The sequence below is a fragment of the Nocardia sp. NPDC060259 genome (assembly GCF_042728775.1).
GTDB lineage: Bacteria > Actinomycetota > Actinomycetes > Mycobacteriales > Mycobacteriaceae > Nocardia.
In genome coordinates, this window is sequence record NZ_JBHXAY010000048.1 from 1 (window position 1) to 49937 (window position 49937).

At 68.9% G+C, this 49937-nt stretch carries 48 protein-coding genes; 20 read left to right on the plus strand and 28 right to left on the minus strand.

The genetic code is table 11. The features are described from left to right. On the minus strand, positions 1–300 hold a 300-nt coding region (locus tag ACFWF2_RS18645; protein ID WP_379308679.1), incomplete at its 3' end, for a hypothetical protein. 192 nt (positions 301–492) lie between these two features. Here ACFWF2_RS18645 and ACFWF2_RS18650 point away from each other — a divergent pair. Both ACFWF2_RS18650 and ACFWF2_RS18655 read left to right on the plus strand, forming a co-directional pair. Then, positions 493–825, plus strand: coding sequence for a hypothetical protein (locus ACFWF2_RS18650; RefSeq protein ID WP_379308680.1), 333 nt, complete (start codon positions 493–495; stop codon positions 823–825). A gap of 20 nt (positions 826–845) precedes the next feature. Next, positions 846–2285, plus strand: coding sequence for an RNB domain-containing ribonuclease (locus ACFWF2_RS18655; RefSeq protein WP_379308681.1), 1440 nt, complete (start codon positions 846–848; stop codon positions 2283–2285). A 59-nt stretch (positions 2286–2344) separates the two neighbouring features. Here ACFWF2_RS18655 and ACFWF2_RS18660 read toward each other — a convergent pair whose 3' ends face one another. The 5 genes from ACFWF2_RS18660 to panB all read right to left on the minus strand — a co-directional run bounded on the left by ACFWF2_RS18660 (position 2345) and on the right by panB (position 7393). Continuing rightward, on the minus strand, positions 2345–2986 hold the full coding sequence (locus ACFWF2_RS18660; protein WP_379308719.1) for a LuxR C-terminal-related transcriptional regulator: 642 nt from the start codon (positions 2984–2986) through the stop codon (positions 2345–2347). 14 nt (positions 2987–3000) lie between these two features. Then, positions 3001–4398: a sensor histidine kinase gene (locus tag ACFWF2_RS18665; RefSeq protein ID WP_379308682.1), complete on the minus strand. Its 1398-nt coding sequence runs from the start codon at positions 4396–4398 to the stop codon at positions 3001–3003. A gap of 99 nt (positions 4399–4497) precedes the next feature. Further along, entirely contained in the window at positions 4498–5355 is an 858-nt protein-coding gene (locus ACFWF2_RS18670; RefSeq protein ID WP_379308683.1) for a CHAD domain-containing protein, read from the minus strand. 4 nt (positions 5356–5359) lie between these two features. Beyond that, complete coding sequence (gene pip / locus ACFWF2_RS18675; protein WP_379308684.1) at positions 5360–6322, minus strand: prolyl aminopeptidase; 963 nt, start codon at positions 6320–6322, stop codon at positions 5360–5362. 201 nt (positions 6323–6523) lie between these two features. Continuing rightward, a complete protein-coding gene (gene panB / locus ACFWF2_RS18680) occupies positions 6524–7393 on the minus strand; it encodes a 3-methyl-2-oxobutanoate hydroxymethyltransferase (RefSeq protein WP_379308685.1) in 870 nt (289 codons plus the stop codon). Between the two features lie 203 nt (positions 7394–7596). Between panB and ACFWF2_RS18685 the strand changes: the two genes are divergently transcribed. The 3 genes from ACFWF2_RS18685 to ACFWF2_RS18695 all read left to right on the plus strand — a co-directional run bounded on the left by ACFWF2_RS18685 (position 7597) and on the right by ACFWF2_RS18695 (position 13660). Next, positions 7597–9129 (plus strand): alpha/beta hydrolase, encoded by a 1533-nt coding sequence (locus tag ACFWF2_RS18685; RefSeq protein ID WP_379308686.1) that lies wholly within the window; start codon positions 7597–7599, stop codon positions 9127–9129. A 122-nt stretch (positions 9130–9251) separates the two neighbouring features. Next, entirely contained in the window at positions 9252–10589 is a 1338-nt protein-coding gene (locus ACFWF2_RS18690; RefSeq protein ID WP_379308687.1) for a glutamine synthetase family protein, read from the plus strand. A 59-nt stretch (positions 10590–10648) separates the two neighbouring features. Next, a complete protein-coding gene (locus ACFWF2_RS18695) occupies positions 10649–13660 on the plus strand; it encodes a bifunctional [glutamine synthetase] adenylyltransferase/[glutamine synthetase]-adenylyl-L-tyrosine phosphorylase (RefSeq protein ID WP_379308688.1) in 3012 nt (1003 codons plus the stop codon). A gap of 56 nt (positions 13661–13716) precedes the next feature. Here ACFWF2_RS18695 and ACFWF2_RS18700 read toward each other — a convergent pair whose 3' ends face one another. Beyond that, on the minus strand, positions 13717–13920 hold the full coding sequence (locus ACFWF2_RS18700) for a cold-shock protein (protein ID WP_056821080.1): 204 nt from the start codon (positions 13918–13920) through the stop codon (positions 13717–13719). A gap of 221 nt (positions 13921–14141) precedes the next feature. Here ACFWF2_RS18700 and ACFWF2_RS18705 point away from each other — a divergent pair, with 221 nt between their 5' ends. After that, positions 14142–15164: a hypothetical protein gene (locus ACFWF2_RS18705; RefSeq protein ID WP_379308689.1), complete on the plus strand. Its 1023-nt coding sequence runs from the start codon at positions 14142–14144 to the stop codon at positions 15162–15164. 112 nt (positions 15165–15276) lie between these two features. Continuing rightward, positions 15277–17790: a DUF262 domain-containing protein gene (locus tag ACFWF2_RS18710; protein WP_379308690.1), complete on the plus strand. Its 2514-nt coding sequence runs from the start codon at positions 15277–15279 to the stop codon at positions 17788–17790. On the opposite strand, the gene ACFWF2_RS18715 is transcribed toward ACFWF2_RS18710, so the two are convergent. After that, positions 17787–18068: a hypothetical protein gene (locus tag ACFWF2_RS18715; protein ID WP_379308691.1), complete on the minus strand. Its 282-nt coding sequence runs from the start codon at positions 18066–18068 to the stop codon at positions 17787–17789. The two genes, ACFWF2_RS18710 and ACFWF2_RS18715, sit on opposite strands and share 4 nt — an antisense overlap. Before the next feature lie 90 nt (positions 18069–18158). On the opposite strand from ACFWF2_RS18715, the gene ACFWF2_RS18720 reads away from it, so the two are divergent. Together ACFWF2_RS18720 and ACFWF2_RS18725 are read left to right on the plus strand one after the other, a co-directional pair. Then, positions 18159–19109, plus strand: coding sequence for an endonuclease/exonuclease/phosphatase family protein (locus ACFWF2_RS18720; protein WP_379308692.1), 951 nt, complete (start codon positions 18159–18161; stop codon positions 19107–19109). Between the two features lie 75 nt (positions 19110–19184). After that, entirely contained in the window at positions 19185–20633 is a 1449-nt protein-coding gene (locus ACFWF2_RS18725) for a metallopeptidase (RefSeq protein ID WP_379308693.1), read from the plus strand. A 76-nt stretch (positions 20634–20709) separates the two neighbouring features. Here the strand turns inward: ACFWF2_RS18725 and ACFWF2_RS18730 are convergent, their stop codons facing one another. From ACFWF2_RS18730 to ACFWF2_RS18740, 3 genes are read right to left on the minus strand one after another with little or no spacing between them, the layout of a single operon-like run. Next, on the minus strand, positions 20710–21174 hold the full coding sequence (locus ACFWF2_RS18730; protein ID WP_189033237.1) for a 6,7-dimethyl-8-ribityllumazine synthase: 465 nt from the start codon (positions 21172–21174) through the stop codon (positions 20710–20712). 24 nt (positions 21175–21198) lie between these two features. Then, on the minus strand, positions 21199–22035 hold the full coding sequence (locus ACFWF2_RS18735) for an alpha/beta hydrolase (RefSeq protein WP_379308694.1): 837 nt from the start codon (positions 22033–22035) through the stop codon (positions 21199–21201). Continuing rightward, positions 22032–23453 (minus strand): M20/M25/M40 family metallo-hydrolase, encoded by a 1422-nt coding sequence (locus ACFWF2_RS18740; protein ID WP_379308695.1) that lies wholly within the window; start codon positions 23451–23453, stop codon positions 22032–22034. The genes ACFWF2_RS18735 and ACFWF2_RS18740 overlap by 4 nt, the downstream gene beginning before the upstream one ends. Positions 23454–23572: 119 nt before the next feature. Between ACFWF2_RS18740 and ACFWF2_RS18745 the strand changes: the two genes are divergently transcribed. Further along, positions 23573–24316, plus strand: coding sequence for a DUF4191 domain-containing protein (locus tag ACFWF2_RS18745; RefSeq protein ID WP_378852521.1), 744 nt, complete (start codon positions 23573–23575; stop codon positions 24314–24316). Positions 24317–24371: 55 nt separating this feature from the next. On the opposite strand, the gene ACFWF2_RS18750 is transcribed toward ACFWF2_RS18745, so the two are convergent. After that, positions 24372–24755, minus strand: a complete 384-nt coding sequence (locus tag ACFWF2_RS18750) for a YrdB family protein (protein ID WP_379308696.1) — start codon at positions 24753–24755, stop codon at positions 24372–24374. Positions 24756–24795: 40 nt separating this feature from the next. Next, a complete protein-coding gene (locus tag ACFWF2_RS18755; protein WP_379308697.1) occupies positions 24796–25251 on the minus strand; it encodes an RDD family protein in 456 nt (151 codons plus the stop codon). 251 nt (positions 25252–25502) lie between these two features. On the opposite strand from ACFWF2_RS18755, the gene glnA reads away from it, so the two are divergent. After that, entirely contained in the window at positions 25503–26939 is a 1437-nt protein-coding gene (gene glnA, locus ACFWF2_RS18760; RefSeq protein WP_379038951.1) for a type I glutamate--ammonia ligase, read from the plus strand. 75 nt (positions 26940–27014) lie between these two features. On the opposite strand, the gene ACFWF2_RS18765 is transcribed toward glnA, so the two are convergent. The 3 genes from ACFWF2_RS18765 to ACFWF2_RS18775 all read right to left on the minus strand — a co-directional run bounded on the left by ACFWF2_RS18765 (position 27015) and on the right by ACFWF2_RS18775 (position 29623). Next, positions 27015–28316 carry a lipase family protein gene (locus tag ACFWF2_RS18765; protein ID WP_379308698.1) on the minus strand — a complete coding sequence of 434 codons (1302 nt, stop codon included), beginning with the start codon at positions 28314–28316 and terminating at the stop codon, positions 27015–27017. 111 nt (positions 28317–28427) lie between these two features. After that, complete coding sequence (locus ACFWF2_RS18770) at positions 28428–28898, minus strand: hypothetical protein (protein WP_379308699.1); 471 nt, start codon at positions 28896–28898, stop codon at positions 28428–28430. A gap of 98 nt (positions 28899–28996) precedes the next feature. Further along, positions 28997–29623, minus strand: a complete 627-nt coding sequence (locus tag ACFWF2_RS18775) for a TetR/AcrR family transcriptional regulator (protein ID WP_379308700.1) — start codon at positions 29621–29623, stop codon at positions 28997–28999. Between the two features lie 137 nt (positions 29624–29760). Here ACFWF2_RS18775 and ACFWF2_RS18780 point away from each other — a divergent pair, with 137 nt between their 5' ends. Beyond that, positions 29761–30552 carry a thioesterase family protein gene (locus ACFWF2_RS18780; RefSeq protein ID WP_379308720.1) on the plus strand — a complete coding sequence of 264 codons (792 nt, stop codon included), beginning with the start codon at positions 29761–29763 and terminating at the stop codon, positions 30550–30552. 65 nt (positions 30553–30617) lie between these two features. After that, complete coding sequence (locus tag ACFWF2_RS18785) at positions 30618–32270, plus strand: CocE/NonD family hydrolase (protein ID WP_379308701.1); 1653 nt, start codon at positions 30618–30620, stop codon at positions 32268–32270. Positions 32271–32344: 74 nt separating this feature from the next. Here the strand turns inward: ACFWF2_RS18785 and ACFWF2_RS18790 are convergent, their stop codons facing one another. Then, positions 32345–33280: an NAD(P)H-dependent flavin oxidoreductase gene (locus ACFWF2_RS18790; RefSeq protein ID WP_379308721.1), complete on the minus strand. Its 936-nt coding sequence runs from the start codon at positions 33278–33280 to the stop codon at positions 32345–32347. A gap of 171 nt (positions 33281–33451) precedes the next feature. Here ACFWF2_RS18790 and ACFWF2_RS18795 point away from each other — a divergent pair, with 171 nt between their 5' ends. Then, complete coding sequence (locus ACFWF2_RS18795) at positions 33452–33748, plus strand: hypothetical protein (protein ID WP_379308702.1); 297 nt, start codon at positions 33452–33454, stop codon at positions 33746–33748. On the opposite strand, the gene ACFWF2_RS18800 is transcribed toward ACFWF2_RS18795, so the two are convergent. After that, positions 33681–34262: a TetR/AcrR family transcriptional regulator gene (locus tag ACFWF2_RS18800; RefSeq protein WP_379308703.1), complete on the minus strand. Its 582-nt coding sequence runs from the start codon at positions 34260–34262 to the stop codon at positions 33681–33683. The two genes, ACFWF2_RS18795 and ACFWF2_RS18800, sit on opposite strands and share 68 nt — an antisense overlap. 100 nt (positions 34263–34362) lie before the next feature. On the opposite strand from ACFWF2_RS18800, the gene ACFWF2_RS18805 reads away from it, so the two are divergent. Both ACFWF2_RS18805 and ACFWF2_RS18810 read left to right on the plus strand, forming a co-directional pair. Then, a complete protein-coding gene (locus tag ACFWF2_RS18805; RefSeq protein WP_379308704.1) occupies positions 34363–35025 on the plus strand; it encodes a class I SAM-dependent methyltransferase in 663 nt (220 codons plus the stop codon). Positions 35026–35098: 73 nt separating this feature from the next. Then, positions 35099–35740 carry an HD domain-containing protein gene (locus ACFWF2_RS18810; protein ID WP_379308705.1) on the plus strand — a complete coding sequence of 214 codons (642 nt, stop codon included), beginning with the start codon at positions 35099–35101 and terminating at the stop codon, positions 35738–35740. A gap of 233 nt (positions 35741–35973) precedes the next feature. Here ACFWF2_RS18810 and ACFWF2_RS18815 read toward each other — a convergent pair whose 3' ends face one another. The 7 genes from ACFWF2_RS18815 to ACFWF2_RS18845 form a co-directional block, all read right to left on the minus strand. After that, positions 35974–36162: a hypothetical protein gene (locus tag ACFWF2_RS18815; protein ID WP_379308706.1), complete on the minus strand. Its 189-nt coding sequence runs from the start codon at positions 36160–36162 to the stop codon at positions 35974–35976. Positions 36163–36172: 10 nt separating this feature from the next. After that, complete coding sequence (locus ACFWF2_RS18820) at positions 36173–36904, minus strand: copper homeostasis protein CutC (RefSeq protein WP_379308707.1); 732 nt, start codon at positions 36902–36904, stop codon at positions 36173–36175. 1 nt (position 36905) lies between these two features. After that, the gene (gene nagB, locus ACFWF2_RS18825) at positions 36906–37685 is read right to left on the minus strand and encodes a glucosamine-6-phosphate deaminase (protein WP_379308708.1); all 780 of its coding nucleotides are present in this window, start codon (positions 37683–37685) and stop codon (positions 36906–36908) included. Next, complete coding sequence (locus tag ACFWF2_RS18830; protein WP_379308709.1) at positions 37685–38857, minus strand: N-acetylglucosamine-6-phosphate deacetylase; 1173 nt, start codon at positions 38855–38857, stop codon at positions 37685–37687. Before ACFWF2_RS18830 ends, nagB begins: the two co-directional genes overlap by 1 nt. A gap of 283 nt (positions 38858–39140) precedes the next feature. Further along, the gene (gene ptsP, locus ACFWF2_RS18835; protein ID WP_379308710.1) at positions 39141–40805 is read right to left on the minus strand and encodes a phosphoenolpyruvate--protein phosphotransferase; all 1665 of its coding nucleotides are present in this window, start codon (positions 40803–40805) and stop codon (positions 39141–39143) included. Continuing rightward, positions 40805–41065, minus strand: a complete 261-nt coding sequence (locus tag ACFWF2_RS18840) for an HPr family phosphocarrier protein (RefSeq protein WP_379308711.1) — start codon at positions 41063–41065, stop codon at positions 40805–40807. The genes ptsP and ACFWF2_RS18840 overlap by 1 nt, the downstream gene beginning before the upstream one ends. 4 nt (positions 41066–41069) lie before the next feature. Next, on the minus strand, positions 41070–42416 hold the full coding sequence (locus ACFWF2_RS18845) for a PTS transporter subunit EIIC (protein WP_379308712.1): 1347 nt from the start codon (positions 42414–42416) through the stop codon (positions 41070–41072). Between the two features lie 228 nt (positions 42417–42644). Between ACFWF2_RS18845 and ACFWF2_RS18850 the strand changes: the two genes are divergently transcribed. The 3 genes from ACFWF2_RS18850 (at position 42645) to ACFWF2_RS18860 (ending at position 44570) form a co-directional block, all read left to right on the plus strand. After that, a complete protein-coding gene (locus tag ACFWF2_RS18850; protein ID WP_189033257.1) occupies positions 42645–42875 on the plus strand; it encodes a glucose PTS transporter subunit EIIB in 231 nt (76 codons plus the stop codon). Next, positions 42872–43327, plus strand: coding sequence for a PTS glucose transporter subunit IIA (locus tag ACFWF2_RS18855; RefSeq protein ID WP_379308713.1), 456 nt, complete (start codon positions 42872–42874; stop codon positions 43325–43327). The genes ACFWF2_RS18850 and ACFWF2_RS18855 overlap by 4 nt, the downstream gene beginning before the upstream one ends. A gap of 184 nt (positions 43328–43511) precedes the next feature. Beyond that, positions 43512–44570, plus strand: a complete 1059-nt coding sequence (locus tag ACFWF2_RS18860; protein WP_379308714.1) for a class I SAM-dependent methyltransferase — start codon at positions 43512–43514, stop codon at positions 44568–44570. Here the strand turns inward: ACFWF2_RS18860 and ACFWF2_RS18865 are convergent. Beyond that, positions 44552–47851 carry a DEAD/DEAH box helicase gene (locus tag ACFWF2_RS18865; RefSeq protein ID WP_379308715.1) on the minus strand — a complete coding sequence of 1100 codons (3300 nt, stop codon included), beginning with the start codon at positions 47849–47851 and terminating at the stop codon, positions 44552–44554. The genes ACFWF2_RS18860 and ACFWF2_RS18865 overlap by 19 nt on opposite strands. A 121-nt stretch (positions 47852–47972) precedes the next feature. Beyond that, entirely contained in the window at positions 47973–48227 is a 255-nt protein-coding gene (locus ACFWF2_RS18870; protein ID WP_379308716.1) for a hypothetical protein, read from the minus strand. A gap of 153 nt (positions 48228–48380) precedes the next feature. Between ACFWF2_RS18870 and ACFWF2_RS18875 the strand changes: the two genes are divergently transcribed. Continuing rightward, on the plus strand, positions 48381–48959 hold the full coding sequence (locus tag ACFWF2_RS18875; RefSeq protein WP_379308717.1) for a hypothetical protein: 579 nt from the start codon (positions 48381–48383) through the stop codon (positions 48957–48959). A gap of 14 nt (positions 48960–48973) precedes the next feature. Here ACFWF2_RS18875 and ACFWF2_RS18880 read toward each other — a convergent pair whose 3' ends face one another. Beyond that, positions 48974–49621 carry a vancomycin high temperature exclusion protein gene (locus ACFWF2_RS18880; RefSeq protein WP_379308718.1) on the minus strand — a complete coding sequence of 216 codons (648 nt, stop codon included), beginning with the start codon at positions 49619–49621 and terminating at the stop codon, positions 48974–48976. Between the last annotated feature and the right edge of the window lie 316 nt (positions 49622–49937).

Sequence of the window (49937 nt, forward strand, 5' to 3'; positions counted from 1 at the left end):
GTTCTTGGAGCTCTGCACGATCGAGGCGACGACGTCGGACTCCGGCTTGCCCGCCTTGATCTCGCCGCAGGTCTGGGTCAGCACACCGCTGACCGCGGCGTCGTTGCGGCCCTCGGCCAGCTTCGGGAACGCGTTGCGGTAGCTCACCACGAACATGCCCGCCTTGCCCGAGTCGACCTGCGCGGTCGGGGCGGCGGACGAGGAGGAGGCGGCAGTGGAGGACGAGTCGTCGCTGCAGCCGGCCAGAAGCAGGGCGAAGACGGTGGCGCTGGCCGCGATGGCGGCGGAAGTTCTACTCACGGAGCGGGATGCTAGCGCCCCAGAAAACAAGTCGCCTGCCGTGTGGTTAACGGGAGGAAACACCGCCACGGCGAATATGCGCGGGAACTCGCCGGGAACGTGAGCGAGGTCATAGAGTGATCGCCGTCGGCAGGGCCCGAGCCACCGGTTGCGGGCCCATCACATTCGATCGCGGAAGCAGGTCACATTTACATGCGGGTAGTTCGTTCCATTGTCGCCGGTGCACTGATCGCCGGAGCCGCTGCGGTATTCACCTCGCTGGGTGCCGGATCGGCGAGCGCGGTCGCGGTGACCCCGCTGTCGGGTGGGGTCCAGGTCGACCTCAGCCCGGCCGATACCGCCTGGGTCCACCAGACCCGGTTCGGTCTGACCGTCGCCGGTCTGCCGCACCCCTCGGCGGCCTCGTTCGGCCAGGCGCTCGCAGCGGCGGCGGCGGTGTCGTCGTCGGTTCCCAACGGCCGGGTCACGTTCACCGTGTACGGCCCGTTCGATCAGCTCAACGGCACCATGCTGGCACTGCAGTAGTCAGTCGCTAACCTGCCAGGATGGAACTCCATCAGCGGATCGTCTCGGCGCCGGTCGACTTCGGCGCCATCCGTTCCGAGTTCGGGCTGGCCTCGGACTATCCTGCCGAGGCCGTCTCGGAGGCCCGCGACGCGGTCGACGCGTTCGCGGGTACCAGGGTCGACCGGACCGAGATCGAGTTCGTCACCATCGACCCGCCCAGCGCCATGGATCTGGACCAGGCGCTGCACATCGCACGCACCCCCACCGGCTTCACCCTGCATTACGCGATCGCCGATCTCGGCGCCGTGATCGTGCCGGGCGGTGCGCTCGCCCGCGAATCCGAAGCGCGCGGCCAGACCTTCTACCTGCCCGACGGCAACATTCCCCTGCACCCGACGGTGCTGTCCGAGGGCACCGCCAGCCTGCTTCCCGGTGTCGACCGCCCCGCCGCGCTGTGGACCATCGAACTGGACGACAAGGCCGTCCCGCAGAGCTTCTCGGTGACGCGCGCACTGGTGTGCTCCCGGGAGCGATTCGACTACGCGCAGGTGCAGGCGGCCGCCGACGCCGGAACGCTGCATCCGTCCCTGATCGCGCTGCCCGAGTTCGGGCGGCTACGGATCGAAGCGGGACTCGATCAGGGTGCGATCTCGCTGCGCCTGCCCGCCCAGGACGTGGTGCGCCACGGTGACAACTGGCGGCTCGAGCTGGAACCGCGGACCGCCGCGGACGACTGGAACGAACAGGTCTCGCTGCTCACCGGCATGTGCGCGGCCCGGATCATGCTGGAGCACAAGGGAACCCCGATCGGCCTGCTGCGCACCATGCCACCGCCCCCGGAGAGCGCCATCGAGTCCATGCGCCGCACCGCGGCCGCCCTCGGTGTCTCCTGGCCCGCCGACGTGCCCGTCGGCCGGCTGCTGGCAGGCCTCGACGCGAACACCCCCGCAGGCCTGGTCCTGATGTCGGAGGCAACGAGCCTGCTGCGCGGCGCCGGCTACACGATGCTCGGCGACCTCGACCAGCCGACCGGGGACCAGCTGACCCACAGCGCCATCGGCGCGCCCTACGCCCACGTGACGGCCCCGCTGCGCCGCCTCGCCGACAGGTTCACCACCGAGATCTGCCTGGCCCACTGCGCCGGTACCGACGTGCCGCAATGGGTGGTCGACGGACTCGGCCCCGCGGCCGAAACCCTGCGCCGCACCGACTCTGTCGCCAACAAGGTGGACAGGGCGTGCGTCGACCTGACCGAGGCGACCGTCCTGGCACCCCGGATCGGCGCCGAGTTCTCCGCCCTCGTTCTGCGCGAGGCCAACGGCAGCAGACCCGCCGAGATCTTCGTCGCCGACCCCCCGATCCTCGGCCGATGCGAGGGACAGCCGCCGGAAGGCGAACATGTCTCCGTGCGCCTCGCGGTGGCCGATGTCGCGACCCGGACGATCGCCTTCGAATACAACGGCCACGCTGCGCACTGACGGCCGCGGGCTCCACCGTGACCACCCAGGGCAACTCACAGGGCTTCTAGGCCCGCCAGTCACCCGCGCAGGCGCAGGACCGCGAGCACTCTGCGGTGATGGGTGTCGGAGGGCGGCAGGTCGAGTTTGGTGAAGATGTTGCCGATGTGCTTCTCGACCGCGCGCTCGGTGACGGTGATGGCCGCGGCGATCGCGCTGTTCGTCAGGCCCTGGGCCATGAGCTCGAGCACCTCACGTTCGCGGGGAGTGAGCCGGGCCAGCGAGTCCTGCTGCCGGGACGCGCCCATCAGCTGCTTGACCACCTCCGGGTCGAGCGCGGTACCGCCGGTCGCGACCCGGTGCAGCGCGTCGACGAAATCGGCGACATCGGCAACCCGATCCTTGAGCAGGTAGCCGACCCCACCGGCGCCCGCGGCGAGAAGTTCTGTCGCGTACCGGGTTTCGATCCACTGGGAGAAGACCAGCACGCCGATGCCCGGATACGCCCGGCGCAGTTCGATCGCGGCCAGCAGTCCCTCGTCGGTGAACGTGGGCGGCATCCGCACGTCCACCACCGCGACGTCGGGCTGCTGGGTGCCGACCACCTCGCTCAACGACAGGGCGTCACCGACCATCGCCACCACCTCGTGGCCGCGTTCGGTCAGCAGTCCGGCCAGACCGTCCCGCAGGATGGCGCTGTCCTCGGCGATCACCACCCGCAGCGACCGGGGCGCGCTCACTGCGGACCCGCCATCGGCAACACCATGGTCACCACGGTAGGCCCGCCTGCCGGACTGTCGACGGTGAGTGTGCCGTCGACGGACTCGGCGCGGGCGGCGAGACCGGCCAGCCCGCTGCCACCCGCCGCGCCGGCGCCGGAAGGACGCGCGCCACCGATTCCATTGTCGCGCACGGCGATCGCCAGGGAGCGCAGGCCCTCGGGCGATACCGTGACGGTAATCTCCGTCGCCCGTGCGTGTTTGACCACATTGGTGAGCAGTTCGGCGACCGAGAAATAGGCGATCGCCTCGATCGCGGGACTCGGCCGCCGCGGCAGATGGACGCGCAGCTCGACCGGCACCGCGCAGCGGGCGGTGAGCGTCTCCAGGGCGGGACCGAGACCGAGTTCGAGCGCGGGCGGGTGGATGCCGCGGACCAGTTCGCGCAGCTCGGTCAGCGCCTCCTTGGCGCCGGCGCGGGCCTCGGCGACGAGATCGCCGGGGTCACCGCCTGCGGCCAGGCGTTCCTCGGCCCTGCCGAGGGCCATCGCGATGGTGACCAGGCGCGCCTGCGTGCCGTCGTGTAGGTCGCGCTCGACCCGGCGCAGCGTCGCGGCGGCGTCGTCGACCGCGGCGCGTCTGCTGGCCCGCAGCTCGGCCAGCTGCCGGTCTCGCGGTGTCGCCGCCAGCAGGTGGGTGATCAGCATCCCGTGCACCCAGCAGACGCCCCGGATCAGCCACGGCAGCGCGAAACACAGCGCGATGCCGATGCCGGACATGGCCAGCGCGCGGGGCCAGGTGTCGACATAGAACGAACCGAACTGCACGAGGCTGTGCCGCTCGACCCCGCTCTCGTCCACCTGGACCGGATCGAACAGCAGCCACGGAATCGGGGAGAGCGCCGTGAAGGCGACCATCGCGGTCACGACGAGGACGATATAGCCGACCACCACACCGAGCACGGACTGCGCGAGCAGGAACAGTGCGGCACGCCAGCTCACCCGATCGGTGAACGCGCTCTTCAAGAATCCGATCAGGCCCGGCGCACGGACGAAGGCCGGTGGCGCCTCGACCCGGATGCCGAGCAGCGCCCCGCCGAGCGACCGGTAGATCCGCCCCCACACCCGGCCGCCGAGCAGGATCACCGCCAGCAGCGGGATGCCGACGAGGAAGATCGACGCGTACAGCCCGCCGCCGAAACCGAAGAACAGGTAGCACACGGCCACGCAGCCGAGGACGAACGACAGGATCAGGTAGCCGAGCTCCTTCCAGGCCCTGAGCCGGAAGGGCGCCCGCGCCACGGTGGCGAGCACCCCGCCGCGGTGGCCCTGGTCCGCCGGTGGGCCGTCGACCACCTCGGTCTGCTCGCCGGGACTGCCGATGATCACGGTCGGCTCGGCTGGTGTGTGCGTCATGACTCTCATGGTTGTCGCGGCGCCCCGCGTTCTCGATGGAGCTGGCCACCGGGTCGACGGTGTAGCCAGCCACACCTCACACGGCAGTGCCTGCGTCGCTCACCCGGTGACCGAGACGAAGGCGGCGGTGGCGGGGTAGCGGGCCAGGGATCGACCCGCGGCGGCTTCCTCGGTGTCGGCGAGGAGTTCGTAGAGGGTGGCGGTGGAGCCGTGGGAGCCGGCGGCGGCCACGAGGATGGCTTCGCGGGATTCGACGGCGTCGCGGTGGTCGCCGAGGACCGATTGGAGACGTTTGGCGCGGGTGCCGAGGTCGGCGGCACCGGTTCCGAGGACCTCGTGTGCCGCCTCGCAGGCATAGCGTAAACGTTTGGCGCCCTTGCGGATATCGTGCAGGATTTCGACTCGCTCGGCCGGTGCGGCGGTCGGTTCGGCGAAGACGAGTTTGCGCAGGCGCTTGCGGTCGTGGCGCACGATCTTGTCGAAGACGTGGTGGGCCTTGTCGTGTGCCAGGTCGGCGGCCAGCGGTGGATCGGTCCGCCAGGCTCGCAGCACCTCGGCCAGGTGGCGGTAGCGCATGCCGTCGAGTTCGGTGAGCACGATCGCGTGCGCGTCGGTGTAGGCGTCTCGTGCGGCGCCGACCAGAGCCTCGGTCACCACGGCGGGGACGTTGTCATGCCCGGCGAGCAGATCCTGGAACCGCGCGGCGCGCACCTCCGCGTCACGCGCGACGCCGAGCAGATCGGCCAGCCACTTCAGTTCGGTCACGGTCGCGGCGGCCTGATGCTGGTCGAACAGGTCGCGATAGGAGCGAAGGACGCTGCGCAGCCTGCGCGTGGCCACTCGCATCTGGTGCACCGAGTCGTCGGCGTCGGCGCGCACGTCGGGTTCGGCGGCCAGCAGCCGGTCGATGTCCTCGCCGAGCGCCGCGACAACGGCTTTTCCGGCCTTGCGCGCCATGATCTCAGCCTATCTTCCCGAACGCATCGGTCGCCTCGACCAGGTGATGCGTGATGCCGGGTTCGTGGGCGGTGTGCCCGGCGTCCTCGACGATGTGCAGCGTGGAGCCCGGCCAGGCCCGGTGTAGTTCCCAGGCGCTCACCGCGGGACACACGATGTCGTGGCGGCCCTGCACGATCACGCCGGGGATGTGCGCGATCCGATCGAGGTCACGCAGCAACTGTCCCTCGTCGAGGAATCCGCCGTGCCGGAAATAGTGGTTTTCGATCCGGGCGAAGGCCAGCGCGAAGCGCGCCTCGCCGGTCTCGGCGATCCGATCCGGTTGCGGCAGCAGCGAACTCGTCGCGCCTTCCCACGTCGACCACGCGACGGCGGCATCGAGGGCCACCTGTGGATCGGGGGAGTGCAGCAGCCGGTGATACACCTCGACCAGGTCGTCGTCGCGCTCCTCGACGGGGACCGGGGCCAAAAATTTCGCCCACTCGGCCGGGTACACGTTGCCCGCGGCGCCGTTGTAGTACCAGTCGATCTCCTTGCGCCGCAACAGGAAGATCCCGCGCAGCACCAGCTCGGTCACCCGCTCGGGATGGGCCTGGGCGTAGGCGAGGCCCAGGGTGGACCCCCACGAACCGCCGAACACCTGCCAGCGTTCGATGCCGAGGTGCGCGCGCAGCAGTTCCATGTCGGCGATCAGGTGCGGGGTGGTGTTGACATCCAGGCTCGCGCCGTCGGCGATGTGCGGTACCGACTGCCCGCATCCACGCTGATCGAACAGCACGATCCGGTACACCGCGGGGTCGAAGAATCGCCGTTGCAGCGGACTGGTGCCACCGCCGGGCCCGCCGTGCACGAACACCACCGGCTTGCCGTCGGGGTTGCCGCTGACCTCCCAGTACACCGACTGCCCGTCACCGACGTCGAGCAGACCTTTGTCGAACGGCTCGATCGCCGGGTACAGACCGCGCATCAGAACACCGATCCCGCAGCGAGATTCGACAGGGTGAACGCGCCCGCGCGCACGGGACGGGCCTTCCAACGGCGATGCGGCATCGATACCCCTACTCGTGTCGACTATGTCGCCATCGAGTCTGCCACTTCGCCGGATCGGTCGCCGGTGGCTTGCGAACTGCCCGGTGATCGAGATACCGCTCGATCACCGGGCACGATCTCAGAAGCTGTGTTCCGGCCCGGGGAACACGCCCCGGCGGACCTCGTCGGCGTACGCGGCTGCGGCCGAACGCAGCTCGTCGCCGACATTGCCGAAGCGCTTGACGAACTTGGCGGTCTTACCACTGGTGTACCCGGCCATGTCCTGCCAGACCAGCACCTGCGCGTCGCAGTCGGCGCCGGCGCCGATGCCGACGGTCGGGATGGTCAGCTTGTGGGTGACCTGGCCTGCCAGCTCGGCGGGCACCATCTCCATGACGACGGAGAACGCGCCGGCTTCCTGCACGGCGATCGCGTCGGCGATGAGCTGCTCGGCGCCGTCACCGCGGCCCTGTACCCGGAACCCGCCGAGGGTGTTGACGCTCTGCGGGGTGAAACCGATGTGCGCCATCACCGGGATACCCGCCGCGGTGATCACCGCGATCTGCTCGGCGACGCGTTCGCCGCCCTCGAGCTTGACCGCGTGCGCGCCGCCCTCCTTCATGAACCGGGTGGCGGTCGCCAGCGCCTGCTGCGGCGAGGACTCGTAGGTGCCGAAGGGCAGGTCGGCGACGACCAGCGCGTGCGGCGCGCCACGGACGACGCCGCGCACCAGGGGGATCAGTTCGTCGACGGTGATCGGCACGGTGGTGTCGTAGCCGTACACGACGTTGGCGGCGGAATCGCCGACCAGCAGGACCGGGATGCCCGCTTCCTCGAAGAGGCGCGCGGAGGAATAGTCGTAGGCCGTCAGCATCGACCAGCGCTCGCCCTCGGCCTTCATCTGCTGTAGATGCTGGACGCGGGTCTTGCGGCGGGGCTGCTTGGTCGGGGTGGCTTCGGCTGCGGGAGCGGCACCGTAGGCAGGGGTCTGCTCATCGGATACGGACATCATCGTCCCTTTCGTCTGGTTCCTCGAGGCCCGTACCGGGTCCCCGGGTTTTTCTGACGAATCCAGTGTGCCACCTCGGGCCGAGCCGCTTTAAGGGCCTGTCCCGGTGTGATCGGTCACAGCGGTGGTTGGGCTACCGTGAAAGCGAGCCCGTTCGGGCGCATCGAGTTGTGCGCCGTGTGGCGCGGAAAGGTGGGCCCACCGTGCAGCGTGGCAGGTTTGTCGTGCTCGTCGGCGCTGCGTGCGCGCTGATCGTCTCCGGATGCACCAGCGCCGAGACGAGCGCGCCCCGCGCCGAGCTGCCGCCTCCGCCCGACGGTCTGGCCCAGTTCTATGAGCAGCCCCTGGAGTGGGGTTCGTGCGAGGGCTTCGGCAGTCCGGAGGACCGGCTGCCGCCCAAGACCGAATGCGCGCGGATCACCGTGCCCGTCGACTACGCCCGCCCGGACGGCCCGACCGCCCAGATCGCGATGTCGCGGATTCCGGCCACCGGTGACAAGCTCGGCTCGCTGCTGATGAACCCCGGTGGTCCCGGCGTCTCCGGGCTGTCGATGGTCACCGTCGGCAACCGCACCGAACTGGCCGACCGATTCGACCGGGTCGGCTTCGATCCGCGCGGCGTCGGGTCCTCGCTGCCCTCGATCGTGTGCCTGACCCCGCAGCAGGCCGACGCCGAACGCGCGGAGCCGCCGACCGACAACAGCCCGGCGGGCATCGCCGAGGCCGAGGCCGACAACCGTGAGTACGCCGACCGCTGTGTCGAGCGCAGCGGCACCGAGCTGCTCACCCATGTCGGCACCCGCGAGGTCGTCCAGGACATGGACGTGATGCGCGCGGTGCTCGGCGATCCGAAGCTGAGCTACCTCGGCTACTCCTACGGCACCCGGCTCGGCTCGGCCTACGCCGAGAAGTTCCCGCAGAACGTGCGTGCGCTCGTGCTCGACGGCGCGGTGGACTCCTCCCAGGACCCGGTGCAGGAATCGCTGCGCCAGGCCGCGGGCTTCCAGGGCGTGTTCGATGCCTACGCCGCCGAGTGCGCGCAGAACGCCGACTGCCCGCTCGGCACCGATCCGGCCCAGTCGGTGGCCCGGTTCCGCGCACTGGTCGCCCCGCTGGAGACCACGCCCGCCGCGACGACCGATCCGCGCGGGCTCAGCTACGGCGACGCGATCACCGGCGTCCAGCAGGCCCTCTACAGCGACGACCTGTGGAACATCCTCACCCAGGGCCTGACCGAACTGCGCGACGGACACGGCGACACGTTGTTGCAGCTGGCCGACATGTACGACGGCCGCCGCGAGGACGGCACCTACGCCAACATCCAGGACGCCTTCAACGCCATCCGCTGCGTCGACGATCCCCGGATCACCGATCCCGCGGTCGTCGCCCGCCAGGACGCCGAGTACCGCAAGGCCGCGCCCTTCCTCGACGACGGCAAGGGCACCGGCGCCGCCCCGCTCGAACTCTGCGCCTCCTGGCCGGTGCCCAACACCAGCACACCCCACCGGGTGTCGGCGCAGGGCCTGCCGACGACGGTCGTCGTCTCCACCACCGACGACCCCGCGACGCCGTACCAGGCCGGTGTCGACCTGGCCGCCCAGCTGGGCGCCGAGCTGATCACCTTCCGCGGTAACCGGCACACCGCCGCCTTGGTCGCGGGCGACCGCTGCGTCGACGACGCGGTGATCGACTACCTGGTCGACCTCGCCGCGCCCGGTGCCGGACTCACCTGCTGACCGATACCGCGGCGCACCGCGCGCCGTCAGTCCGGGTGAGATGTGCGAAGGATGTGACGAGATAGCACAACACGACCGCGTATGTAACACGGATTTAACGCCGGGTGCTTACGCTCGCCGGTATGGATCGCCAGAAGGAATTCGTGCTGCGGACGCTCGAAGAGCGGGACATCCGCTTCGTCCGTCTCTGGTTCACCGACGTGCTGGGCTACCTGAAGTCCGTCGCCATCGCGCCCGCCGAGCTCGAGGGCGCCTTCGAGGAGGGCATCGGCTTCGACGGTTCGGCCATCGAAGGCTTCGCGCGCGTGTCCGAGGCGGACATGGTCGCGCGGCCGGATCCGTCGACCTTCCAGGTGCTGCCTTGGGCCACCTCCAAGGGCCACCAGCACTCCGCCCGCATGTTCTGCGACATCACCATGCCCGACGGTTCGCCGTCGTGGGCCGACCCGCGCCACGTGCTGCGCCGTCAGCTCAACAAGGCCGCCGACGTCGGCTTCAGCTGCTACGTGCACCCCGAGATCGAGTTCTTCCTGCTGGAGAACGGCCTGAAGAACGGCGAGCCGGTGCCCGCCGACAACGGCGGCTTCTTCGACCAGGCCGTGCACGACTCGGCCCCCAACTTCCGCCGCCACGCCATCGACGCGCTCGAGTCGATGGGCATCTCGGTGGAGTTCAGCCACCACGAGGGCGCCCCCGGCCAGCAGGAGATCGACCTGCGCTACGCCGACGCGCTGTCGATGGCCGACAACGTGATGACCTTCCGCTACCTCATCAAGGAGGTCGCGATCGACGAGGGCGTGCGCGCCACGTTCATGCCCAAGCCGTTCGCCCAGTACCCCGGCTCGGCCATGCACACCCACATGAGCCTGTTCGAAGGCGAGTCCAACGCCTTCGCCGACGCCGACGACCCGGAGAACCTGTCCTCGACGGCGCGCTCGTTCATCGCGGGCATCCTCGAGCACGCCCCCGAGATCAGCGCCATCAGCAACCAGTGGGTGAACTCCTACAAGCGCCTCATCCACGGCGGCGAGGCGCCGACGGCGGCCTCCTGGGGCCGGTCCAACCGCTCGGCGCTGGTGCGCGTGCCGATGTACACGCCGAACAAGTCCTCGTCGCGGCGCGTCGAGATCCGCAGCCCAGATTCGGCCTGCAACCCGTATCTGACCTTCGCGGTGCTGCTCGCCGCCGGTCTGCGCGGCATCGAGAAGGGCTACACGCTGCCGCCCGAGGCCGAGGACGACGTGTGGTCGCTGACCGACGCCGAGCGTCGCGCCATGGGCTTCCGCTCGCTGCCGGGCACCCTCGACGAGGCGCTGCAGGCGATGGAGCGCTCGGAGCTGGTCGCCGAGACGCTCGGTGAGCACGTCTTCGACTTCTTCCTGCGCAACAAGCGCCGCGAATGGGCCGATTACCGCAGCCAGGTGACGCCGTGGGAGCTCAAGGAATACCTCAGCCTGTGACACACGTCCGGCGCGCCGGGCGTGACGCAGTCGATGCCGGGACCCTGTACTTTTAGGACATGGTCCGGCCACCGACTGTCCGCTCCGCTGTTCCCGGCGTCGGCAGGCTCGGCTTGCTCGAGCCCACCGCGGCGGATTCCCTGCACCAGCTCGGCTGGGACAACGTCGACGGCGTGCCCGTGCTGTGGGCGCTGTCGCGTTCCCCCGATGCCGACCTGGCACTGTCGACCCTCGTACGGCTGTGCGAGTCACTCGGAAACGACTGGACCGAACTGGATTCGGCGATCCGCTCCGACACCACACTGCGCGGCAGGCTGTTCGGGCTGCTCGGCTCCTCGACCGCGTTCGGCGACCATCTCGTCGCGGCGCCCGCCGCGTGGAAGATCCTGCGCGAGAATCGGATTCCCGACCGCGACGACCTGATCGCCGACCTGCTCGACGCGGTCGACGCGAAACCCGAGACCGGGCCCAACGCCGGGCCGATGCTGTTCCGGGCCGGTATCGCCGGGCCGGAGGCGATCGCGTTGCTGCGCAGCAGGTATCGCGATCAGCTGATGCTGCTGGCCGCGGTCGATCTGGCCTCCACCGTCGAGAACGAGCCGGTGCCGCCGTATCAGGTGGTCGGCAGGCATCTGTCGGATCTGGCCGACGCCGCGCTCACCGCCGCGCTGTCGGTCGCGGTCGCGCGGGTGTGCAAGAACGGCCCGGTGCCGGTGCGCCTCGCGGTGATCGCGATGGGCAAATGCGGTGCGCGCGAACTGAACTACGTCAGCGACGTCGACGTGGTGTTCGTCGCCGAACCGGCCGACGCCACCGCGACCCGGCTGGCCGCGGAGATGATGAGCATCGCCAGCTCGGCCTTCTTCGAGGTCGACGCGGCGCTGCGTCCCGAGGGCAAGGCGGGCGCGCTGGTGCGCACGCTCGACTCCCACCTGGCCTACTACAAGCGCTGGGCCCGCACCTGGGAATTCCAGGCGCTGCTGAAGAACCGGCCGATGACCGGCGATCTGGAGCTCGGGCAGCAGTACCGCGACGCGCTGATGCCGATGGTGTGGACCGCCTCGGAACGTCCCGACTTCGTCGCCGACGTGCAGGCGATGCGCCGCCGGGTGGAAGACCTGGTCCCCGCCGACCTGCGCGAGCGCGAACTCAAACTCGGCGCGGGCAGCCTGCGCGATGTCGAATTCGCCGTGCAGCTGCTGCAATTGGTGCACGGGCGGGTCGACGACTCGCTGCACGCCACCAATACCGTCGAGGCGCTCACCGCGCTGGCGGCGGGCGGCTACGTCGGCCGCGACGACGCCGCCAATCTCACCGCCTCCTACGAATTCCTGCGCCTGCTCGAGCACCGCCTGCAGTTGCAGCGGCTCAAGCGCACCCACACCCTGCCCGCCGCCGACGACGAGGAGGGCATGCGCTGGCTGGCCCGCGCCGCCCACATCCGCCCGGACGGCCGCCAGGACGCGGTCGGCGTGCTCGAGACCGACATCCGCCGCAATTCCCTGCGGGTGCGGCGCCTGCACGCCAAGCTGTTCTACCGCCCGCTGCTCGAGGCGGTCGCCCGGCTCGACTCCGACGCGCTGCGGCTGAGCCCCGATGCCGCCGTCCGCCAGCTCGCCGCCCTCGGTTACGGCGCCCCCGCCAACGCGCTCGGACATCTCAAGGCACTCACCGGTGGTGTCTCCCGCAAGGGCCGCATCCAGGCGCTGCTGCTGCCGACTCTGCTCGAATGGCTCGGTGACACACCGAATCCCGACGCGGGCCTGCTCGCCTACCGCCGGGTGTCCGAGGGCCTCGACGACCAGATCTGGTTCCTGCGCGAACTGCGTGACGAAGGGGCCATCGCCCAGCGCCTGATGATCGTGCTCGGTTCCTCGGAGTACCTGCCAGACCTGCTGATCAACGCCCCCGAGACGATTCGCATGTACGCCGACGGACCGGGCGGCCCGCAGCTGCTCGGCCCGCAACCGGAGGACGTGGCCCGCGGCATCCAGACCGCGGCGGCCCGCTACGACGACCCGAATCGCGCTGTCGCGGCGGCCCGTTCGCTGCGCAGGCACGAGCTGGCCCGCGTCGCCTCGGCCGATCTGCTCGGCATGCTCGACGTGCCGCAGGTGTGCGCCGCGCTGTCCTCGGTGTGGGTGGCGGTGCTCGAGGCCTCGCTCAGCGCGGTCATCCGGGCGTCGGAGGCCGAGCGGGGCGCGCCCGCGCCCGCCGACTTCGCGGTGATCGGCATGGGCAGGCTCGGCGGCATGGAGCTCGGCTATGGCTCCGACGCCGATGTGCTGTTCGTCTGCGACCCGCGGCCCGGCGAGGACGAGACCACGGCCGTGAAGTGGGCCGTCGGCATCGCCGAGAAGGTGCAGCGGCTGCTCGGCGCGCCGAGCACCGATCCGCCGCTGCAGGTCGACGCGGGATTGCGGCCGGAGGGCCGCAACGGCGCCCTTGTCCGCACCCTGGCGGCCTATCAGGCCTACTACGACCAATGGGCCCAGCCGTGGGAGGTGCAGGCGCTGCTGCGCGCGCACCAGGTGGCGGGAGATCAGGACCTCGGCGTGCGATTCCTGCACGTCATCGACCCGATCCGGTACCCGGCGGGTGGGGTGTCGGCCGATGCGGTCCGCGAGATCCGCCGCATCAAGGCCCGCGTCGACGCCGAGCGGCTGCCGCGCGGCGCCAACCCCGCCACGCACACCAAGCTGGGTCGCGGCGGCCTGGCCGACATCGAATGGACCGTGCAACTGCTGCAGTTGCGCCACGCCCACGAAGTGCCGGCCCTGCACAACACCTCGACGCTGCAATCGCTCGACGTCATCGAGGCCGAGGGCATCCTCGAGCCCGAAGACGTTGCGCTGCTGCGTGAATCGTGGATCACCGCCACCGCGGCCCGCAACGCGCTTGTCCTCGTCAAGGGCAAGCCGACCGATCAGCTCCCCGGCCCGGGCCGTCTACTATCGGCGGTCGCGCGGGTGGCGGGCTGGCCCACCGACGACGGCAGCGAGTTCCTCGACAATTACATGCGCATCACCCGTCGCGCGAAAGCGGTGGTGGAGCGGGTCTTCGGGGGATGAGGGCATGAGAAAGGCCCCACACCAAGGGTGCGGGGCCTTTCTAGCTCACGCTGAAATCAGATGGCGCGGACGTCCTGGGCCTGCGGGCCCTTCTGGCCCTGGCCGACCTCGAACTCCACCCGCTGACCCTCTTCGAGGGACTTGAAGCCCGAGCCGCCGATGGCGGAGTAATGCACGAAGACGTCGGGGCCGCCTCCGTCTTGGGCGATGAAGCCGAAGCCCTTCTCGCCGTTGAACCACTTAACAGTGCCTTGAGTCATGGTGTTTAAAAGTCTTTTCCGTAGATGAGCCATGGCGATCTCTGTGATCAGCCCAGTCTCAGCAACCTAGTATGCCATACTCATCGACAAACTGCGCGCGCGGCTTGATCACACCGTGATCTGGGCGGAGTCTGCGGCGACACACGGCGTGTCGGAGCCGGGGATCGCGGTTGTGCGCGCCGAGGTCACATCTCGTCGCGCGGTATGCCAATCTGGGCGACATGGGTGAGACGAACGATGAGCGCTTCGGACACGTCGACCTGGCCTTGCGGGTGCTCGACGCGCATGTCGCATTCACCAAGGACCAGCTGCTGCAGCCCGCGGGTTTTCGCGAGCTCGTCGTCGACGAGGTGGACGGCCTGCTCGCCGAGGCGCAGGAGCTGACGCTGGCCGAGGCCGTCACGCGTGACCAGATCAAGGACGTCGCGCACAAGTACGCGGTGCAGATCCCGGTCGAGGGCGCGATCCCCGAACTGGTCGGCGAGATCGCCGCCCGGCTGTACAACCATCGCGCCCAGGACGAGATCCCGGTCGGCGATGTCGTGGACAACCGTCGCTTCGACGAGCTGGTCTCGGCCGTGGCCGACATGGAGGTCGCACACCGGCTGGTGCGGCTCGTGCTCAACAGCCCGGTCACCGTCGACGCCTGCGTCGAAGCCGTGCAGCGCGCTGTCGTCACCGCGGTCGACGAGGGCAGGCACGCCGACGGCGGCGGGCTGGCGCAGTCGCTGCGCGGCGCGCTCGCCCGGCTGGCCGAACCCGCGCTGCCCGCGATCGAGAACGGCGTCGGCCGCCTCACCCGCACCGGTGCGCGATTCGTGTTGCGCGGCAACCGCAACGACGCCGACGACGTCCTGCTCGACGCCGCCCGCGAGACCTGGCGCAAGCACACCGGCGACGCGGTCGGCTCCTTCCGCGACCTGGTCTCGGCCAACGACGTGGAAGACGCCGTCGTCCTCACCTTCGAGTTCTGGCGCACCTTCCGCGACACCGACTACTTCCACGCGCTGCTGGACGAGGGCATCGATCACGTCTTCGACAAGTACGGCGACACCCCACTGGCCGAACTGCTCGCCGAGCTCGGCATCGGGCGCGAGGACATGATCGAGGAGGCCTTGCGTTTCGGCCCCTCGGTGCTCGGAACGCTCGACGAGCGTGGCTATCTCGACACCGTGGTCCGGCGCAGGCTGGCACCGTTCTACGCCTCCGACGCGTTCCGTGCCGCGGTGGCGGATACGCGCTAGCGGAAGCATCCACCCGCGAGTCCTGTTCGGCCGCTGGCGCGTCGGTGTTTGTCGGTACGATTCGTGCAACGATGGAGCGCCTGCGCTACCGGATCGCGATCGAAAGGCTGCCGTGACACGTCTGTCCTCCCTGCTCGACCAGATCGATTCCGGAGCGGTGCTGCTGCCGGAATTCCAGCGCGGCTACGTGTGGAACAGGGACCAGGTGCGCGGGCTCATGCGGTCGCTGTATCTCGGGTACCCGGTCGGCGGGCTCCTGGTGTGGGAAACCGGCTCCGAGGACATCGCCGTGCGCGGCGGGGCAGGCGGGTCGGGACTGCGGCAGCTGCTGCTCGACGGTCAGCAGCGCATCACCACGCTCTACGGCATCCTGCGTGGCCGTGCGCCGTCGTTCTTCGAGGGCGACGCCGTGGCGTTCACCGGACTCCATTTCGACGTCGACCGTGAGGTTTTCGAGTTCCAGATCCCCGGCCGTGACACCGCGCCGACCTGGATCGATGTCACCGAGCTGTTCGCGCACGGCCCGGTGCACTACCTGCCCCGGTTCACCGATGTGCCGCAGGAAACCCTCGCCGCCTACCTCGACCGGTTGAACAAGCTGCGCGAGATCACCCACCGCGAGTTCAACGTCGAGACCATCACCGGCTCCGATCGCACCGTCGACGAGGTCGTCGACATCTTCAACCGGGTCAACTCCGGCGGCACCAAACTGTCCAAGGGCGACCTGGCACTGGCGACGCTGTGCGCGCAGTGGCCGCAGGCCCGCGGCAACCTGCGCGACCACCTGATCCGCTGGGACAAGGACGGCTACACCTTCACTCTGGACTGGTTGCTGCGCAACGTGATCGCCGTCGGCAACGGCCGCGCGCACTTCGACGCGCTCGGTGATCTCTCGCCCGCGGAGTTCGAGCAGGCACTGGTCGCGACCGCGACCCAGGTCGACACCTTCCTCGACACCGTGGCGGGCCGCCTCGGCCTCGACCACGACCGAGTCCTCATGGGGCGCTACGCGATTCCCGTGGTGACCAGGCTGCTGTTCCTCAACGGCGGCCGCTTCGACGACGACCTGCACCGCGACCGGGTCCTGTACTGGTACATCCATTCCGCGCTGTGGGGCCGCTTCAGCGGTTCCACCGAGACCTTCCTGCAGCAGGACTACGACACCCTCGAACGCGGCGGCATCAACGGGCTCATCGCCTCGCTGGAGCGGCTGCGCGGCGGCTCACTCGACCTGTGCGCCGACGATTTCGCCGGCGCGACCCGAGGCTCGCGGTTCTATCCGCTGCTGTATCTGCTGACCCGCGTGGACGGTTCGCGCGATCTGGGCACCGGATCCGAGCTCGGCATCGAGCAGTTCGGCGAGCGCTCGCCGGTGCAGGTGCACTACCTGTTCCCGAAGACCACGCTGCGCGATGCCGGATACGAGCGCAACGAGATCAACGCGATCGCCAACTTCTGCTTCCTCAGCCCCGGCTCGGAAGCAGAACTGGGCGAGCGCGAGCCCGCCGACTACCTCGCCGAGGTGGAGCGCAGACATCCGGGAGTGCTCGCCTCACAGTGGATTCCGACCGATCCGGCACTGTGGCGGGTGGAGAACTATCGTGAATTCCTGCGCGCCCGGCGCAAGTTGCTGTCCGCGGCCGCCGACGCCTTCCTCGAGCAGTTGCGCACCGGCACCCTGCACCGGCCGACGCTGCTGTCCGTCGGCGTCGCCGGGGTGACCATCGGCGATCCGGCGGTGGACCAGGTGAACGCGCTCGTCGACGACCTCATCGCCGACGGCTTCGGTTTCCCGCTGCTCGACAGCGAGGTCTCCGACCCGGTGACCGGCCGCGAACTCGCTGTCGCCGAAGCCTTCTGGCCCGAGGGCCTGCAGCCCGGCGTCGGCATGCCGGTGGTGCTGGTACTCGAGCCGGCCAACGCCGACCTCACCCGCCTCGCCCAGCTCGGCTACGCGGTGTTCACCTCCGTCGACGCCCTGCGCGGCTATGTCGACAACCTGCGCGTCGAGGTCTCCGGCGACACCGGCCTCTACGGCCCCGCCGCCGACGTCGCCGCACTGGCCGACCGCCTGCCCGCCACCTGGGTCGGCAACTCCGAGCAGGTCTGGTTCCGCTTCGCCTGGAACCAGCTCGAGCGCGACCGGGCCGACGGCGCCGACGCGGCACTGGAGCCCGAACAGGTCGCCCTGCGCTACATCGCCCTGTGGGCGCTGACCCGCACCTTCTACATCCACGCCTTCGACCAGGGCAATCCGGGGGAGTGGCGCTACTACCTCGGCGACGCCATCGGTCCCGCTCCGCTGGTGCCTCGCGAATGGCTGGCCCGGCGCGCCGTGGAATCCGGTGCACTGGCACCCGGCGCCGCCCCCGGCGACGAGGACATCGCGATCGCCCTGGTCCACGGCGTCATCGAGGTGGTCGAGGATGTCGCCACCGCTCTGGCCCACCTCCTCGGCGGTCCCGGCCTGTTCGCGTCCCTCTGGGCCTCGGCGGGCGCCGCCGAACACTACGGCTACCCCCTGTCCACCGACCAGATCAACGACCTCATCAACCAGGTCGTCAACGATCCCGCCTCCCGGAAGATCCAGGCCTACAACTGGATCGAGGCGGGGCTACCGCTCTAGGGCGTTGCGGTCGCGCGCTGGAACGTGGTGACGAAGTCACGCAGGGCGGCGCGGTCCTCGGTGCCGACCGGGCGATAGCCGCGGGCGGCTTCGACCGTGACCGCCGTGCCCGCGCGGAGCGGGAGTTCGGTCCAGCACACGGGGAGCACCGGCAGCTGGATGGTGCGGTCGGCGACGGTCAGGGTGAGCGCGGAGGTGTAGCGGCCCGCGACTGTCATCAGCTCCTCGACCGCTGCCTCGGTGAGCGGGCCTGCCGCCGTGAATTCCTCGATGTACATGCCGCCTCCTTCCGCGCCAGTGTATGCCCCACAGAAATCTCTCAAGATCACCATAAGTGGGCCGCAATGTCGGCTGCATAGGGTGACCGCATGATGCGTGAATGGATGGAATGGGCCTTGCTCGTCCTGGGGTGGGGCGCAGTGATCACGGCGGTGGCCGGGATCGTGTTGCATGTCGGGAACTGGTCGCAGCGGTCGATGGTGTTGCTGGCCTCGGGGGCGATGTGGTTGATGCTCGGCGCGGTCGTCGGGTCGATCTTGCTGCTGATCGCGCGGAGCTGGCGGAGCGCGGTCGCCGGGGTGGTGGTGCTGGTCGGCGCGCTGTGGCTGGTGGCGCCGTCCTACATTCCGGAGAGCCGCGCGGCCGCTGGGCCGGAACTGGTCGTGTTGCAGTCGAACCTGCTGTTCGGCCAGGCCGACACCGCCGCGGTGGTCGCGGCCGTGCGGGACAACGACGTCGACGTGCTCACCACCGAGGAGTTGACCGTCGGCGCGATCGAGCGCCTGCGCGCCGCCGGACTGACAGACCTGCTGCCCTACACCTACCTGGAACCCGCGCAGTCCGGCGGCGGGGGCACGGGCATCTACAGCCGATACCCGTTGCGCGACACCGAGAAATACGACGGCTTCATCATGAGCAATATCTCCGCGACGATGGAACATCCACAGCGCGGCCCGATCTCGGTCTTCGCCTTCCATCCGATCCCGCCGAACCTCGACTTCGCCGCGTGGTCGGCGGAGATGCGCCGGGTCGACGAGATCCTCGCTGGAACCAGCGCGCCCGCGATCGTCGGCGCGGATTTCAATGCCACCCACGATCATTCGGCCTACCGCGCCCTGCTCGACGGTCCTTTCGCGTCGGCGGCCGCCCAGACCGGCGACGGCATCCTGCTCACCTTCCCCGCGGATCGGCGGTGGGGACCGGTGATCGGCATCGATCACGTTCTCGTCGCAGGTGGTGTGGCGCAACAGGTTCGCACGCTCACCATCCCCGGCACCGATCACCGCGCGGTGCTGGCTTCGGTGCGGATGGACAGCTGACCGATCTCGTCTACCATGTGAGCGCTCGACAGCGGACCGCCAGGCGTCCGCGTCTTTTCCGGGGAGGAACAGCGGATGATCAGACATCGATGGGGAATTGCCGTGGCCGCGGCACTGGTGAGCGTCGGCATGCTCGTATCCGGATGCACGACGACAACGGTCGCCAGCGACCAGGCGGTGCCGACCATGGACAACCCGTGGGAGGTGGCGGGCGCGACGTCGAACAGCGGGCCGAGCGGATCGCGCCCCGGGGTGCCCGACACCGACAAGAAGGCCGAGAACGGCGACAACGGCAAGATCGACAAGCTCGCGCTCAACGCCATCGCCGATATCGAAGAGTATTGGCAGACCGAGTATTCCAAGACGTTCCGCGGCAACTTCAAGCCCGCCTCGAAGTACATCTCGTGGTCGGCGAAGGCGCCGGAGTCGGAATCGGTGCAGTTCTGCAAGAGCAGCACCTACAAGCTCATCAACGCCGCGTACTGCCCGCTCGACCACACCATCGGCTGGGACCGTTCGGTCCTGCTGCCGCTGCTGGTCGACAAGTACAAGGAGATGTCGGTGGTGATGGTGCTGGCCCACGAGTACGGCCACGCCATCCAGTCCCAGGCCGACCTGCTGCGCGGCTTCCTCACCGACGCCCTGGTGAAGGAACAGCAGGCCGACTGCCTGGCCGGTGTCTTCCTGCGCCACGTCGCCGAGGGCAACTCCAAGCATTTCACCCTCAACACCACCGACGGCCTCAACGGCGTGCTCGGCGCGACCGTCGCCGTGCGCGACCGCGACCCCAATGATCCCGACGCCGTGCACGGTTCGGCGTTCGAGCGGGTCACCGCGGTGCAGATGGGGTACACCGAGGGCGCGGGGTCCTGCAAGGGCATCAACAAGGCCGAGATCGACAAGCGCCGGGGCGGTCTGCCCGTCACCTTCGAGGACGGCGAGCGCGATGAGCAGCTGCCGGTGAACCAGGAGACCCTGAGCTCGCTGGCCACCCAGCTGGGCAAGTCGATGCCGGTGAAGAACGCGCCGAAGTTCGACTACGCGGGCGTCACCCGCAACTGCTCCTCGACCACCACGACCGAACCGGTGTCGTACTGCCCGGGAAGCAACACCATCGGCACCGACCTGCCCGCCATGGCCAAGCGCGCGGGCGAGGGTGCCACTGGCAAGGAGGAGCCGCTGTCCGCGGTGGTCACCGGCGACTACAACGCCGCGGTGGTCTTCGTGTCCCGCTACGCCCTCGCGGTGCAGCAGGATCGCAAGCTGTCACTGACCGGCGCCGAGTCGGCAGGCCTGCGCACCGCGTGCCTGTCCGGTGCGCTGACCACGAAACTCAGTGAGCCGAGCAGTGATCCGCGCCTGTCGGCAGGCGACCTCGACGAGGCCGTGTCGGGTCTGCTCGCCGACGGCCTCGCGGCCGCCGACGTCAACGGCAAGGTGGTGCCGAGCGGCTATCAGCGCCTCGAGGCGTTCCGCACCGGCGTCCTCGACGGCGAACAGGCCTGCCTGACCCAGTTCAAGTAGTCAGCGGAGACGGCGGGCCGGAGGCGGTAGCGCAGCGTGACCACGTAGGCCCTCGCGGAGCTGACCATCAATACCGTCAGCGCGCGGCGGGCAGTGACCGCAGGGAGCTGAGGGTGTTCGCCACCGCGCGGGCAGCCTCGGCTCCCTTTGTCACGAAGTGGTTGGTGTAGTAGTCGACGTGCTCGCTGTGCTCGTGGAAGTGGTGCGGGGTGAGCACCACCGAGAACACCGGCACGTCGTTGTCGAGCTGCACGCGCATCAGCCCGTCGATCACCGCGGTGGCGACGAAGTCGTGGCGGTAGATGCCGCCGTCGACGACCAGCGCGGCGGCCACGATCGCCTCGTAGCGGCCGGTGCGGGCCAGGCGCTGGGCGTGTAGCGGGATCTCGAAGGCACCGGGGACGTCGAACACCTCGACGACGGCGGGGTCGAACCCCAGGCCGGCGTATTCGGCGAGGAAGCCCTCGTGAGCCTTGGTGACGATGGAGCTGTGCCAGCTGGCGCGGATGAAGGCGACGGCGCCGGTAGACGTGGTTCCCATGGGCGGAGTCTACTAGGTTATAAGTTACTCGTCGGTAATATGCCGGGAGAGCCAGTCGGTGACGTCACCGATGACCTGATCGCGCTCGGGTTCGTTGAACACCTCGTGGAACAGCCCCGGGTAGCGCAGCACCGTCACGTCGGCCGAGCCGGTGTCGCGTTCGAGCAGGTCCGAGCTCGACGGCGCGGCGATGGTGTCGGCGGTGCCGTGCAGCACCAGCAGCGGCGGGGTGAGCGCGCCGAGACGCTGCTTCACCAGCGCGGTGTGCTGCAGGATCTCCACCGCGGTGCGTGCGGGCAGCTTGCCGCGGAACACCAGCGGGTCGTCGTCATAGGCCCGCACCACCTCGGGGTCGCGGCTGATCGTCGACGAATCCAGGGTCAGCACACCGAGATTCGGGGCGAACCTGGTCAGCAGCGGGGCGGCCAGGCGCTGCACCGGATTGCCGAGCGGGATGTCGAGCGGGGGTGCCGACAGGACGATCCCGGCCACGTCGACCGGCCCGCGAGTGGCCAGATGCAGCACCACCAGGCTGCCCATCGAATGCCCGAGCAGGAAGCGCGGCACCCCGGGATGGGCCGTGCCTGCGAGATCGAGCAGCGTCGCGACATTGTCGGCGGCGGCGTGCATCGACCCGATATTGGCCGCGGCGCCCTCCGACAGGCCGTGCCCGACGTGGTCGAGCGCGTACACCGCGAATCCGGCCGCGGCGAGCTTGTCGCCCACGTACTCGTAGCGCCCCGAGTGCTCGGCGATGCCGTGCACGAGCACGACCACCCCGCGCGGCGCCGTCTCGGGTTGCCAGGCGCGCCACGAGATCCGGCCGCCGTTGCCGGCGAATTCGCCCGTGTCCGTCGTCATCGCTGCGCTCCTCCTTCGGGGTCCGGCGCCACCGCGAGCCGCTCGAGCAGGCGCCGGTTGAACTCGATCAGTCGAGCGTAGTTGAGCCGGGAGATCCGCTCGTCGGTTCCGTGGATCCGTTCCAGGTCGGCCGCGGTCAGCACGATCGGCGCGAAGTTGCAGCGGGTCAGCGCCAGGCCGTCGTAGTGCCGGGAATCGGTGGCGCCCGGCACGATCCCGGTGGTCGTCACGATGCCGGGGACCACGCCGGTGGCGAGCTCGGCGATCAGGTCGAACGCGGGACCGGGGCCGGTGACCTGCGAGGGTTCCGACGCGGGCCCGACCAGGTCGATCGCCACGCCGATGTCGCGGATCACCCGGCGGCAGTGCGCGAGCACCGCCGACACCGAATCACCGGGCAGGATCCGGAAATTCACCAGCGCCTCGGCGCTCTGCGGCAGCACATTGGCCTTCACGCCGCCCCGGATCACCGTCGGCGCGGTCGTCGTGCGGACCAAGGCCTCCGTGGTCGGGCCCGCCGCCAGTATGCGCGCGACGAGCGGCCCCGCCAGCGTGGACAGGCCACGCGTCTCGGTGAATTCGAGCAGCTTACGCCGCGGTTCGGGCAGGGCGACCCGCATCCGGGCGAGCATGTCGGTGATCACCGGGGTCAGCCGCAACGGCATCGGATGGTCCTGCACCCGCGCGACGGCGCGCGCGATCCGCCCGACCGCGGTCTGCTTGCCAGGCATCGACGAGTGCCCGCCGGTCTCGGTGACCGAAAGCCGCACCGTCGCATAGCCTTTCTCGCCGAGCATGATGCTGGCCACCGGCCGGTCGACCCCGTCGGCGACGCCCTCGGTGATCACCCCGCCCTCGTCGAGCAGCAGATCGGCGCGCACCCCCTCGGCGCGCAGGTGCTCGGCCATCCGGACCGCGCCGCCGTCGCCGAAGACCTCCTCGTCGTGACCGAAGGCCAGATAGACGGTGCGCCGCGGACGGATTCCCGTGCCGAGCGCCCACTCGACAGCCTCCAGCACGGCGAGCACCCGGCTCTTGTCGTCGATCGCGCCCCGGCCCCAGATGAACTCCGCGTCGACGACACCGGCGAACGGGGGATGGGTCCAGCGCTGCGGATCGTCGACCGGGACCACGTCCTGGTGGGCCAGCAGGATCGCCGAGGCGTGCCCTGGCTCGGCGCCGTCCCAGCGGTAGAGCCTGCTGCGGCCGAAGGTGGTCACGGTCAGCTCTGCGTGTACCCGCGGGAACGAGGCCTCGAGGTGCTCGGCCAGCCGGGCGAACTCCGCGTCGGCGGTGTGCGCGGGATCCTCGGTCGAGACGGTCACGCACCGCAGGGCCGCGGCCAAGCGCTCGGCGACCTCGTCGTCGACGCCGTCGGAGACGGGGGAGCTGGCCGGGTTCTCGGTGATCGGGCGCATCCTAGGCATTCTTGCCCGTGCTCGCCCCGTTCGCCGCCGAAGGCGTCCGAATCGCCGTATTCGTGTCGGAGCGTCATGCGGTCAGACGGGTCGGCGGAGGGGCATCTAAGCTGAGAGACATGGCAGGAGGCAAGGGCGGCAAGCCGTCGAAGGAAGCCAGGGCCGCGGCTAAAGCGGCCCGCAAGCAGGCATCACGCGAACGGCGTCAGCAGTTGTGGCAGGCGTTCAACATGCAGCGCAAGGAAGACAAGGCGCTGCTGCCGCTGATGATCGGCGCACTCGTCGGCACCACGGTGGTCTTCTTCCTCATCGGTCTGATCTTCGACATGCAGTGGTTCCTGCTGCCGCTGGGTCTGCTGCTCGGTGTGCTGTTCGCGTTCATCATCTTCGGACGTCGCGTGCAGAAGAACGTCTACCGCAAGGCCGAGGGCCAGGCTGGTGCTGCCGCGTGGGTGCTGGAGAACCTGCAGGGCAAGTGGCGGGTCGCCAACGGCGTCGCGGCCACCACCCAGCTCGACGCCGTGCACCGCGTCATCGGCCTGCCCGGCGTCATCTTCGTCGCCGAGGGCTCGCCGCAGCGGGTGAAGTCGCTCATCGCGCAGGAGAAGAAGCGCACCGCCCGCCTGGTCGGTGACACCCCCATCTACGAAGTGATCGTCGGCAACGACGAGGGCCAGACCCCGCTCAAGGATCTGCAGAAGTTCCTCACCAAGCTGCCCCGCAATATCGACGTCAAGCGGATCGACCAGATCGAGGGCAGGCTGACGGCCCTCAGCTCGCGCAGCGGCCCGGCGATGCCGAAGGGCCCGATGCCCCCCGGCGCCAAGATGAAGGGCATGCAGCGCGCCATCCGCCGCCGCTGAGCCTGCGATTTCCACGAGCCCGGCACCTGATCGCAGGTGCCGGGCTCGTGCCGTTTCAGGAGTTCGGCGACCGTCCGGTCAGCAGCCATAGAACCCGGTCGTAGGCCAGCAGGTGATACGCGACGAGCACCGTCGCCGAGATCAGCGCGGCCCGGGACAGTCCCGCGGCCCACAGTGCCGCGGCCCCGCCGAACAGCACGACGAATTCGACGACCAGCCGCACCGGACCCGAGACCGGCACCGGCGAACCGCCGCCACGGCCCGGATCGTCGGGCAGGGTGAACGTGCCCCAGAGCACTGCGGCCGCGATCGGCAGCACGACGACGAGCAGATATCGCCAGGGGGAATCGAAGGCCCGCCATCCGTACACCCCGAACGAGGCGATGGCGATCAGTTCGAGCAGGAAACGCGCGGCCAGCATGGCCGGATTCAGTGACACGGGCCTCAGCGTACGACCACCGGTGACCCGCCGCGCGGGCTCAGCGCGCGTTGACCAGCGCGGTTCCGGTGGCTCGGTCGTGCATGCCGCGACCGTCGGCGTCAGTGAACAGCGCGGGGACGACGAACACCAGCAGCACCTGCCTGGCCAGCGCGCGCACGAACCCGACCGCCACCGGGGCATCGATCCGGATGACCCGCAGCTTCATGAAGTACTGGCCAGGGGTGAACCCGAACAGCGTCACCGCGGCGACACCGATCACGAACCACACCAGCAGCGGCACCGACGAGGAGACGAAGCTGCGGGTGATGACCGCGGCGATGCCGACCGCGATGAACCAGTCGATGAACAGGGCGACGACCCGGCGCCAGGTCGCGGTCAGCGATCCCGCCCCTTCGCGCGGCAGCCCGTACAGCTCGCCGGGGTAGCCGGATGTTTCCGAGTCGCCCGGCTCCGCGGGGTTTCCGGAGAGCCATGTGCCGGTGATACGCGCCATGGCTCCCAGGATAGTGGCGCGCTATCGGCCGCCCACGGCCGCATTAGTGGAGGTCACGTCTTCGCGCGATCGGGCGGATGGCAGGATTACGATGCAGCTCGCGCCCGGATGGCAGACATCACCTCGAATCCGGCACGCGTAACACTGGCGAAACACAGCCTTGACTGTAGGGAAACACCGCGTCCATAGCGTCAGGTCGCGACGAACCCATGCATCGTGACTGGCTGGGAACCGATCCGTAAGGAGAACAAGTGACGTTCAGCACGGCCGAAGAGGTCATCCAGCACATCAAGGAAGAGGACATCGAATACGTCGATATCCGCTTCTCGGACCTTCCCGGCGTCCAGCAGCACTTCTCGATCCCGGCCAAGGCGTTCACCGCCGACCTGGCGGAAGAGGGTCTGGCGTTCGACGGCTCCTCGGTGCGTGGCTTCCAGTCGATCGACGAGTCGGACATGCTCCTGCTCCCCGACTTCAGCACCGCTCGGATCGACCCGTTCCGTGCCGCGAAGACGCTCAACCTGAACTTCTTCGTGCACGACCCGTTCACCCGTGAGGCGTACTCCCGCGACCCGCGCAACATCGCGCGCAAGGCGGAGGAGTACCTGCGTTCGACCGGTATCGCCGACACCGCGTACTTCGGTGCCGAGGCCGAGTTCTACATCTTCGACGGCATCCGCTACGGCTCGGGCATGAACGGCTCGTTCTACGAGATCGAGTCGATCTCCGGCTCGTGGAACACCGGCAACGAGTTCAACCCGGACGGCAGCCGCAACCTCGGCTACAAGGTCCGCAACAAGGGCGGTTACTTCCCCGTCGCCCCGTACGACCACTACGTCGACCTGCGCGACAAGATCTCGACCAACCTGCAGAACGCGGGCTTCGAGCTCGAGCGCGGCCACCACGAGGTCGGCACCGCCGGCCAGGCCGAGATCAACTACAAGTTCGGCACGCTGCTGGGCGCCGCGGACGACCTGCAGCTGTTCAAGTACATCGTGAAGAACACCGCGTGGCAGGAAGGCAAGTCTGTCACCTTCATGCCGAAGCCCCTCTTCGGTGACAACGGCTCGGGCATGCACGTGCACCAGTCGCTGTGGAAGGACGGCAAGCCGCTGTTCCACGACGAGGCCGGCTACGGCGGCCTGTCGGACCTGGCGCGTCACTACATCGGCGGCATCCTGCACCACGCCCCGTCGCTGCTGGCGTTCACCAACCCGACCGTCAACTCGTACCACCGTCTGGTGCCGGGCTACGAGGCCCCCATCAACCTGGTGTACTCGCAGCGCAACCGCTCCGCCGCGGTCCGCATCCCGGTCACCGGCAACAACCCGAAGGCCAAGCGCATCGAGTTCCGCGCGCCTGACTCCTCGGGTAACCCGTACCTGGCCTTCGCCGCCATGATGATGGCCGGCCTGGACGGCATCAAGAACAAGATCGAGCCGCTGGCTCCGGTCGACAAGGACCTCTACGAGCTGCCGCCCGAGGAGGCCAAGAACATCCCGCAGGCCCCCACCAGCCTCGCGACGGTCATCGACCGCCTCGAGCAGGATCACGACTACCTCACCGAAGGCAACGTCTTCACCGAGGACCTGATCGAGACCTGGATCCAGATCAAGCGCGACAGCGAAATCGCGCCGGTCAACCTGCGTCCGCACCCCTACGAGTTCGAGCTGTACTACGACGTGTAAGTCGCAGCAGCCGATTCGTCGGTAGCAGTGTCTGAATCGCCCGCCCACGGTTTCCGTGGGCGGGCGATTTGCGTTTTACGCACCACCGAGCGACATGGACTGCACTGTGCGCGTCGAGCAACCGTCCGGCGCGGCCTGCCCCGCCAGACGGTCATCGATCCAGCGCAGAACCGCGGGAGTCGCACTGATCGCGAGGCTGACGTGCTCGCTCAATTGGTCCCGGGTATAGGTGATCGGCGCCCCCGCGGCGCACCACTGTGCCACCGCCTTGTCGGGCCCTGCGATGGTGACGATCTCGTCGTGCACGGCGTTGTAGAGGAACAGCGGCGGGGTCGAGGCCACGGGGCTGAAGTCCAACGCTTTCAACGACGCCTGTACCTGCTCGAGCAGTTGCGAAAAAGGGATCGTCAGGTAGTCGTCCATGCGCAGGAACGCATGCTGTGCCACGTTCTGCGTCACGCATTTGCTGTCACCCGCGGCCATCAGTGCCTGCCCGGCGGGCGTCAGATATTTGTCGAATGCCGCCGCCAGAAGCGGATCGGTGCGCATCATGCCAGGCAGGAGCGACGGCAGGAAGCCGGAGAACGGACCGTCGTCGAGCGTCGCGATGTAGGGGCCGATGGGTACTGTCCAACCACCCATGGCAACACCGACCAGCCGTAGTTCGGGAGCGTAGGTAGGTTGCATCTGCGCGACCCAACTGGTGCCGTACGACCCGCCGGAGTAGCCCATCGCGGCCACCGGAGTATCGATGCCGGGCAGGCCGAGCGGCGCGAAATCCTGGGCTGCGCGCACTCCGTCGAGCGTGGCGTAACCCGGCTGTCTCGGGGCGAACAGCGTCCCCTCCGGCCCCTCCCAGTCGGGTACGGAAATGGCATGACCGGACGACAGCATCTGCTCGATCTGAATGAGATCCAGCGAGGAGTCGTACTTGTCCGGCGCTCCTTGCCGGAGGACGTACGAGGGCGCGCACTGGGGGGCCGAGGCATCCGTGGCAGCCTGATAGCTGATCAATCCTTTGACCTGCCCGGTTCGTGGGCGCAGCACCGTCGTCACGGTCGCCATGGGCCGGCCGTCGGTATCGGTCGTTCGATACAGCAACTGCCAGGCATCGGCGTCCTGCGCCTGCGGCGCCAGCGAGGCCACCTCGACGGGTCGCGAATTCAGGATGGTGCCCGGCGCCTCCGAGTCCCAGCCCGATGGCGGGGTGTAGAACGGGTCGTTCTGCGGAGTTGGCAGCGGATCCGCATGACCCACCGCCATGGGAGTACCGGTAATACACAACACGGCCGAAACTGCGATCAGAACCGAGCGCAGCTGACCGCGCTTGACCACTGAACCCGTTGCACCACAGGCTGATACAACACTGCCCTTCATTGAGACTTCCCTCCATGGAAGGGACCGCCGCCCGCGAATCCCCCTGAAGGCAGCAGGGTACATCTCCCGATCGGGATAGATACCCGAACCGACGACGAAGACCGCGCCGGGTTATCGGGCGGCGAGTTTGGAGTGGATGGCCGCGATGAAGGCGGTCGGGTCGGGGTGGGGGCCGGGGCCGAGGTTGAAGTGGCTGCGGTTCGCCCAGGATCCGAGCATGGTGGCGTCGCTGCGGTCCGCGGGCTGGGAGGTGGCGCGTTCGAGGGTGAACACCCTGACGTCGTCGGAGTTCTCGGGCAGAACGACCGCCACGAAATGTGCTTCCGCGGCGGCGGCTGGTGCCGGTAGTTCCACGAGCAGCAGCTGGAATCCGTCGGCGTCGACGCGGCGGCCTGTGATGCCATCGCTCGGCAGGCGGTCCTCGGCGGCCAGGCGCTCGCCGACGTTGTCCCACAGGTACTTCAGCTGTTCGGTGTAGCCGTGCGGCGGTTCGTCGGTGACCATGCGCGCTCCTAGCCGCTGGGCCAGGTTCGGCAGGGCCTGGTGTGCGAACTGGTAGTGGTGAGTTCTCGGCTCGGCCATGGTGATCCCCTCCCGTAGCGAGTGGGATTCCCCACTCGTGCCGGAGAAGCTACCCGGTGGGTCCGACACCGAGACACCGGACCTGATCGACGAGGCGATCAAGCCCGGACGAACAGGCGCATCGATTCGTCGACGACGGCGTCGCGGGTGCGGCCGTCGGGGTCGGCATCAGGGCGGAGCCAGATCGAGGCGTGGTTCAGGATGCCGTGCAGGCAGTGCAGTGCGACCGAGGGATCGGGGCAGTCGAATTCGCCTGACGCGATGCCCGAGTCGACGACCTCGCGGAAGATCCGATCGTGCCGTCGGCGCATGGTCTTGATGGCTTCGGTGTGCTCGGCGGGCCACGGTGCGGGGAACGAGAAGAGCTTGCCCACTTCGGGATACAGCACCGTCAGCACCCGCAACTGCTCGGCGACGAGTGCGCGGAGGCGATCGGTGGCCGACCGGTCCGCCGCGGCATCGAGAGCGTCGCCGAGGTGGGTCAGCACATCGGAGGTCAGCTTCTCCAGCGCCGCGGACACCAGCGCGTCCTTGCTCGGAAAATAGTGGTAGAGAGTGGCTTTCGCGATGTCGGAACGTTCGGCGACGTCTTCGAACCGCATTCCCTGATAGCCGCTGCCGGACAGGATCTGCAGCGCGGCATCGATCATCTCCGCCTTGCGGCGATCGCGTCGTCTCGCTGCGCGCCCGGCGGGCGCGACGCTCTCGTCCGCAATCGAAGTCATCGGCCGATCATATCCGGGGCCGGTCGTCGAACCATTCCGCCAATTGCCCGGACGCACGCCAGTGAAGTCGACCACAAGGATGGTGAACCGACTTGTAAGATGAAAACTCGACCCGTAGGTTGAGTTTTGTGACGGACATGAGCAGCCCGGCGACCAGCTACTTCCAGCGAATCGGCACGCACCGTTTCGTGCCGACCGTCCACGCGGGCGGCGCCTGGAGCACCGACGAGCAGCACTTCAGCCCGCTTGCCGGGCTGATCGTCCACGAGATCCAGCGCGCACAGGCGCGGGAACAACGCCCCGCGCTGGTCATGAGCCGGATCAGCTTCGACATCCTCGGCCGGATCGGGTTCGAGGAGTTCGACATCGACGTCAAGACGATCCGCCCCGGCCGCACCATCGAACTGGTCGAGGCCACGGTCACCATCGCAGGCCGCAGCGTCGTGAGCGCCCGCGCCTGGATGCTGAGCACCCAGGACACCGACAGCGTCGCGGGCGGCGAGCCCGACCGGCTGCCCGCGCCCGAATCGCTGTCTCCCTGGCCGCTCACCTCGGTATGGCCCGGCGGCTACATCGCCTCGCTCGACGCCCGCCCCGTCGGTCACCCGCAACCAGGGCGAACCACCGCCTGGATCCAGTCGGCGGTGAATCTGGTCGCCGGGGAATCCACCGACCCGCTGGCCTCGTTCCTCGCGCTGGTGGATACCGCGAACGGCATCGCTGTCCGGCAAGAGCCGACCAAGTGGATGTTCCCCAACGTCGATCTGACCATCCACCTGTACCGGCAACCCGAAGGCTCCTGGACCGGCCTCGACACCAGCGTCACGTTCGGCCACGCGGGCCAGGGGCTGACCACCACCGTGCTGCACGACACCCGGGGACCGGTGGGAGTCGCCGAGCAGATCCTGACCGTCCGCCCGCAGCCGTAGCGACACAGCTCCGCCCCAGGATCTCGGGGCTGGACGCCGCTGCCGCGAGCGGCAATAGTCCATCCGTGCAATGGGGTGCAATGGTGGCGCGGGTCGTCGCCGGTGTGGCGTTGGTGCTGGGTATGGCGGCGCCGGTCTCGGCCGAGCCGGTCGATGTGGCCTTCACGTGGACGCAGGAGTATCTGACCGCGCCGGACGGCACGCGCCTGCACGCCGATGTCCTGCGGCCCGCGGGTCTGGCCGACGACGTGCGCACCCCGGTACTACTGACCGCCAGCCCGTACCGTGCGCACCTGGCCTACCTCACCCAGCCGCGCCCTGAAGGCGGACCGTCCACCGACAACCTGCCGGTGGAATGGGCATTGAAGTCCGGCTACACCTACGTGATCGTGGACCTGCGCGGCTTCGGCGGGTCCAACGGATGCCCGGATTTCGGTGGCCCGGGGGAGCGGTCCGACGTGGCCACCGCGGTGGAATGGGCCGCGAGCCGACCGTGGTCGACGGGTCGGGTCGGTGTGGTCGGCACCTCCTACGAAGGCTGGACCGGCATGCTCGCGCTGGCCGCGAAACCGAAGGGACTGGCCGCGGTCGCTGCCTTCGAGCCGGTCGTCGACCCGTACTCCTACCTGTACATGCAGGGCGTCTCGTGGAAGTTCGGCGGAAAACCGCTGACCGAGGACGGCCTTCGCCCCGCCGACCTCGCCGGCCCGGAACATCTCGCCATCGCCCACACGCCGGGCCGCTGGGACGACTCACCCGAATACCAGGCCAACGCGCTCCAGACGACCAAGGAGTGCACCGACAGCTATCTCGCGCTCACCACCGACCACAACGGCGCCAACCCAGGCTGGCGCGACCGAGACATCGTCGAGGACCTGCGCGGCAACACGACTCCCCTGTTCCTCGGCCAGAGCTTCCTCGACTCCAACACCCGAGCCGACCGCGTCCTCGACGCCTGGCAGGGGATGGGCCCCGGCGAGCACCGCGCGTGGTTCGGGCAGTGGGGTCACTCGGACTGTCGCAGCCGCTGCGGCACACCGCATTTCAACGCGGAGCTGGCCGCGTTCCTGGACCGGCACGTGGCAGGCGCGGCCGTGGAGGTCCCCGGACCGCCGGTCACCGTCGGCCAGTTCGACGGCGGCTGGCGCAGTGAAAGTGTCTGGCCCCCAGCCGATTCCCAGCGCGTCACCGTCGACCTGCGCACCGGCACGTTCCAGGATCGCGGCCTGCTCCCCGGCCCCGACCGCGAAATCTGGTCGATCTCCGCGCCCGTGACCAGCGCGCTGCACCTGGCAGGCCGGGCCACCGCGACACTGAACCTCGCCGGACCGCCGAATGCCACTGTCGCCCTGGAGCTCTACGACATCGCAGCCGACGGCCGCGCCACCGTCATCACCCGCGGCATCGCCCCCGTCGGCCCGGAGGCGCGGATCCGCCTGCTCTGGCAGGACGCCCGCCTGACCACCGGCCATCGCCTCGGCATCCGGATCACCGATGTCGTCGACGACGTCTGGTCCCACACCCCGGCCAACGCCACCGTCACCGTGTCAGCGGCCCGCCTCGAGCTGCCGCTACTCACCAACTCCCGCGAGACCGATCTCGCAGGCGGCGTACCGATTTGGCACGCCAGATGGCGGACCGAGGAAACAATCCAGCTCGACCAGGGAATGCTGAACGATCCCGCGCGCATCGTCGACCTGCACAACCCGGTTGGTTAGTTGCGCCGCGACCACCACGAATCGGTCTGAGGTGTGCGGGATACCGACGACGGTCGAGACGGGTGCGCCGGTCGTCAGCGGCGCAACAACACCGCCGCGTCACGGCACAACCGATCGATAATCGCGGCGGCGGGTTCGATGTGGGTGATGAGGCCGACGCCCTGACCGGCGTCCACCGGAGCGATGGTGACGTCATCGGATTCGATAGCGGCACGGAGCATCTCGGCGCTAGGCCGCGACTCGTCGAACTCGGGCCGCGACCAGGGATCGGTGACGTCGTTGCGCAGCACCCGAGCCGGATAGATCGGCGGCCACGGCAGGTCGAGCGTTTTGTCGAACGCGGTGGTCACCACGGTATGGGTGGAATCGGCCGCGAGCATCGCCCGCCGGGCGTTCTCGGGCACCAGCGACTCGTCCGCCGCCGCCAGACACGTCCCGAGCCATGCTCCCGCCGCACCGGCCGCGAGCACCGCGGCCAGTGTGCGCCCGGAACCGATCCCGCCCGCCGCCAGCACCGGAACCGTCGCGATATCGAGCACCGCGTCGAGCAGCGGCAGCAGCGCGAGCCGGTCGGCGCCGTGCCCACCGCCCTCGCTGCCACGCGCGACGAGCACATCGATACCGGCATCCTGGGCACGATGCGCGCCGGGCACGTCGTAGACCTGCGTCACCGCGAGAATCCCCGCCGCCTGCACCACCGGTACCCACGAGAAATCGGTGCCGAAACTGATCGACAGAATGCGCGGCTTCGCGGCGATCGCGGCCTCGAGCAGGCCGGTTTCGCGCCGGCGGACCCAGTCGACGAGCCCGATCCCGGACACCGCGCCTCCGGCAGCCGCGAGCTCGCGCTCCAGCGCGGCCACCGATCCGGCGCTGCCCATCCCGATCATGCCAAGCCCACCCGCCGCGGACACCGCCGCCGCGAGCCGTCCCCCCGCCGCACCGCCCATCGGCGCGTTCACCACCGGCACACGCAGACCGATCGAACGCGACCACGGTGTCGCCAGGATGTCCTGTTCCGCTGTGCTGGTCATGGCTCGGCACCTCTCGTCGTGGCTCGGCCCACCCATCATGCCAAGCGCGGGTGACAGTGATCACGCACGCCGCGTTCGAAAGGCCGAGGACCGCACCGCTCAGGCGTATGTTCGTCAGCAGTGTCGCAACGACGAACGGGGGTTTCGATGACGATCAGGGATCGGCTCGAGGAGGCGGTCGCCGCGCCACCGACGATATTCGGCGAACCGATGGAGACGGCCGACGGCGCGACCATCATCACCGTCGCGCGCGGCAGTGCCTTCGGGCGATCGGCCCGCCCGGTCGGCGTGTTCGTCGTGCACGACGGCCGCGCGCACTGGACACCCACCGTCGACTCCAATCGCATCGCCCAGCTGGGGGAATGGATCGGCCTGCTCACCGGGGTGATCGCGGCGCTGGCGATTCTGCGGCGCCCGCCGTGGCCTGATCTGCGCTGCCGTTGAGTCCGTGCAGGGCCAGCGCCTCGAAACGTCGCCATGCCCGTGCCGACGGGACCGGGGCGTTCGGATCGATCACCGTGCCGAGGACGCCGACCAGCCCCCACGACAGGAACGCGACGGTATCGTCGGCCAGTCCGTCGACCAGCTCGCCGATCAGGTCGGCCACGCACCGCCGGTAGGAGTGCAGCACGGTCGTGGTCGCCTTCGGTCCGATGAGCGGCTGATACACCTCGGGATACTGCGCCGCGAGATGGAACATCACCCGCAGCGGTGCGATCGGCGAGCCGGGGGCGGTGGTTCTGGTGATCTCGCGGCGCAGGAACTCGGTGCAGCTGACCAGCAGTAGATCGTCCTTGTCGCGGTAGTGCGCGTAGAAGGTGGAGCGCCCGACGTCGGCCCGGTCGATGATGTCGCTGACCGTCACCCGGTCGTAGCCGCGTTCGATCATCAGCTCGATCAGCGCGCGGTGCAGGGTGTCCCTGGTCCGGCGGACCCGGCGATCGGTGTGCTCGGCCATCGTTCCTCCACGGGACGGATGCACCGGATGTGTCCGGAATCGGACAGATCCGGCGGTTATGGTTCTGGTCGCCGCCGTCGCCGCGTTCGACCATGGACCCATGTCACAGAACCAGCTTCTCACTCCCATGTTCGTCGACGACAGCGACACCGGTCTGGTCATCGCCGGCCTGCGCCGCTACAACCTGTTCACCGCGGTGTTCTTCCTGGGCAGGCAGCGCAGCCTGCTCGCCGAGTTCGTGCGGAAGGCCGGAATCGCGCCGGGCCACCGCACGCTCGATATCGGCTGCGGGCCGGGCAAACTCGTGCGCGCCGCAGGCGCTGTGACCGGCCCGTCCGGTACGGCCGTCGGGGTCGATCCCTCGGCGATCGCGGTGGCCGACAATCGGCAGCGTGACGGCGCGGCGCAGCACCGCTACGAGCATGCCCCGGCCCAAGACCTGCCCTTCGACGACGGCGAATTCGATGTCGTCACCTGCACTTTCGTCATGCACCACATTCCGGAGCCACATCGCGGCACCGCGCTCGCCGAGATGTGGCGGGTCCTGCGCCCCGGCGGACGGTTGCTGCTCGCCGACGCCTCACTCACTCCTGGGGCGCGCAAGGTACTCGCCCCCTTCTTCGGCGGCGGCAACCCCTTCGCCGACGCCGACATCCGCCACTACACCGACCAACTGCGCGACGCCGGATTCACCGAACTCGACTACACGCAGAGCAAGTACCAAACCGGCATCCTCACCGCGGTGAAACCCGCTTCCCGCTGATCCGGGCCACCTGTCGGTGGCCTCGGCTAGGGTCGATCTCGACAGGTTCGCCGATAGAGCACGGGGGTGCGGCATGGAGTTCGATCAGCGGGAAACCGAAGCACGCGAGTTCGCCGTCGAGGCGCACGGCGACCAGCGCTACGGCGACCATCCCTACATCATCCATCTGGCCGCGGTGCGCGCCGTGCTCGACGATTTCGGCTACAACGGCTCGCTCGCCGCCGCCGCTTGGCTCCACGACGTCGTCGAAGACACTCCCGTCACCGCCGAGGATGTCGAATCCCGTTTCGGCCGTGAGGTTCTCGACCTGGTGTGGGCGGTCACCGGCATCGGCCCCAACCGTAAGGCCCGAAACCTCGACGCCTACAGCAAGATCACCGCACACCCGCAGGCGGTGATCCTGAAGCTGGCCGACCGCACCGCCAATGCCGAAGCCAGCCCACCCGGCAGCAGCTGGATGGGCATGTACCGCACCGAACACCCCACCTTCAAGGCTCATCTGGGCGGGCTGCTCGCCGACGACCCGACCGTGGCACGCATGTGGGAAAGGCTCGAACGCAAACTGGATCTGTCGGTGGCGCCACCGACGGACCGCTGGGCCGAGATCGACCGGCTCGCCGCGGCGGGCGACCACGCGGGGGCGATCGCCGCGGTCCAGGCCGCGTTCGACTGCAATCCCGGCGAGGCGGAACTCATCCTCGCCGAACGTTCCTGAGCTGACTCGCACAGGCAGACTGCTCTCGATGTGCTGGGGCGGACGCGGCGCAGGCCACATAGCGAACTGACACTCGCGGTTGATCGTCCGGGTGCTTGGTCGTCAGCCGGTCAACCGGTCGCATCCACTGCGTGCAGCTGGGCAGCGGCCGCGAGTTCGTCCTCCGGTCGCTCATGACCGAGCGCGCCGTCAGCGCCAGGTTCGCCGTCGTCCGGGCCGACGTGGGTGGTCGATCAGCCGACCGAATCCACAGCCCGTAGCTGTGCGGCCACAGCGGCGAGTTGGTCATCCAGCCGCTCGTGGTCGGCGGCGGCACCGGCCCCATCCAGCGCGCTGTCATCGGCGATCCAGGCCGGTCGCTGTTCGAATCGAGGACGTGGCAGCCGGCCGAGCCGGTCTCCGCCGAGGTCGATACCTCGCACGGGCGGCAAGTCAGCGAGCGGCGTCCACGGTGAGCAGCTCTGCGGCCGCCGCGGCCGCGAGCTCCTGATCCAGTTGCTCGTGACCAGAGGTGCCACCGCCACCGGGCCCGCCGTCATCGGCGACGACGCGGCGGGCCGAGAGGTGCACCGCGTCGACGCCGGCGCGATGCAAGGCCGGTATGTCGCCGACGGTGACCCCGCCTCCGGCCATGATCTGGATCCGTCCGGCGGCGTGGGCGACCGTCTCGGCGAGTTCGTCGAGACCGTCGGCGCAGCGGGTAGCGCCGCCGGAGGTGAGGACCCGGGTCATTCCCTGGGCCACCAACGTGTCCACGGCGGCCGACCGGTCGCCGACCTGATCAATGGCGCGATGAAAGGTCAGTTCGATGTCATCGACCGGAACACCGTCGAGCACACGCTCCAGCACCTCGACGTCGACCCGACGGTCAGCAGTGAGCGCCCCGACGACGAGTCCGGCCACTCCCGCCGATACCGCCGCCCGCGCATCGGCATTCATCACCGCGATCTCGTCGGCCTCGGCATACACGAAACCGCCCGCCCGGCAACGAATGAGCGCATGCACCGGAATCCCCGTCGCCACCACCGCCTCGATCGTCCCGATGCTCGCGGTCAACCCGCCCGTACTGCCCAGCGCCGCACACAGTTCCACCCGATCCGCGCCGACCCGGCGGGCGCCGACCGCACCCGCCACATCCTGCACCGCGAACTCGAGCGCGGTCATCTCAGAAAGCCTGCCAGGCAGGCTTGTTTGCCAGCGCGTACCTGTAGTAGTCGGCCAGCTTCAGCTTGCTCGCCGCCGCCTCGTCGATCACCACGGTGACGTGCCGATGCCACTGCATGACCGAGGCCGGGCAGAACGCCGACAGCGGACCCTCCGCCGCGGCGGCGATCGCGTCGGCCTTGCCAGCACCGAGCGCGATCATCACCAGATGCCCGGCTTCACCGATGGTGCCGAGCCCCTGGGTGAGCACGTGATGCGGCACGTCCTCGGGGCCGTCGAAGAAGCGGGCATTGTCCTTGCGGGTCTGCTCGGTGAGCGTCTTCACCCTGGTCCGGGAGGTCAGCGCCGACCCGGGCTCGTTGAAACCGATGTGCCCGTCGGTGCCGATACCGAGCAACTGCACATCGACCCCGCCCGCGGCCGCGATGGCGGCGTCATAGCGCCTGCCCTCGCCCGCGATATCGCCCGCCTCGCCGTTCGGGCTCAGCACCCGCGCCGGATCGAGGTTCACATGATCGACGAACTCGGAGCGGATCACCGAAAAATACGACTGCGGATGCTCTTTCGGCAGCCCGACGTACTCGTCGAGCAGGAACGCGCTCGCCGTCGAGAAGTCGATCTCACCCTCGCGATACCGCCGCGCCAGCTCCTGATAACTGCCCAGCGGCGACGACCCGGTGGCCAAACCAAGGATCGCGTTCCCGCGCTCCACATACCCGCCGACGATACCGGCGACCGTCGTAGCCACCTCGTGTTCGTCCGCCCGGATCACGATCTCCATCAGATTCCTTCCGTTCCGGCGACGAACACCCGCCGCGGCTGCAATGACTGGTCGGTGACGAGAAGGTCGGCGCGCGCACCGACCGAGAGGACGCCGCGGTCGTCGAGGCCGAGCACGCGCGCGGGAGTGCGGGTGACGGCGGTGACTGCCTCGGCGAGCGGGATTCCCGCGTGCTGAACCGTCCACCGCAGCACATCGAGCAAGCGGGCGGTCCCGCCCGCGATGGCACCCGGAGTTCCGTCGGCAGTGGCGAGCCGGGCGACACCGTCGCACACCCGCACATCCAGCGCACCCAGCTGATAGTCGCCGTCACCCAACCCGGCAGCCGCCATCGCATCGGAGACCAGCGCGATCTGCCCCGCCCCGACCGTCTCGAACACCATCGCCACGGTCTCCGGCGCCAAATGCACTCCATCGGCGATCAATTCGACCACCATGTCCCCCCGCCCGGCAGCAGCCAGACAGGCGGCAACCGGGCCGGGGGAGCGGTGATGCAGTCCGGGCATCCCATTGAACAGGTGCGTCGCGGTGATCGGCCCGCCGACAGCATCGGCGATCCGCGCCGCGGTCGTGGCGGCATCCGCATCGGTGTGCCCGAGACTCGGCAGCACATCATTGCGCCGCATCGCGGCGAGCAGTTCCTCGAAATGCGCGGTCTCGGGCGCGAGCGTCATGGACCGGACGGTGCCACGCGACGCTTCGCAGATCCGCTCGAACAATGCGGGATCACCAGGAACGATGGCCGCGGGATCCTGCGCACCACACCGGATCGCGTTGATGAACGGCCCCTCGAGATGGATCCCGAGCAGCTCGCCATCCGCCACGAGATCGGCAAGAACCGCAGCCTGCTCGACCAGTACCTCCGGCTGCGCCGAGACCAGGCTGCCCAAGAGCCCGGTCGTCCCCTGACCGCGATGATTCGCCGCGGCGACCCGAGCACCGGCGGCATCGCCATTCGGAAATCCGAACCCGCCACCACCATGGCAGTGCACATCGATCAGCCCAGGCAGTACCAGATCCGCGCTCGCTGCCGGAAGCTGCTCCACAGCAGGATAATTCGCGGCGCGCCCGACCCAGCTGATCCGCCCGGCATCGAATTCGACCACACCATCGGCAATCTCGCCGCTGCCGGTCCCCAGGAGCCGCCCACGCACCACGCCTCGCGAGATCACCGCGCCATACCCCGACGTGTGCCCGACCGCACTTGGCCCTGGCCTACCGGTCCACCCGCACCGACGCCGGTGGGCATGCTCGTGAGCAGGTCGTCCGCCCGAGGCCGCGTGATGCCGCGTCGGCTCGCTGTGTCGGCATCGACAGATTCTGGCCAGGTGCGTGCACCGCCGACCTCGACGGCGCGGAATAAGTGGCCGCGCGGCATCGGATCGAACGATTGCCGCAAACGGTCGAAGTGCCGCGGCCCGGCCACCGGCCGAACCGCGCACACCGTCCTCAGATTCATGCCCGCCCGATGATCGCCGCGACCGCCTCACGTGCCAGCTGCGGATTCCTGGCCGCACACGCGACATCCGCCGCATCCCGGCACTTCTCGATGTCGACGGCCGACAACGCCGCCCGCACCGCGGGCAGCGCCGGCATCGACATCGACAGACTCGTCACCCCGAGCCCGACCAGCACCGGCGCCAGCGTCGGATCCGACGCCGCCTCACCACACACTCCAACTGGCTTCCCGGCCGCCGCCCCCGCCGCACCGACCATCGCGATCAGGTCGAGCACCGCAGGCTGCCACGGATCGAGCAGATGCGCGAGCCCACCCGCCATCCGGTCGACCGCGCACGTGTACTGGCTGAGGTCGTTGGTGCCGATGCTGACGAAGTCGAGATGCGTGAGCAGATCGGACGCCCGCAGCGCCGCCGCCGGGATCTCGATCATCGCACCCACCTTGCGCAATCCCGATTCCCGTGCGAGCTCGGCGAATCCGGCAGCCTCGTCGGCGGTGGCGACCATCGGCGCCATCACCCACAGCTCGGCACCGGTCGCCTCGGCCGCCCTGGCCAGCGCGGTGAGCTGGGTGGCCAGAGTATCGGGGAATACCGTCCCGACCCGCAGACCACGCACTCCCAGCGCGGGGTTCTCCTCGGTTCCCAGATCGAGGAACGGCAACGGCTTGTCCGAGCCCGCGTCGAGCGTGCGGACCACGACCTTGCGCCCGGCGAACTGCTCGAGAACTGTTGTGTAGGAAGTGATCTGCTCGTCGAGACTCGGCGCCGTCGCCTTGCCGAGATACATGAACTCGGTGCGGAACAGCCCGACGCCTTCGCTGTCGACCGGCCCCGCCTTCTCGGCGTCGTCGACGGTCCCGATATTCACCAGCAGCTGCACTGGCGTCCCGTCGGCCGTATGCCCCGGCCCACTGGCAGCGGCCAGCCGCGCCGCGTCCGCCGCCGCCTGCTCGACAGCCGCCCGCTGCCGAAACGGACTCGGATCGATCACGACACCACCGGTACTGCCGTCGAGCAACACCGGCGCATCCGCGACGAGCCGATCGGTATCGGGACAGTTCACCACCGCGGGCAGCCCCAGCGATTTCGCCAGGATCGCGGTGTGGCTGGTCGGCCCGCCCTCGGTGGTGAGCAGCCCGACCACATCGCTGTCACCGAGCATCGCCGTGTCCGCCGGCGCGAGGTCACGCGCGACCAGAATGAACGGATATCCCGGCTCCGGGATGCCCGGTATCGGTTCCCCGAGCAGCACCGCGACGGTGCGCCCGCCGATATCGCGCAGGTCGGTCGCCCGTTCGGCCATGTACCCGCCGAGCGCCTCGAGCTTGTCGCAGAATCCCTCGAACGCCAGGTGCACCGCGTGCGCCGTCGGCATCCCGTCGGCCAGCTGCTTCTCGGTGGCGGCGACGATGCCCGGATCACGGGCCATCGTCGCCGACATCGACAAGATCTCCGCCGCGACACCACTCACGCGACCGGCCCTGGCCTGCATCTCGTCGGCCACGCCGCCGAGAGCCGCCTTGACCCTGGCCAGCTCCTCCTCGGCCGACCCGCCGACCGGATCCTGCGGCGAGGTCGCCAGCTGCGAACCGAACCGCAACCACGGCGCGCACGCGACACCGGGGCTCACCCCGAGTCCACGGATCACCTGTTCGCCCATCAGGCGGCGTCCAGATCCGAGGCAACGAGCTCGGCCAGACTGTCCAGAACCGCGTCGTCGTCGGCGTGCAGGGTGACCTCGGTGCCGTGGCCCGCGCCCAGCGTCATCACCGCGAGCACACTGGCCGCGTCGACCGGTTCACCACCTCCCACCGAGATCCGCACCGGCACCCCCGTGGCCTGGACGGCCTGGGTGAATTTCGCGGCGGGCCTGGCATGCAGCCCCACCTCGGATCCGACGACGACTGTGCGGGTGGTCATGGCCTCACTCACCTTCCAATTTCTTGTCCAGCTTCGTTTCGACTTCGGCGACCAATGGCGCGTCGGTCCGAGTATCGCCGGTCGCGGTCAGCGCGGTCTCGGCTTCGACCGCCGCGACATCGGGCGCGCCTGCCTCGATATCGGTCTCGGCTTCGCGACCCGGCGTCCGCAGGTTCCACTTCTTGATCACGAAGCTGAAGAGCACGTAGTAGATCACCGCGTAGCCGAGCCCGATCGGGATCAGCATCCACGCATCGGTCGCCTTGCCGAAGTTCAGCAGATAGTCGATCGCGCCCGCCGAGAACGTGAACCCGTCGTGGATGCCCAGCGCGTTGACCAGCGCCATCGACGTGCCCGTCAGGATCGCGTGCACCACGTACAGCGGCCACGCCACGAACATGAACGAGAACTCCAGCGGCTCGGTGATACCGGTGACGAACGCGGTCAGGCCGGTGGAGAGCATGATGCCGCCGACCAGCTTCTTCTGCGACGGCCGCGCATTGCGCCAGATCGCCAGCGCGGCGGCGGGCAGCGCGAACATCATGATCGGGAAGAAGCCGGTCATGAAGGTGCCCGCGGTCGGGTCGCCTGCGAAGAACCGGTTGAGGTCACCGCGCACGAGCTGGCCGGAGGCGTCGGTGTAGTCGCCGACGAGGAACCACACGGTCGAGTTCAGGATGTGGTGCAGGCCGGTCGGAATCAGCAGGCGGTTGGCCGTGCCGTAGATGCCGCCACCGAGAACGGTGTTGTCGGCGACCGTCTCGCCCACCCAGGTGAGTGCGGAGTTGAACGCCGGATAGATGAACGACATGCCGACACCGACGATCAGACCGGTGACCGCCGTCAGGATCGGCACCAGCCGCCTGCCGTTGAAGAAGCCGAGGAAATCGGGCAGTTTCGTGCGATAGAACCGCTGCCACAGGATCGCCGACAGCAGACCCATCACGATACCGCCGAGTACGCCGTAGTTGATCAGCGCCTGCGCGCCCTTCGGATCGGTCTTGCCCGCCAGCACGATCGGCGACATCGCCTTGAACACGCCGTCGATGACCATGTAACCGACCACCGCGGCCAGCGCCGTCGACCCGTCGGCCTTCTTGGCCCAGCCGATCGCGATACCGACGGCGAAGATCAGCGGCAGCCAGGTGAACACGGCCTGCCCGGCCGCCGAGATGACCGCCGCCGTGCTCTCCAGCGCGGAGAAACGGCCGAGTAGATCGTCCTGGCCGATGCGCAGCAGGATGCCCGCCGCGGGGAGCACCGCGATCGGCAGCATGAGGCTGCGACCCAGGCGCTGCAATCCCGCGAACACTTTCGATTCTTGCTTGGGGCTGTCGGTAGCGGCAGTCATGTCGACCTTCTTCGTGCCGGGTTTGCCGGCGGTCTCGGCGAGCCGGACGGACTTACGAGCCTGTCCGGGTTAACTGTTGTGAACCGGTCACCCTGACGGGTACTGTCCGGTCATAACCAGTTGTAAGTTTGACCAGGTGGCTACCGGATGTCAACCGCGAAATATGACGTGGCGCACATTCGAGGCTCCCATACTGGAACCGGCAACCACCGCGGAAAGGGAGAACACATGTCCAAAGCGGAAGCGATCGTCAAGGGTCTGGGCGGCGCCGACAACATCGTCGAGATCGAAGCCTGCATCACCCGGTTGCGCACCGAGGTGAAGGACGGCGGCAAGGTCGACGAGGCCGCGCTCAAGGCCGCGGGCGCTCACGGCGTCCTCAAGTCGGGCACGGTCGTGCAGGTCGTCGTCGGCCCCGAGGCGGACACCCTCGCCGAGGACATCGAGGACATCCTGTGAGTGTCCCGGTCCTCGCCCCGCTCGCAGGCAAGGTCGTCGGCCTCACCGACGTCCCCGACCCGGTCTTCGCCGGTCAGATCGTCGGCGCTGGCGTGGCGATCGACCCCGACCGCACCCGCGGCACCCTGACGGTCACCGCGCCCATCGCAGGCAAGATCCTGAAACTGCACCCCCACGCCTTCGTCATCCTGGGCAGCGGCGTCGGCGTCCTCGTCCACCTGGGCATCGACACGGTCAAACTCAAGGGCGAGGGCTTCGGGCTCCTGGCCGCCGAAGGCGACGAGGTCGTCGCGGGCGCCCCGATCGTCACCTTCGACCCCACCGACATCGCCGCCACCGGCAACTCCCCGATCTGCCCGATCGTCGTGATGGACTCCCCGAAGGACTCGATCACCAGCGACGCGATCGGCACCGAGGTGGATCCCGGCGCCGTGCTGTTCGATTCGCCATAGGACACCAGCTGACGTATTCGGAGCGTCAGCTGGTTTCGCGACCGATCCCGTCGTTGTTGCTGTCGAGCCTATTCGGGGCCGGCAACGGATAGGCCGGTGACCGAATCGTTGACCGGTCCCGGATGAACCCTTCGACTCGCCGTTGCGTAGTTCGTGGCAACGGGGCATCACGAAAGGACCGGCAGTGAGCGCAGCGGAGCAGACCAGTGAGCAGTTCGCCGACCGGTTGTTCGGTGCGGCGCTCGGCACCATCGACCTCCTGGCGGTGCATCTCGGCGATCGGCTCGGCTGGTATCGGGCCTTGGCCGATGGCGGTCCCGCCGACGCGGTCGAGCTGACCGAGCGCGCGGGCGGCGACCTCCGGTACGCCCAGGAGTGGCTGGAGCAGCAGGCCGCGACCGGCATCCTGACCGTCGGCGCCGACGGCAGGTTCGCACTCCCGGCCGGCGCGGCGGAGGTACTGACCGACCAGAACAGCCTCAATTACCTTGCGCCACTGGCCAGAATGCTCGCCGGCGCCGCCGTTCAACTGCCCGCACTGGTGCGCGCCTACCGTGACGGCGGCGGCGTCGGCTGGTCCGAATACGGCATCGACATGCGCGAATCGCAGTCCGACCTGAACCGCCCCTGGTTCGAACGCCGCCTGGCCACCGACCTCGCCCGTGTCGAGGACGTGCACGCGATCCTGTCCCGCCCCGGCGCCCGCGTCGCCGATGTCGGTTCCGGCGGCGGCTGGTCGTCGATCGCACTGGCCCGCGCCTACCCCGATCTGACGGTCGACGGCTACGACATCGACCAGCCCTCGGTCGAGATGGCCCGCGACAACGCCCGCGACCTCGGCGACCGTGTCAGCTTCCAGCACGCCGACGCGGCAACGGATCTCCCCGAATCCACCTACGACGCGGTCTTCGCCTTCGAGTGCCTGCACGACATGCCGCATCCGGTCGAGGTACTGACCGCGGTGCGCCACTCCCTGCGCCCGGGCGGCGCGGCGATCGTGATGGACGAAGCCGTCGCCCCGGAGTTCACGGCACCGGCCGGCGACATCGACCGCCTCATGTACGGCTTCAGCCTGCTGATCTGCCTGCCCGACGGCATGGCGCACCCCGGTTCGGCGGGCACCGGCACCGTCATGCGCACCGCGAAGCTGGCCGACTACGCCGCCAAGGCGGGCTTCGCCGCCGTCGACGTCCTCCCGATCGAGGAGTTCGGGTTCTGGCGCTTCTACCGGCTGACGGCCTGATCCACCGGCTGGTCCTGCACGGTCCACACCGCGGCGAGATCCTCGAAATACCGCTGGCTGCTCCACAATCGGTAGTTGCCGATCACATAGACCCGCCGCCGCGCCCGCGACACCGCCGCATTGAGCACATTCGGATTGGTCGCGGCCCAGCGTCGTGACCCACCCGCCGCCGGGGACGTTCCGAGGATCAGCACCACCACCTCGGCCGAATTCCCGTGCATCGCATGGACAGTCCCCACGTGCTGGGTGGCGAACTCCGCCCCGAGAACCTCGCGCGCGATCTCCCGCGCGCCCCGCGCGACATCGCGGAACGGACTGACGACCCGGATGTCGCCCGGGACAACGCCGTCCGCGGCCAGCTGGGTGAGCAGCCCGGCAAGCGCCTCACCTTCCCCGGGAATCCAATTACCCTCGGCCCGTGCCGATCTGACATCGATCCACCGATTCTGCCCAGGAAACTCCGGCCGTTCCGGCGTGCCGAAGATCAGCAGGTCGTCGTCGTAGGCGATGCGATGCGTCAACTCGAAGATCGGCAGGTCACTGCGCCGATGCACCCGCAGCGGTGCCCCGACCCACACCGGCTCGGCCTGATCGGCAGGCGTCAACCACGTCCCGAACCGAGCACCACGATCGGCGGCCCTGCGCGCCGAAGCCAGGTCCGGCATCCATTCCGGATCGAGCCCGTACTGCCGTACCAGCGCCTCCTGCGCCGACGTCGGCAACGTCCCCACCGGCCCCAGCTGACGGTGATCGCCCACGATCACCGCGCGCCGAGCCCGCCAGAGCCCACCCGCCACCGACTGCGGCGCGGCCTGCCCCGCATCGTCGACGAACAGCCAGCCCAGCGCTTCCCGCCCGAGCCCGGCGAACAACCGTGGCGCCGCGGTGAAGGTCGTCGCGACCAGCGGCACCGCGAGGAACAGCGTCTGCCACGCGGCCACCACGGTTTCCGGCTTCGGTTCCTCGGCCAGCTCGCCCCGGATCAGCGCGATGGCGACGATCAGGTTGTCGCGCACCCGCGACCCGGCATCGAGCAGGAACGCCCGATGCAACCGCAACGCGGACAGGAACAGCTCACGCCGGGCGCCCGCGTACTGCTCGTCGGCCCACGGATTGCACAGCTGGAACTGCTCGTCGTCTCCGGCGGCGTCGCCGAACGGAATAGTGTCCGACCAGTTCTCCCGCGCCCGTTCGATGATCTCCAACGCGGCCTCGCGCCGGGTCGTCAGCTCGAGATGATCACGAATGAGCCGTCGCCCGTGCTCGGCCGCCGCCGCCCATTCCCCGCGCGTGTACTCGACCTCGGTCTGCCGCCGCCGTATCTCCGATTCGGCGATATGCCGCTCGCGCAGCAGCTCAGTGCTCCTGGCGCTCCACCGCCGTCCGGCCTGGAACCCGGTCGACAGTGACGCCAGAAACCCCGGCTTCTGCCCACCGTGCTCACCGAGCAGCTTGCCGACCCGATGCTGGGTCGCCAGCGCGGCCCGCAGCTGCTCGGTGGCCAGCTGATGACGTTCCCGCCAATGCGCGTGCGCGGTATCGGCATTCGCGATCTCCGCCGCCATCGAGTGCAGACGCTCGTGCACGGTCGGCAGATCGGCGACCGCGTCGGCGACATCCTGACGCTCCTGCGCGAGCCTGCGCACCTCGGCGCGTCGACCGGCGAAGTCCCGCACCGCGGTCGACCAGTCGGGCAGCGAATCCGGATCCGCCTCAGCGTGTTTGAGAATGTCGAGCATGCCGCCCGCGGTCGACCCGGCCTTGCGCTCGCCGGCGAACCGCTCGCCGAACCAGAACCGCTCGCCGAAAGTCCGGCGATCGTCGCCCATCGCCGCCGCGACCAACCCCCACGCGGGTTCGTCGCCGACGAGATCAGCCAGTTCGGTGAAGTGGTTCACCTCGCAATCGACCGCCTCGCGACGCTGGATCTCGGTGACGACGTCGGCCGCGGCCTCCTCGCTACCCGTCGTCAGCACCACTTCGTATCCGGTGACACTGTGCGCCAGCCGATGCGCGCCGACGGTGTAGTTCTTCGCGACCTGCACCTGCTCGGTGATGCCGGTGAACGCCTCCAGTGGATCGTCGAAGGTCGCCAGCTGCGCGGCCCGTTCGACGACGATCCCCGCCAGCAGATCACGCAGCATCGTCGTCGTGCCGGTACCCGGCGCGCCGTGCACCGCGAAAATCCCCGCGCCGTCCCGCAATCCGGCCATCGCCCGATCGACCGCGAACTGCTGGCCCGACACCAGCGGGTCGCCCGGCCACCGTCCATCCGGAACCAGGTGGGGGAGCAACCCTTCGACGACCACGTCTTGGCGCTGCCGGACATCGATCCGCTCGTCGACCGGCAGTGTCTCGGTCGCCGCGAGGTAATCCTGTAGCGCCGCACCGATATCGCCACGCTCCACGGCCGCTGCCAGCGCGGCGAGATCCTCGCCCAGACCGCTGTTCAGCCGGTCCTCGGTGGCGATGCTGTCCGCATCGCGCGCCGGCACCTGGACACACGCGACACGAACCCCACCCGCGCGCAGCTCCGACCGAATCCCGAGCGCCGCACACAGTTCGCCGGTGAAAGTATGCAGATCACGACCGGTGAGACAGGGCGCTTCGGGCTGTTCCTCCGTGTCCCGGGGCAGGAGTCGCTCGGCGAAGGCCAGCGCGGACATCCCCGCGAGCCCGGGGGAGATGACCCCGTCCGCACCCGCCGCGATGAGCGAAGCCCCGACACCACGACCCGCCATGTCGAACGCCCGCCACCGTGGTGACTGCCGCACCTGCTCGGTGCCGGCAGCCGCGGCCTCGCGCGTCAAAGTATCGAAGGCGGCGGTGAAAGCCGCCGAATCATGGTCGAACCCCTCGGCCCAGCCACTGTCGGCCGGACCGGGCGACCGCAGTCGATTCACCGCCCAGGCCAGCCCCGACAAGGTCGCCGAACCCGCGACGACCACTCCGTCGTCGGTCACGGTGACCGCGAAAGTGGCTGTCATACCGGCCCGCCGCGCATCGGCCTCGAGCCGATCCTCCCCGAACGCGCGAACCAGCGCCTCGCGCGCCCGCCCCACCCCGAACAAGCCGCCGTACACCACGAACTGCCACACCCGCCCCGGCTGTAACGCGGGCAGTGCGGCCTGGTCCTCCCACGGCGCGAGATCATCCGCCGCCGGCTCGACGACGATCCCGTCATCGGGTAGCGCGCCGACGTCGGAAACACGATGCGGACCGAACAACTCCACGGTCTGCCAGAAACGTACGAGCCGCGCGGCGTGCTCGGATCCGCCCACGATGCACCTCAATCCGTCGGCCACCAGTGCTGACAACGCCGATCACGGTACGCGATCGCGATCCCGCCGGTGCGGCAGCCCGATGGTCCCGCCTGCCGTGGCGAGACCATCGGCGCTGGTCCTACAGCCGAGGCAGGCAGCCTGCCGCCCGCATCCGCGCCGCCAGCGACGACGACACCAGCGCGCTCGACCCACTGCCACCGCCGAGCGCGACGAGGACGTCACCGCCCAGCCCGGCACCGAACGAACACCCGAGCACGCTCACATCGATGTAGATGTTCTCCTTCTGCTCCGGCTCCGCGGCGGCGGAACCCGCCCCCACGACTGTGGCGGCCGCAACAGCCAGACCGACCGCTACTGCCTTGACGATTCGCACAATGTCCTCCTGGAAAGCGCTGATCAGCGCTGTGATCGGAATCGGTCCTCGCAGCTCCCGGACCGACGGATAGTGTTGACCGTTCCTTTGCCGCGGAAACGTCTTCGGTGAAACTCCGTTGACGCCGACCCCCGCCGACCGCACGCTGACCAGGTGAACGAACTCGACAGTGCCGCCGACCGCTTCGCGGTGGGTTACCTCCCCGGCGAGGACCTGCCGATGGTGGCCGCCGAGGCGCTGGCCCGGGGCCACGACACCCCGGCCCTGGTCGAACTCGCCTGCCTGCACCGAACCGACACCCGCGACGCACCCGCCCTGTTCCGCACCGCGCTGGCCGAACTCGGTCTCGTCGAGGACACCGAGGCGACCTGGTCGGCGCGCGAGGTCGACGTGCGGTTACGTCGGGTCGAGAAGGACGCGGCAGCCTTGCTCGCGGGTGAAGAGGACTACGCCGAGCAGGTGAGCCGGATAGCGTCTGAGCTGTACTACCTGGCAGTCACGCCGGAAGCCGGTAGTCCTGAGCTAGCTGATCTGGCTACCGATTTCGATGGCCTCCGCTGGGGTCTCGAGGACAACTACTGGGACCCCGATGTGCTTCGCGACTCGATCCACGAGGGGTGCCGGACTCTGTTGGCAGGCCCGCCCTGGTCCAAGTCGAAGGTCGTCCCTGTCGCGCTCCCGCCACCAACTCCGTCGAGGTGGTGGCAGAAGCTGTTCCGCTCGTCTACGTAGCGGCACCGGAAACCTCAGCGCAGCACCATCTCCGCGACAGCCTTGGGCGCCGCGAGCCACTCCCTGATGTTGTTGCGTACCTCGGTGCTCCGCCGGCAATCGCAGTACGCGACCACCCCGTCAGCCTCGATCCCCGCCGCCCGGCACAACGCGACCGCCCGCGGCAGATGCTGATACTGACTCACGATGATCGCCCGCTCGACCCCGTAAATCGACCGCGCCCGCTCACACGTCTCCCGCGTCGACAGCCCTTCCCCATCGGACCTCACGATCGCCGGGTCGATCCCACGCTCGAGTAGATACCGCGTCATCGAAGCGATCTCGTCTCCGGAGGTCCCACCCGCGTCCCCCGACAGCAGTATCTCGCCGGCCTTCCCCGCGTCCACCAATTCGATGGCGACGTCGAGCCGACCCTGGAGATACGCCATAGGAGTGCCGTCCGTCGCGACCCTCGCTCCGGGAACAATCACGACCGGCACACCCGGCGCCGCCGCCACATCACTCCGATGGCCGGACGACATAGCCCACATGGCCGCATTCGCGCCCGCGGTGACGAGAACCAACCCACCCGCCACGACCAACCCGGCCCCGAGGACCCGGCGCAGTCGCCGCCGCTTCCCACTCTGTACAGCCATCGCCGACCCTCCCTTTGTCGCGTCCACGAGCCACCGTACCGGCGGTGGTTCGTGACAGCACGGGCGAAACATCCCCTGACTAGGGAATTTGACATTGCATTTGTCGACACGTAAATTAATTCCAGTCAGAGCGACACGGACACCGACCCGGTACCAAGTACCAGGGAAAACGAGGTTGGACGATGAGCGCCGACAACATCAAGTAAGAAGGCTCACCTGAACCGGATTTGCATCCGGATACGGGCATGAGCTAAGTTTGAACCCTGCCTCGCTGAAGCCCTGCTAAATGCAATGGGTAGAAGCTTGTGCGTGTGTTCTTTGAGAACTCAATAGTGTGTCGATG

Coding starts and splice junctions, on each gene's coding strand:
- ACFWF2_RS18650 (WP_379308680.1), top strand. CDS start 493: ATGCGGGTAGTTCGTTCCATTGTCGCCGGTGCACTGATCGCCGGAGCC.
- ACFWF2_RS18655 (WP_379308681.1), top strand. CDS start 846: ATGGAACTCCATCAGCGGATCGTCTCGGCGCCGGTCGACTTCGGCGCC.
- ACFWF2_RS18665 (WP_379308682.1), bottom strand. CDS start 4,398: ATGACGCACACACCAGCCGAGCCGACCGTGATCATCGGCAGTCCCGGC.
- ACFWF2_RS18670 (WP_379308683.1), bottom strand. CDS start 5,355: ATGGCGCGCAAGGCCGGAAAAGCCGTTGTCGCGGCGCTCGGCGAGGAC.
- pip (WP_379308684.1), bottom strand. CDS start 6,322: ATGCGCGGTCTGTACCCGGCGATCGAGCCGTTCGACAAAGGTCTGCTC.
- panB (WP_379308685.1), bottom strand. CDS start 7,393: ATGTCCGTATCCGATGAGCAGACCCCTGCCTACGGTGCCGCTCCCGCA.
- ACFWF2_RS18690 (WP_379308687.1), top strand. CDS start 9,252: ATGGATCGCCAGAAGGAATTCGTGCTGCGGACGCTCGAAGAGCGGGAC.
- ACFWF2_RS18695 (WP_379308688.1), top strand. CDS start 10,649: ATGGTCCGGCCACCGACTGTCCGCTCCGCTGTTCCCGGCGTCGGCAGG.
- ACFWF2_RS18700 (WP_056821080.1), bottom strand. CDS start 13,920: ATGACTCAAGGCACTGTTAAGTGGTTCAACGGCGAGAAGGGCTTCGGC.
- ACFWF2_RS18705 (WP_379308689.1), top strand. CDS start 14,142: ATGGGTGAGACGAACGATGAGCGCTTCGGACACGTCGACCTGGCCTTG.
- ACFWF2_RS18715 (WP_379308691.1), bottom strand. CDS start 18,068: ATGTACATCGAGGAATTCACGGCGGCAGGCCCGCTCACCGAGGCAGCG.
- ACFWF2_RS18720 (WP_379308692.1), top strand. CDS start 18,159: ATGATGCGTGAATGGATGGAATGGGCCTTGCTCGTCCTGGGGTGGGGC.
- ACFWF2_RS18725 (WP_379308693.1), top strand. CDS start 19,185: ATGATCAGACATCGATGGGGAATTGCCGTGGCCGCGGCACTGGTGAGC.
- ACFWF2_RS18730 (WP_189033237.1), bottom strand. CDS start 21,174: ATGGGAACCACGTCTACCGGCGCCGTCGCCTTCATCCGCGCCAGCTGG.
- ACFWF2_RS18735 (WP_379308694.1), bottom strand. CDS start 22,035: ATGACGACGGACACGGGCGAATTCGCCGGCAACGGCGGCCGGATCTCG.
- ACFWF2_RS18740 (WP_379308695.1), bottom strand. CDS start 23,453: ATGCGCCCGATCACCGAGAACCCGGCCAGCTCCCCCGTCTCCGACGGC.
- ACFWF2_RS18745 (WP_378852521.1), top strand. CDS start 23,573: ATGGCAGGAGGCAAGGGCGGCAAGCCGTCGAAGGAAGCCAGGGCCGCG.
- ACFWF2_RS18755 (WP_379308697.1), bottom strand. CDS start 25,251: ATGGCGCGTATCACCGGCACATGGCTCTCCGGAAACCCCGCGGAGCCG.
- ACFWF2_RS18765 (WP_379308698.1), bottom strand. CDS start 28,316: ATGAAGGGCAGTGTTGTATCAGCCTGTGGTGCAACGGGTTCAGTGGTC.
- ACFWF2_RS18770 (WP_379308699.1), bottom strand. CDS start 28,898: ATGGCCGAGCCGAGAACTCACCACTACCAGTTCGCACACCAGGCCCTG.
- ACFWF2_RS18775 (WP_379308700.1), bottom strand. CDS start 29,623: ATGACTTCGATTGCGGACGAGAGCGTCGCGCCCGCCGGGCGCGCAGCG.
- ACFWF2_RS18780 (WP_379308720.1), top strand. CDS start 29,761: ATGAGCAGCCCGGCGACCAGCTACTTCCAGCGAATCGGCACGCACCGT.
- ACFWF2_RS18795 (WP_379308702.1), top strand. CDS start 33,452: ATGACGATCAGGGATCGGCTCGAGGAGGCGGTCGCCGCGCCACCGACG.
- ACFWF2_RS18800 (WP_379308703.1), bottom strand. CDS start 34,262: ATGGCCGAGCACACCGATCGCCGGGTCCGCCGGACCAGGGACACCCTG.
- ACFWF2_RS18805 (WP_379308704.1), top strand. CDS start 34,363: ATGTCACAGAACCAGCTTCTCACTCCCATGTTCGTCGACGACAGCGAC.
- ACFWF2_RS18810 (WP_379308705.1), top strand. CDS start 35,099: ATGGAGTTCGATCAGCGGGAAACCGAAGCACGCGAGTTCGCCGTCGAG.
- ACFWF2_RS18820 (WP_379308707.1), bottom strand. CDS start 36,904: ATGACCGCGCTCGAGTTCGCGGTGCAGGATGTGGCGGGTGCGGTCGGC.
- nagB (WP_379308708.1), bottom strand. CDS start 37,685: ATGGAGATCGTGATCCGGGCGGACGAACACGAGGTGGCTACGACGGTC.
- ptsP (WP_379308710.1), bottom strand. CDS start 40,805: ATGGGCGAACAGGTGATCCGTGGACTCGGGGTGAGCCCCGGTGTCGCG.
- ACFWF2_RS18840 (WP_379308711.1), bottom strand. CDS start 41,065: ATGACCACCCGCACAGTCGTCGTCGGATCCGAGGTGGGGCTGCATGCC.
- ACFWF2_RS18845 (WP_379308712.1), bottom strand. CDS start 42,416: ATGACTGCCGCTACCGACAGCCCCAAGCAAGAATCGAAAGTGTTCGCG.
- ACFWF2_RS18850 (WP_189033257.1), top strand. CDS start 42,645: ATGTCCAAAGCGGAAGCGATCGTCAAGGGTCTGGGCGGCGCCGACAAC.